The sequence below is a fragment of the Rathayibacter sp. AY1C7 genome (assembly GCF_002931865.1).
GTDB lineage: Bacteria > Actinomycetota > Actinomycetes > Actinomycetales > Microbacteriaceae > Rathayibacter.
This window is the reverse complement of sequence record NZ_PSWB01000002.1, coordinates 167,138-209,680: the sequence shown is the minus strand read 5'-3', so window position 1 is coordinate 209,680 and position 42,543 is coordinate 167,138. Positions and strand designations below refer to the sequence as shown.

Sequence of the window (42,543 nt, the reverse complement as noted above, 5' to 3'; positions counted from 1 at the left end):
GAGGCGCGCACTCAGCGCCGCCGCGCGAGAACCGCGACGACGGCGAGCTCACCGGCGAGGACCAGCGCCGCCGCACCGGCGTCGTGATCGGTCTCCTCGCCCCCCTCCTCGCGAACGCCGGTCTCACTCCGCTCGCCGCGCTGGTCGGCCCGGCCGTGTTCGGAGCGGCGGCGCTGGTCCTCGCCGGTGAGCTCGCCGTCGTCGCGGTTCTCGCGCGGCGGCGCTGAGTGCGCGCCTCCTACACTCGGGAGGGTCGGGAGAACGGGGGGCCGCCGGTGCTGAGCGAGAACGCGATCGCGCTGTACCTGCACGCGTCCGTGCGCGGAGACTGGTCTCTCGAGAGCGCGTCGGACGAGCTCGGCGTCACCGTCGACGGCCTCCGCGAGGCGCGCGACGAGCTGATCGGGCTCCGGCTGCTCGCTCCGCTGCACGCGGGGGCGGAGTCGCTCGCCACGGCCGCGCCGGACATCGCCCTGGCCGAGCTGATCGCCGAGGACGAGCGGCGCCTCCTCGAGCTGCAGACCGGGATCACCCGCCGCCGCAGCGAGCTGATGGCCCTCGTCCCCGCCTACCGGAGCGCCCGCAGTGCCCTCGCCGCCGCGGAGCAGGTGGAGGTGATCGAGGACCCGGCGACCGTCCTCCGGCTGCTCCTCGACCTGCAGCGCGGAGCCTCGGAGGAGGTGCTGATCGCCGCTCCCGGCACCAGCAGCGTGGAGCGGCACGAGGCGAGCGACGCCGTCGACCGCGAGCTGCTCGGGCGCGGCATCGCGAGGCGGACGCTGTACCTCGACCGCCGCCGCGACAACGCGGCCCTCCGGCGCTCGGTCGCGGAGCTCGAGCCGCTGGGCGCGCGGTTCCGGACCCTCCCGACGCTGCCCTTCCGGCTGGTGGTCTTCGACCGCTCCCTCGCGATCGTCGCCCGCTCCCGCGACGAGGACGACCGCGCCGCCCTGGTCGTCCGCTCCCCCGAGCTCGCGGCGACCCTGGCGCGCGTGTTCGACGCGGCGTGGGAGTTCGCAGCGCCCCTGCACGCGGCAGGTGCCGAGGAGGAGCCCTCCCTCTCCGCGGTGCAGCGGTCGATCCTGCAGGGCCTCGCCGCCGGGCTCACCGACGAGGCGCTCGCGGCACGGCTGGACCTCAGCGTGCGCACCTGCCGTCGGCACATCGCCGGTCTCTTCGATCTGCTCGGCGCCGAGAGCCGCTTCCAGGCGGGCGTGCTCGCGTCCCGGCGGGGCTGGCTGCCGGTCCGGCCGCGCTGACTCCGGCCGTCGGCGAGCTCAGCGCCGCGGAGCCGCGGTGTCGGAACGGGGTGTCCGCTAGCGGACACGTCCTCTTCCGGCTCTTGTCCCGGCACTCTCCCAGGTCGAACATGGGGACCGCCGCCGACATCCCCGATGACGGGCGGCCTCCGCACCGCGACTCCGTACCCGACGGGACCGCGGCCCCGACGCCCGCGCCGTACCCGACGGACCGCGGCGCATCAGCGACCTGAGCCGAACGCGCGCACAGGCGCTCCTCCGGCGCGCCGTCCGGCACCCCCGACCGACGACGCTCCGGGCCCCCGCTTCCACCTACCCGAAGAGCTCACCCGTGAACCCCAGCACCCCCGCCCGCCCTGGTCCTCCCGCTCCACCCGAGATCCGCCCGCTCCTGACGCGCCAGCAGCGCGTCGCCAGCCCCCGTGCCGTCACCAGCCGCGCCAAGCAGCAGTCGCCCTCGCTCATCATGATCGTGCTGCTCTCCGGCGCCGGCGCTCTGCTCTACGGCGCCTTCCTGGTCAACCCGCGCAACATCGGCGACCCCCTCCCGTTCGCCATCGTCATCATCTGCGAGCTGTACCTGATCGGCCAGGCCGCGCTCACGATGTGGACCGCCCTGTCGAGCACCTACGACCCGCGCGACTCCGCCTTCCACTCCGCTCGAGCGACGCTCTACGGGAGCCCGGTCGACGGCATCCCGATCGGCGAGGACCTCTACCTCGGCCGCCGCCGCATCACCGTCGACGTCTTCATCACGACCTACAGGGAGGACCCCGCGATCATCGAGGAGACTGCCCGTGCGGCCCGCGACATGCGCGGCACCCACGTGACGTGGCTCCTCGACGATGGGGACGACCCGCAGGTCGCCGCGATCGCCGAGCGCCTGGGCGTCCGCTACGTGGTGCGCGAGGACCGCGCGGGTGCCAAGGCCGGCAACGTGAACCACGCGCTCCGTCTGACCGACTCGGACTTCGCCGTGATGATCGACGCCGACTTCGTGACCGTGCCGGAGTTCCTGGAGGAGACTCTCCCCTTCTTCGCCCACGACGACGTCGCCTTCGTGCAGGCCCCGCAGGTCTACGGGAACGCGCACAACTTCATCTCGCGCGGCTCCGCCTACATGCAGATCGTCTTCTACGCCCTCACCCAGCCGGGCAAGAACAAGTACAACTCCGCCTTCTGCGTGGGCACCAACGCCGTCTTCCGCCGCAAGGCCCTCGACGACATCGGCGGGATGTACGAGGGCTCGCAGTCCGAGGACATCTGGACGTCGATCTTCGTGCACGAGCGCGGCTGGCGCTCGATCTTCGTGCCGATGACCCTCGCGGTCGGGCGCACGCCCGAGACGATCGAGGCCTTCGTCCGCCAGCAGGTCCGCTGGGCCGTCGGCGGGTTCGAGATCCTGCTCAAGCACAACCCGTTCTCGCCGAAGCGCCGGCTCACGACCGACCAGCGCGTGCAGTACTTCATGACCGTCACGTTCTACTTCACCGGGATCGTGCCGCTGGGCCTGATCGTGCTGCCCCCGCTGCAGATCTACCTGAACATCACGCCGGTCAGCCTCGAGGTGCCGCTCGTCGAGTGGATCCTCTTCTACTGCGGGTTCTACGTGCTGCAGATCGGGCTCGCGCTGTTCATCATCGGCTCGTTCCGGTGGGAGACGCTGCTGCTGTCGACCGTCACCTTCCCGATGTACACGAAGGCGTTCTTCCTCGCTCTCGCGGGCCGGAAGCCGGCCTGGACCTCGACGGGCGCGACCGGGCAGGCCGCCTCGCCCTTCAACTTCATCAAGGTGCAGATGGTCTTCCTGGTGTTCCTGGCCGCGACCTCCGTCGTCGGCTTCCTCAAGGCGGAGTGGACCGCGGAGTACTCGGTGGCGCTCGCCTGGAACGTCCTGAACACCCTCACGCTCGGAGCGTTCGCGGTGATCGCGGCGCGCGAGCACGTCCTCCTGAAGCGCGCCGCCCGGGCCGAGGTGGTCGCTCCGAGCGGCCCCGCCGCCGCGGGACGCCACGGACTCGCCGTGGGTGCGGCATGACCGCGCTGCGCTGGCTCGGCTTCCTCGCCTCGTGCGCCCTCGCGCTCGGCGTCGCCGCCGCCGGCCTGGTCTACGCGAACAACTCCTCGCTCACCGTGCGGGCGGCGAGCGCTCAGCTCGTCACCGACGAGTACTCGCTGGGGACGCCCTACGCGGGCACGATCCAGGACCTCACGATCTCCCGCGGCGACGCGGTGGAGAAGGGCGACGTGCTCTTCAGCCTGCAGAGCACCGTCCTCGAGTCCGACATGCAGACGAAGACGTTCACCAGCGCCGATGTCGGCTACCGGATCGAGGAGGGCGGCCTGATGGTCTTCACGGCGGCGCTGGACGGCGTGGTCACGTCGGTCGACGCCGAGATCGGCTCCTTCGTCGAGGAGGACCAGATGATCGCGGTCGTCGCGATCTCGGACTCGATCCACCTCGAGAGCGAGTTCGTGCTCGGCGCCCGGGACTACTCGCGGGTCCCGATCGGCGGCACCGTCGCCGTGGCGATGCCGGACGGGACGACCGTCGACGCCGAGATCTACGACGTCGAGGTGGAGCGGTTCCACGAGGGGCGGGCGACGACCGTCATCCGCGCGCGCACCGACGAGATCACGACGCAGGACTACACCGTGGTCGGAGCTCCCGTCGCGGCGGAGGTGCGGCTCCGCGACGACGGCGACGGCTTCGGCGGCTGGCTGGTCGCCCAGCTCGGCAGGCTCTTCACGCCCGGCGGGTTCGCGCGGTGAGGCGCGGGGCGGGGGCGGCCCTCGCTCTCGCCCTCGCGCTCGCGCTCGCGGGCCTCACCGGATGCACGTCCGACCGCTCAGTGTCCGACTGGGCCGTGGCAGCGTCCGTGCACGCGCGGGAGCTGCCGCAGGTCCCCGGCCCCTACGCGGGGACGCCGCGGCTCGCCGAAGGGGTGCGGCCGCCGACGAACTCGTGGGTGTCCGGACCGGTGTTCGGGGAGGATCTCCCGCTCTACACGGGGATCCTCACCGTCACGCCGCGCGCCGACGGCTTCACCGTCGGCCTCCCGATCGTGGAGGCGGCTCCGCGGACCGTCTACGCCCTCGCCCGGGACGATCTCACCGTGACGGTCCCCTCGAGCGCGGTGGCGCTCTCCGCGTTCGACGACCTCGTCGCGCACTGGAGCCTCGCGGGTGCCGGTGAGCTCGTCGCAGCCGAGGGCTGGCCCTACGCCTCCTACCGGACCGAGAGCGCCCAGACGGTGCTGATCGGAGGCGCCACCGCTCCCGAGCGCGCGGCCGGCGGCCTGCTCCTGGTCACCGCGGGCGGACAGCGGTACGGGCTGGTGGCGCCCGCCGCCGCCCTCGCTACGTTCCCCCGGATGACGCTGGACGGCACGCTGCTCCTCTTCGCGGTGCCTCCGGGAGCGAGCAGGGCGCGGATCGACGAGCTTCGGCGTCGCGCAGTGCCCCTCGAGGGCGCGAGCGTCTCCCACGACGTCACGGCGAGCACCACCACCACGACCTACGCGCTGCGGACCGAGGGCGGCGCCGAGACGTTCTTCGGCCTCGGGGCCGAGGGGGCGATCGGCTACGACACGCTCTACGGCCGGGTGGGGCTCCGTGCGGGAACGTCGTTCTCCCGCGCCGCCCCCTCGATCGTCGAGTCGGGGGCGCTCGATCTCAGCTCCCTCACGGCCGAGGAGAAGACGACGCTCCGGACGCAGGTGCCGCTCGACGCCGCGGCCACCCGCTTCGCCGCGCCCGACACCTACGGAGCCGGCAAGGAGCTCTACCGCGCCGCTGCTCTGCACCGTCTCGCCGTCGACCTCGGCCTGGAGGAGGTGGCGGCCGACCTGCACGACCGGATCGCCGCCGAGCTCGACCAGTGGCTCGACCCGCGCGGCTGCGCACCGGGCGCCGTGAAGTGCGTCGTCTACGACCCCGTGCTCGGAGGCGTCGTCGGCTCCGCGCCGTCGTTCGGGTCCGACGCGTTCAACGACCACCACTTCCACTACGGCTACCTGCTCTCCGCCGTCGGGATGCTGGCCTCCGAGGATCCGTCCCTCCTCGAGCGGTACCGGACCGTCGCGGACCTGCTCGCCCTGGATCTCGCCTCTCCCGTCGACACCGCCGAGTTCCCGCGGCTGCGCGTGTTCGACGCGTACCGCGGCCACTCCTGGGCCTCGGGGCTCGCGCCGGCCCGGGACGGCAACGACCAGGAGTCGGTGTCTGAGGCGGTCAACGCCTGGAACGGCCTCGCCCTCTGGGCCGCCGCCTCCGGGAACGCGCCGCTGCTCGAGGAGGCGCGCTGGCTGCTCTCCCTCGAGACGCAGGCGGCTGCAGACCTCTGGCTGAGCCCGGAGACGCCGGTCGGCTTCGAAGCGCCGTTCGTCGCGATCAACTGGGGCGGCAAGCGCGACTACGCCACCTTCTTCGACGCGACACCCTCGGCGCTGCTGGGGATCGAGCTGATCCCGATGCCGCCGTCGACCGCGTTCCTCCCCGACCCCTCGCGGGTCGACGAGCTCGTGGCCGGAGCCCCAGGCGCGCCGCTCGCCGACTACGTGCTGATGCTGCAGGCGACGAGCGACCCGGCCGCGGCTCTCGCGCGGGCGGAGCGCCTGCCGGACTCCTCGATCGACAGCGCCGACTCGCGCAGCTACCTATCGGCGTGGATCCTCACCCGCTGATCCCGCGCAGCCCGCTCGCGTTCCTCAGGCCGCGTGCGCTCCGAGGAACGCGAGCGCCCGCGGCCAGGCGTCGGTCGCCGCCTCGGCCTGGTAGGTCTGCTCGTTCGCGTCGTTGAAGAAGGCGTGGCCCGCTCCCGGGTAGACGACGACCTCGACGTCCTTGCCCTCGGTCGCCTCGCGGATGCGCGGCACCTGCTCGACAAGGGGAGCGTCCTGATCGCCCAGGAACGCGAGCACCGGCACCTGCAGCGCGCCGAGCTCGTCGGCGGACGCGGTGACGTGCCCGTAGAACGGCACGGCCGCCGCCAGCCGCGGCTCGGCCAGCGCGAGCGCCCACGAGAAGGTGCCGCCGTAGCAGAACCCGGTGACGGAGACGCTGGTCGCGCCCTCCTGGCGCAGGAGCCGCTCGACGAGGGCGCGGAGGATCGCGACGGTGCGCGTCGTGTGTTCCGGAGTGAAGACGGGGGCGAAGAAGGTGCGCAGCTCGACCTGGCGCGGCAGGCGCCGCACCGGGTGGTCGTAGTCGGCGCGCTGCTCCTCGTCGAGCTGCTCGAGCAGGCCGCTGTCGGCCAGGAGCTCGGGGGCGACGACGCTGTAGCCCTCGGCCGCGTAGCGGTCGGCGACCGAGCGGATGTGCCCGTCGACCCCCCAGACCTCGTGGATCAGGATCAGCGCGCGGCCGCCCTCACCGCTGCGGTACACCGGTACGTCGTGCTCGGCCAGGGTCCAGGTCTCATCGCTCGTGGGCATGCTCGCACCCTAGCCCCGGACCCCGGGAGCACGCGTCGTCAGAAGTCGTACTCGCAGTTGCGGAGGTTCGCCACGTCCTCGGTGAGCGTCGGCTCCCCGCCGAGCAGGAACGCGTAGTTCTTCGAGTTGGAGGCCAGGAAGCGCAGCGTCGAGTCGTGCACGCAGTCGCGCTCGGTCAGCAGCACGGACGAGCCCAGGGCCGCCGCCGTCGTCGCTCCCGAGAGGGCGTCGGCGAAGGAGGACCCCGCGGCGAGGAAGACGCTGTCCTGCAGCAGCGACTGGGGGTAGGCGCTGTTCAGCTCGACGCTGGTCTCGTAGCGGTCGCGGCCCGCGATCCTCGAGACCGAGGGGGCGAGGCCGCGACGCGCGAAGTCCGCCACGTACGCGTCCCGGATCGAGGGGTCGCCGCCGAGGAACTCCACGTGCTCCGGCGCCAGGTCGCGCACCGCGGTCGCGGTCGCGGAGTCGGCGCCCGAGGTCGCACCGTCGACCAGCAGCACGGGCTGCGCACGCCAGCCGGCGATCGGCGCGGCCGACAGGGCGTCGGGGAAGTTCGTGCCGGTCGCGACGAACATGTTCGAGTAGGGGCCGGCGCCGAAGGCGTCCGCGACGATCCGGCGGGAGGTGTCGTAGCGGTCCGTCCCGCCGATCCGCTCGGTGCCGCCGACGATCGAGCGGATCGCGGAGAGGACCCCGGGGCTCACGCTCAGCTCGCTGCCGACGACCACGACCCGCTCCGGGCGGAGGCGGCGGATCTCGTCGGAGACGACCCGAGGCAGGCGGTCGGGATCGGTGAGCAGGAGCGCGCCTCCGAGGGCGGCGGCGGCCGGGCCGGCGCTCAGCGCATCCGGCCAGTTCGCCCCGCTGGCCACGTAGAGCACCGGGATGCCCGGGGAGAAGTAGCCCGTCGCCTCCACCGAGGTCGCGTAGCGGTCCGATCCGGCGAGGCGGCCGGTGTACTGCTGGTAGTCGCTGCTCAGCGAGAGGTCGATCCCGGCGGCCGATCCGCCCACCGGGACGCGCACGTCGCCCGCGTCGCCCGAGCGGAGGACGTGGTCCCAGTAGCTGTCGTCGATCACGTCGTCGCGGCTCGACGCCCGGACGAGGTAGTCGCCGGGGACGACCTGCTGGAACGAGTACGGGTTGTCGCCGCCCGTGATCAGGTCGAGCTCGCCGGTGCGGAAGTAGCCGTCGGTTCCCGGGTCGCGGTACCAGATGTCGACGCGCTGGTCGCCCGCGACGCCGCTCAGGCGTCCCTCGAGCGACCCCAGCCGTGCGGTGCGCAGCTGCACGCCGGCCGCCGGGGCCTGGAGCGGCTCGGCGCTGCGGGCGACGGCGCTGCCGCCGGACCAGAGGTCGGCGTACAGGTCGGCGTTGTCCTTGATCAGCAGGTAGTAGGTCTGCCCGGCGGTGAGCCCGTCGATGCTGAAGGTGAGGTCGCCGGCGACGGAGTGGTTCCCGAGGAGCCCCGCCTCGCTCGACCAGACCTCGACGTTCAGGAGGGCGCCGCGGGGGGTGGTGGTCGCGATCGAGCCGTCGGCCTCCTCGACCACGACACGGCCGCTGATCGACGCCGCAGCGCTCGCACGGGCGGCGCTCGGCGCCTCACCCGGCACGGCGGGCAGGGGGGACTCGGCGCTGGGCTGCCAGAGCGGCTGCCCCTCGGGGAGCACGATCGAGCGGGGCGCGTCGGAGGCGGCGACGGGGGCGGCCGACGGCGCGGCCGCCGATGCGGCGGAGGCGAGCGGGCTGGAGCTGATCGCCAGGGCGGCGACGAGGACCGCGGAGGCGGCGGACCTCAGAACGAGCGGGGACACGGCGGAGTGCCTGCTTCCAGGAGGAGGTCGCCCTGCGGTCGACCCGGCGGAGGGGATCGCGCTCATGCTAACGGCGGCCCGCGTCCCGTCGTCCTCCCCGATCAGGGGTCAGGAGACGGGCGGCGTGACCAGGATGTCGTCCCACTCCAGAGCGCGCTCGAACCGGAAGCCGTGCCGCTCGTAGAGGCGGCGGGCGTCGCTGCGCTTCAGCACGTCGAGGCGGAAGGGCAGGCCCGGCCTCGCCTCCTCCGCCATCACCCGGCGCAGGACGGCGCCGCCGACACCGCGGCCCTGCGCGTGCGGCGCCAGGTAGAAGTGCTCGATCCAGACCGCGTCCGGCTCGACCCGCGCGGCGATGCTCCCGGCGAAGGCGCCGTCGAGCTCGATCACCCGGGTGAGCTCGGGCCGGTAGCCGTCGAGGAAGCGGTGCCGCACGCGGTGCTCGTCGTAGCGGTCGAGCGTCTCGAGCGACGGGCGCATGACGACCGCGCGCAGCTCGGCGATCGCCGCGGCGTCCTCCGCGGTCGCGGGGCGGAGCGACCAGTCGGCGTCGTCGGCCACGGTCAGCGGCCGCGGGGCTTGCGGGTGCGCCGCACCGCCGGCGCGGACGCCTTGGCGCGGGCCGGCTTCTTCTTGCCGCCGCAGGCCCTCTCCGCCTTCTCGCGCGCCTCCCGCGCCTTCGCCTTGGCGGCCTTCGCCCGCGACTCGACCTTCGGCGTCGCGGCGGTTCCGCGCGTGGTGTTCGCGCTGCGGCCGCGGACGACTCCGATGAAGTCCTCGACGTCGTCGCCCTTGTCGTCCGTCACCCAGGCGAGGCGGACGGAGGAGGGAGCGACGCCGGTCACCGGCACCGCGGTGACGTCCTTGCGGCTGTGCACGCGCGCCACCGACTGCGGCACGATCAGCACGCCCACGCCGGCCGCGACCTGCTCGACCGCGTCGTCGAGGCCGGCCATGCGCGGCAGCGGGCGCCGCGAGCCGTCCGCGAGCTCCTCGGCGACCGCGGCCCACTCCGGCACGTCCTCCGGATCCTGGAGGAGGTGCTCGCCGGCCAGCTCGGCGACGTCGAGCTCGTCCGCGGCGGCCAGGGCGTGCTCGCGGCCGACGACGGCGACGGGCTGCTCGTCGTAGAGATGGATGGAGCTGAGGGCGGAGGAGGAGACGTCGCCGCGGACGAACGACAGCTGCGCGCGGCCGTCGAGCAGCGCCTGCTCCTGATCGCGCTCGGCGACGACGGTGATGCGCAGCGGGAGATCGGAGCGGCGCTGGCCCCAGACGCGGGTCCACTTGGTGGGGGTGACGCCGGGCACGAGGGCGACGGCGAGCACGGGGCCGGCGGGGACGGCGTCCTCGGCGTCGGAGTCGGCGTCGTCGGAGTCGTCGGCGTCGTCGACATCGCTGTCGTCGGAGTCGCTGTCCTCGGCGTCGAGATCGTCGGAGTCGAGGTGGTCGGAGTCGAGGTCGTCGGAGTCGCCGTCCTCGGAGGCGCCGTCCGTGTCGTCCGACTCGGTTCCGGCTCCGGCGCCGACCGCACCCGATCCGGCCGACGCGTCGTCCGCCGTCGCGTCCGCCCCGCCCTCCGGACGCCCCTCCGCCTCGGGAGCGGCCTGCGGGTCGACGGTCTCGGGCTGCTCGCTCATCCCCTCAGGGTAGGTGGTCCGCGCCGCGCCGGTAGGGTTGCCGCATGGCCAAGGCGACACAGACGATGAAGGCTGCGACCGCGGCGAAGAAGCTGCAGGTCTACCTGCCCGCGACCCCGGAGGAGTTCCAGGAGTCGGCGATCACGCGCGAGCAGTACGACGAGCTCGCCGCGAACCCGCCCGCCTGGCTCGTGCAGCTGCGCGAGGAGGGGCCGCACCCCCGCTCCGTCATCGCCTCCCGGCTGAACGTCTCCATCTCGGGGCTCGCCCGCGGCGGCGTCACCGAGGCGCTGACCACTCCCGAGATCCAGGCCCTGCTCGACGAGGTCCCCGAGTGGCTGCGCGTCGAGCAGAACCGCTACGCGGAGGTCCGCCGCGAGCAGGCCCGCATCAAGTCCGAGCGCGCCGCCAAGGCCGCCGACTGACCCCACCCCCGCCTGCAGGACCCCGATCCGGCGCGCGCGACGTGCGCTGCGGGCCGGAGCGGGATCCCGCCGAGGGGAGCCGCGCGGCTACTGGTTCGAGAACGCGGCGTCGAACGACGCGGTCGGGGTCCTCCAGAGCAGCGAGCGGATGAAGCCGACGGCCTCCTTCGCGCCGTGGAGGCGGTCCATCCCGGCGTCCTCCCACTCGATGGAGATCGGGCCGGAGTAGCCGATCGACTCCAGCGCGCGGAACGCGTCCTCCCACGGGACGTCGCCGTGCCCCGTCGAGACGAAGTCCCAGCCGCGGCGCGGGTCGCCCCACGGCAGGTGCGAGCCGAGCACGCCGGCGCGGCCGTTCTTCGGGCGCAGGCGGGTGTCCTTGCAGTCGACGTGGTAGATCCGGTCCTTGAAGTCGACGATGAAGCCGACCGGGTCGATGTCCTGCCACATCATGTGCGACGGGTCCCAGTTGAAGCCGAAGGCCGGGCGGTGCCCGATCGCCTCGAGGGTGCGCACGCTCGACCAGTAGTCGTAGGCGATCTCGGACGGGTGCACCTCGTGCGCGTAGACCACGCCGTTCGCGTCGAACTCGTCGAGGATCGGGTTCCAGCGGGTCGCGAAGTCCTCGTACCCCTCGTCGATCACGGAGGCCGGCACCGGCGGGAACTGCGCCACATAGGGCCAGATCTTCGAGCCGGTGAAGCCGACGACCACGTCCACGCCGAGCTTGCGGGCGACCCGCGCCGAGCGCTTCATGTCCTCGGCGGCGCGCTGACGCACCCCCTCCGCGTCGCCGTCGCCCCAGGTGTAGTCGCGCACGAGTGCCTTGTGGCGGAAGTCGATCGGGTCGTCGCAGACGGCCTGGCCGGTGAGGTGGTTCGAGATGGCGAAGACCTCGAGGCCGTAGCGGTCGAGGATCTCCAGGCGCGAGGCTGCGTAGGCGTCGTCCTCGTCCGCGCGCTTGAGGTCGAGGTGGTCGCCCGAGGCCGCGATCTCGAGTCCGTCGTAGCCCCACTCGGCGGCGAGTCGGGCGACCTCCTCGAAGGGCAGATCGGCCCACTGACCGGTGAACAGCGTCACGGGGTGGGTGGCGGGGTAGGTCTTCTCGTCGCTCATGCGGCGATCTCCGTCCGGTCGTCGGCGGCGGGCACGGTCACCCAGGCGCCTGTCTCGGCCGCGTCGAGCACGGCCTCGGTGATGCGCGCCGCGCGGAGGCCGTCGGCGAAGGTCGGCAGACCCTCCACGTCGGCGCCCGCCACGGCGGCGTATGTGTCGCGGGCGAACGCTGTGAAGGCGTCCTGGTAGCCCATCGGATGACCGCTCGGCACGATCGAGAGCCGGGCCGCATCGGGCGCGAGGATCGAGGCGTCGCGCGGCACCAGCAGGGCGCTGTCGCGCCGGCCGACCCACAGCGTCTCGGGGAGCTCCTGCTCGAAGCGCAGCGACTCCTCCAGCCCGGACACCTCGAGCACCAGCTCGTTGCGGTGGCCCGCGGTGACCTGCGAGACGAGGAGCGTGCCGACGGCGCCGCCCTCGAGCCGGACGATCAGGCCGGCCACGTCCTCGGTGCTCACCGGGCGGCCGCCGCGCTCGGCGTGGACGGTGCTCGTGATCGCGGCGAGCGAGTCGATCCGGTCGCCGGTGACGAACTCCAGCAGGTCGACCAGGTGCGAGCCGATGTCGCCGAAGGCGCGCGAGCGGCCGCCGGCGGCCGGGTCGACGCGCCAGTTGTCGTCGGAGGCGCCCAGCAGCCAGTCCTGGAGGTAGCTCCCGCGGACCGTGACCAGACGGCCGGTCTCGCCGGAGGCGACGCGGGCACGGGCCTCGCGCACCATCGGGTGGAAGCGGTAGGCGAACGGGACGGTCGCCACCACGCCGGCGGAGGACGCGGCCGCAGCGAGCGACTCCGCCTCCCGCAGCGTCGCGGCGAGCGGCTTCTCGCAGACCACGTGCTTGCCCGCCTCGATCGCCGCGAGCGCGAGTGCGGCGTGCGTGGCGTTCGGGGTGCAGACGTGCACGAGGTCGATGCTCTCGTCCTCGATCAGGGCCCGGGCGTCCGGGTAGGCGCGCTCGACGCCGAGCTCGGCCGCCGCCCGCTCGCCCTTCTCCGGGGTGGAGGAGGCGACTCCGGCGAGCACCGCTCCGGCGCTGCGGGCCGCGCGGCTGTGCACGGCCGCCATGAAGCCGCCGCCGAGCACGCCGACGCGCAGGGGCGCGGGCATCAGGAGAGGGTCGCTTCGGTCGGGTCCCAGCTCTCGGGCAGTGCGGGGCGGGGCGTCACGGAGCTGGTGACGAGGACCTTCTCGCCGGTCTCGGCGGCCTCGAGCAGCGAGAGCATCACGTCGGTGACGTGATACGCGAGGTCTCCGGAGGCGGCCTCGGGGCGGTCGGCCCGGATCGCGCGGGCGAGCTCGAGCACGCCGGTGCCGCGGGAGGCGGTCGAGCCGGTCGCCGCGATGACCTCAGGCTCGGCGGACCCGCGGCGGTGCAGGGTGATCTCTCCGTCGTGCTGGTTCGGGTCGGGGAGGACGAGGGTGCCCTCGGAGCCGTTGATCTCGACGAAGCCGGTGCGCGGCAGGCTCGACTCGAAGCTCCACACGCCCTGGGCCGAGGCCCCGGACTCGAAGCGGAGCAGCCCGCCGATGTGCGTCGGGATGGTCACCGGGAACTCGGTGCCCTCCTTCGGGCCGGAGCCCACCACGCGGGTGGCGCGGGCCTGGGACGAGACGGCGGTGACGCTCTCGACGGGGCCGAGGTTCTGCACGAGCGTGGTGATGTAGTACGGGCCCATGTCCAGCAGCGGTCCGCCGCCCTCGGCGAAGAAGAACTCCGGGTTCGGGTGCCACGACTCGGGGCCGGGGCCCTGGAAGAGGGTGAGGGCGGAGAGCGGCGTGCCGATGGCTCCGCTCTCGATCACGCGCTGCGCCGTCTGGAGGCCCGCGCCCAGGAAGGTGTCGGGAGCGGTCGCGACGCGCAGCCCCTTGTCCTTCGCCAGCGCGAGCAGCTCGATCCCGCTGTCGCGGTCGAGCGAGAAGGGCTTCTCGGTCCACACGTGCTTGCCCGCCTCAACCGCGCGGCGCGCGACCTCGACGTGCGCGGCCGGGATCGTGAGGTTCACGACGATCTCGATGCCCTCGTGCGCGAGGAGCTCCTCGACGGTGCCGGAGGCGGGGACGCCGAAGGCCTCGGCCTGGGTCCTCGCCCGCTCGAGGTCGATGTCGGCGACGAAGAGCACCTCGAGGTCGGGGAAGACGGTGAGGTTGGTCAGGTACTGGGTGCTGATGTTGCCGGCGCCGATGACGCCGACGCCCACGCGGCCGGTGCCGCTCATGCGCCGAGCCCCGAGACGTAGCGGTGGGCCGACTCCAGGCCCTCGAAGATGTCGCCGGCGTAGGCGTCGAACTCCAGCACGGGCAGGGCCTGAGGAGCGGCGGCGAGGATCGCCGGGACGTCCATCGCGCCCTCGCCCGCGGGCAGCTGCTCCTGGGTGTCGGCCGAGATCGGGCCGTCCTTCACGTGCAGGAAGCGCACCTGGTCGCCGAGGCGTCCGAGCACCTCGACCGGGTCGTCGCCGCCGACGGCCGCCCAGTAGGTGTCGAGCTCGAGGACCATGCGCGGGTCGAGCAGGCCCGCGAGGTGCTCGAAGGCGCTGCGGCCGTCGACGCGGTTCTCGAACTCGAAGGCGTGGTTGTGGTAGCCGAGCACCAGGCCGCGGGCGGCGGCGGAGTCGACCAGCGCGTTCAGCTCGTCGGCGATGCGGGCGACGTCGTCCGCGGTGGTCCAGCGGGTCGGGTCGACGAAGGGGTCGATCACGGTCTCGACGCCGAGCGAGGCGGCCGTGTCGAGGATCTCGTCGACGGTGGCGTCGCCCTGAGGGCCGAGGAGGCGCGCGTGGGCGCTGGGAGCGCGCAGTCCGCTGGCCGGGAGCGCCGCGCGGTAGGCGTCGGCCAGGTCGACGAACCCGAAGAGCTCGACCGTGGTGAAGCCGATCGCCGCGAGGCGGTCGAGGGTGGCGGGAAGATCGGCCGCGAGCGGCTCGCGCACCGAGTACAGCTGGACAGAGAGGTCTGGGGGTGTGGCCACCGGTGGGGCTCCTGATCGCATCGGAAGGTGTGCCTCGAACCCTACGCGGACTTTTGCTCACGGACAAGCAAAACTAGCCCTGCGCGCCCGCCAAGTCGGGCGCCCGCCGCACAGAAGCACGGGCGCTGTGGTTGACTCTGGCCATGTCCCCGCGCCGCCGCATCACCGTCAGCGCGGTCGGCGAGCTGCTGCTCCTGCTGGCCGACGGGGCTCCCCGGACTCGGGCCGACGTGGTCGCCGAGACGGGCCTGCCGCGCGCGGCCGTCTCCGCCCAGCTCGACGTCCTCACCGCCTCCGGCCTGGTCGCCCGACAGGACGACGCCCCCTCCTCCGGCGGCCGTCCCGCCGCCCGCGTGGCCTTCGACCCCCGGGCGCGCAGCCTCCTCGCCGTCGACCTGGGCGCCGCGCACGCCGTCGTCGCCCTGACCGACCTCGACGGCACGGTCCTCGCCCGCCGCCGCGAGAGCATCGCCATCGCCGACGGCCCCCTCGCCGTCCTCGGCCACGCCCTCGACGTCGCCGCGGCCCTGCTCGGCCGGACTCCGGCGGCCGGCCCGCTCGCGGGAGTCGGCGTCGGCGTCCCCGGACCCGTCGAGCATGCGACGGGCCGCCCGGTGAAGCCGCCGATCATGCCCGGCTGGGACCGCTTCGACATCCCGGAGTTCGTCGGCCGCCGCCTCCCCGTGCCCGTCCTCGTCGACAACGACGTGAACCTGCTGGCGCTCGGCGAGCACGCCGACCACTACGCCGACGTGGACGACCTCCTCTACGTGAAGGTTTCCACCGGCATCGGAGCCGGGATCGTCAGCGGCGGCGCCCTGCAGCGCGGAGCCCTCGGAGCCGCGGGCGACCTGGGCCACGTGCAGGTCCCCGGCGACCGCGGCGAGGCCGACCTCGAGGCGATCGCGAGCGGCTCGGCGATCGCCCGCCGGCTGACCGAGTCCGGGATCGACGCCGCCAGCACCTCCGACGTCGTCACCCTGCTGACCGGCGGGGACCCCACCACCGTCGAGCTCACGCGCGCCGCCGGCCGCGACATCGGCGAGGTGCTCGCCACCTGCGTGAACCTCCTGAACCCGTCCGTCATCGTCGTCGGCGGCAGCATCGCCCAGGCCAGCCACGAGGTCCTCGCCGGGGTCCGCGAGGTCGTCTACCGCCGCTCCCTCCCCCTGGCGACCCGCGCGCTCGACATCGTGCAGGCCGCGGCCCAGGGCGGAGGCGTCCGCGGTGCCGCCCTGATGGTGCGGCGCCACCTCCTCTCTCCCGCGCACGTCGACGCCTTCCTCGACGCCTGAGCCGCCGGCGCGGGCCGTCGCGCCCCGGTGAGAGGCCGCGGGTCGGCGTGCCGATTCGACCGGGCGCCGCAGGGGGCAGAGAATGAATCGGTGCCCGACCTGCAGCTCTCCTTCCCCTGGGAGACGCAGCCCGTCTTCACGGACGCCGAGCCCCCGCACCTCCGGAGGGTCGTCGCCGACTCCTCGGACCGCGTCGCCTGGCTCCGCGCCCGCTCGCGCGGCATCACGGCGACCGACGTCGCCCGCCTCTCCTCCCCCGCCGCGATCGGCAGGGCAGCGCTCGACAAGCTCTACGGCACCGGCTTCGGCGGCAACGCCTTCACCGACCACGGCCGCGCCCGCGAACCCGAGATCGCCGCCTGGGTGCGGAGCGAGCACGCGATCGAGCCCAGCAGCACCCTCTTCCACGCGAGCCAGGAGCGGCGCCACCTCGCCACGCCCGACGGCATCGGCCTCCGCGAGGACGGCCGGCTCGAGCTCTGCGAGATCAAGACCACGACGAAGCCGTGGCGGAGCATCCCGCGCCACTACCTGCGACAGGTCTTCTGGCAGCAGTACGTCCTCGGCGCCGAGCGCACGCTCGTCGTCTGGGAGCAGCACCGCGACTTCGTGCCGATCGAGGGCGAGCCGAACTCCCGCTGGGTCGACCGCGACGAGGACGAGATCCACATCCTCGTGCGGCTGGCGGGGATGCTGATGGCCGAGCTGCACGAGCGGACGCGCGCCCGGTGACGGTCCTCCTCCTGCACGGCCTGGGCGGCGACCGCTCCCAGCCGCTGGGGCTGCTGCGCTCCGCCCTCCCCGCCGGCAGCGAGGTCATCGCTCCGGACGTCCGCGCCCACGGTGCCTCCGAGCTGCTCGGCGCGCCCGGCGACTTCGCCCTCGAGGCGCTGGCCGACGAGGTGACGGAGGAGGTCGTGCGCGCCGGAGCCGCGCACAAGCCGCTCACGGTGCTCGGCATCTCGATGGGCGCCGCGATCGCCCTGCGCCTCGCGGTCCGACGCGTGCTGCCGATCGACCGCGCCGTCTTCGTGCGCCCCGCCTTCACCGCCGAGCCGCTGCCCGAGAACCTCACCGTGTTCCCCGTCATCGCGCAGCTGCTGCACGACCACGGCGCGAAGCGCGGCGAGCGGATGTTCCGCGCCTCGGGCCTGTTCGCGCGCGCCGCCGAGGTGTCCCCCGCGTCGGCGGAGGCGCTGACGCTGCAGTTCCGCGCCCCGCGCGCGGCCGAGCGCGCCGTCCGGCTCGCCCAGATCCCACGGAACGCCGCCTACCGCGACTCCGGAGAGCTGGGCGAGGTCATCGCGCGCACCCTGGTGATCGCGGCCGACCGCGACCCCGTGCACCCGGTCGAGGTCGCGGAGGCGTGGGCTAGGGCTCTTCCGGATGCGGACTGCGAGCGGGTGCCGTCGCGGGACGAGGGCTTCGCCGCTCAGCAGGACCGGATCCGCGGGCACGTCCGCGGCTGGCTCGCTCGGCGCTGAGGTCCTCGAGCGCGAGCACCAGGCCGACGAACGCGAGCCAGAGCACCGCGATCGCCGTTGCCACGAACTCGAGCGTCCCGCCGAGCCGCAGCCACACGCGCAGGAGCGACAGGATCCCGCCCGTCCCGGCGACGACCGCCACCGAGATCCCGGCGGCGAGCGAGAGCCGCGCGACCGCCGGGCGCCCCCGCACGGTCGCCAGCTGGAGCATCGCGGCGCAGGCGGCCCCGAAGCCGAGCACGGCGGCCGAGGTGTGGATGAGGTCCTGCCAGCGGAAGGCCGGCCCGACCGGCAGCGGGCAGCCCGCCGTGCAGGTCACCTGCGAGGCGAGCGCGAAGCAGGCGGCCGCCAGGAGGATCGCGCCCGCCGGGCGGAGGGCGGGGAGCAGGCGGGCGCGCACCGGCCAGGCGCCCGCGGCGATCAGCGCGCCGCCGACCGCCACGAGCAGAAGGGCGGCCTCGAAGGCGCCCGCCGTCGGCAGGTCCGGCGCGCCCATCTCGCTGACGTAGACCCAGCGGCTGGTGCCGATGCTGATCCGGGCGGCCAGGAGGACCACGAGCCCGGCCAGGACCAGGAGGGCACCGCCGACCAGCAGGGTACGTCGGCGTCGCATCCCCTCATCGTGCCAGACCGGGCGCCCGCGGCTCCGCGCGCCAATCTTCTCCCGAGGGTGACACCCCCGTAACAGCGCCGACTCATTGCCTCGATTGACTGGTCGCGGCGTCGGATGCGGGGATCGGGGGCGACGTCCTCGGCACGCTCCACCCGCACGCCTCAGCGACAGGAAAGGCGACGATGCACACCAGCGCGCTCGGGCACGGCCTCGCGATCGGCGAGATCCCGGAGGAGGTCGTCCTCCCCGACACGATGACGGCGGCGGTGATCGACGCGCCGGGCGACGCCTCCGCCCTGCACCTGGCGACCGTGCCGACCCCCTCCGCCATCAACGCCGAGTTCACCGTGAAGGTGGTCGCGGCCGGCGTGAACCCGCTCGACGCGAAGACGCGCGCGGGCCAGGGGGTCGCCTCGCAGATCGCCTCCTACCCGGCGGTCCTCGGCCACGACTTCTCGGGCGTCGTCGTCTCGAGCCCCTACCCGGCGCATCCGCTGCGGCCGGGCGACGAGGTCTACGGCTTCGTCATGGTGCCGCGCTACTCGGGCTCCTACGCGGAATACGTCAGCGTGCCGAGCGTCTCCATCGCGCGGAAGCCGTCGACGCTCTCGCACGTGGAGGCGGCCGGCGTCCCGCTCGCGGCGCTCACCGCCTGGGGCATGGTCGTCGAGCTCGCCAAGGCGCACGAGGGCCAGCGCATCCTCATCCACGCCGGGTCGGGCGGAGTCGGCCACTTCGCCGTGCAGTTCGCCGCCTACTTCGGCGCCTCGGTGATCGCGACCGGCTCGACCCGCAACCTGCAGTGGCTGCACGAGCTCGGCGCCGCGCAGGTGATCGACCACACGGCCGAGCGCTTCGACGAGCTGCTGTCCGGCGTCGACGTGGTCATCGATCTGGTCGGCAACGTCCACGACGACACGGGCTCGCGCTCGCTGAGGGTCCTCCGCCCCGGGGGCCTGATCGTGAACGCGCCCACCGGGAGCTGGCCCGGGTTCTTCGAGGAGGCGGCCGCTGCGGGCGTCCGCGCCTCCACCTACCGCGTCGCTCCCGACGGGGCGACCCTCGGCGTGGTCTCGCGCCTTCTCGAGTCGGGCGACGTCCGCGTCTTCATCGACGGCATCTTCCCCCTCGCCCGCGCCTGCGAGGCGCACGAGCAGCTCGAGACGGGCCACACCCGCGGCAAGATCGTCCTCACCGTCTCCGAGGGCTGACCTCGGCGAGATGCCGCTCCGGTACGCCACGCGGAGCGTGTCGCGTACCCGGGCGGCGTCTCGCGGGGAGGGTCAGGCGAGAGAGCGCTCGAGGACGAAGTCGTCCTCCCAGCGGTCGCCGACGAGGAAGCGCTTGCGGCCGACGACCGCGAAGCCGTGCTTGGAGTAGAACCGCTGAGCACGCGCATTCTCCTCGTTGACGCCGAGCCAGACGCCCGCGGCACCGTGATCCAGCGCCTCCTCGAGGGTCGCGGCCATCAGCGCGGCCGCCGCACCGGAGCCGTGCCGGCCGGGCAGGAGGTAGAACTTGCTGAGCTCGACGGTCGGACGCAGCCGGATCGCCGCGACGACGTCGGCGTCGGCGGGCTCCCCGCGCACGAGCATCGCGTAGCCGGTCAGCGCGCCGGAGTCGTCGTCGACCAGGAGCGAGCGGAGCGGATCGGCGAGGTGGTCGCGGAAGCGCTCGACCGAGAGCACGGTGCGCACGAACTCGGCCTTCGCCTCCGCGGTGGTGTGCGGCGGGCAGGCCAGCGGGAAGGTCGCGGCGGCCAGCTCGGCCAGGGCCTCGGCATCGGCGGCCGACGCGCGGCGGACGGTCACGGGACGCGCGGCGGAGCGGAGCGGCGGATCACCGGTCCAGTATGCCGGGACGACGAAGGAGGGGGCCCGCCGAAGCGGACCCCCTCCTCACGTCAGTGCGTGCTCGGCTCAGGCCAGGACGTTGACGTCCAGCGGGATGCCGGGGCCGAAGGTCGTCGAGACGGCGGCCTTCTGGATGTAGCGGCCCTTCGAGGAGGACGGCTTGAGCCGGAGGATCTCGTCGAGCGCGGTCTTGAAGTTCTCCTGGAGCTGCTCCTCGGAGAACGCGGCCTTGCCCACGACGAGGTGCACGTTGGCGTGCTTGTCGACGCGGAACTCGATCTTTCCGCCCTTGATCTCGGTCACGGCCTTCGCCACGTCCGGGGTCACGGTGCCGGTCTTCGGGTTGGGCATGAGGCCGCGGGGGCCGAGCACCTTTCCGAGACGGCCGACCTGGCCCATGAGCTCCGGGGTCGAGACGGCGGAGTCGAACGAGGTGTACCCGCCCGCGACCTTCTCGATGAGCTCGGCGCCTCCGACCTCGTCGGCACCGGCGGCCAGCGCGGCCTCGGCGGCCGGACCGGTCGCGAACACGATGACGCGGGCGGTCTTGCCCGTGCCGTGGGGCAGGATGACCGTGCCGCGGACCATCTGGTCGGCCTTGCGGGGGTCGACACCGAGCTTGAGGGCGACCTCGACGGTGCTGTTGAACTTGGCGGAACCGGTCTCGCGGGCGAGCGCGACGGCCTCGTCGGCCGTGTAGAACTTGCCCTCTTCGAGCTTGGCCGCGGCGGCCCGGTAGGCCTTCGACTTCTGTGCCATGTTGTTTCTCCTTGAAACGAGAATGTGGTTCTAGAGCCTGGCGGGCTCTCCCACGGGGGTGATGGAGTTCTGGTGGTGCCGCGATCGCGGCCATGCGTGCTGCTCGCGGGAGGCGGAGAGGGCCTGCGGAGGCGTTTCCGGACCGGGCGCGCGACCCCGCTGAGGGGCCGCCGTCGGGTTCTCGAGGCTTCCGCGGTGAGTCAGCGCCGGTGGGCGCGTCGCTCCCGCCGTCGAGCAGCGCGTCGCGCTACTCGACCGTGATGCCCATCGAACGGGCGGTGCCGGCGATGATCTTCGCGGCGGCGTCGATGTCGTTGGCGTTCAGGTCGACCTGCTTCGCCTCGGCGATCTCGCGGACCTGCGCCTGGGTGAGCTTCGCGACCTTCACGGTGTGCGGGGTCGAGGAGCCCTTGGCGACGCCGGCGGCCTTCTTGATGAGCTCCGCCGCGGGCGGGGTCTTCAGCACGAAGGTGAACGAGCGGTCCTCGTAGACGGTGATCTCGACGGGGATGACGTTGCCGCGCTGCGACTCGGTCTGCGCGTTGTACGCCTTGCAGAACTCCATGATGTTGACGCCGTGCTGACCGAGCGCCGGACCGATCGGGGGCGCGGGGTTGGCCGCGCCGGCCTTGATCTGGAGCTTGATCAGGCCGGTGACCTTCTTCTTGGGGGCCATTCTGATTCCTTTTCTCAGGGTTCGAGCGGTCGGGGGCTCCCGGCCGCTCTCCCGCGCATCCGACGGTGCCGGATCGCGGTGGAGGAGGGTCGTCCGGCGCGCACAGAGGCGGGCGCCGACACGAAAACCCGTACGAGCTTACACGAGCGGGGCCACCCCCGACAGGGCGGAGGAGGGGCCGACGCCCGGGGGCGCGTGGGGCGGTGCCGGAGGGGGCGCCGCCCGGAACGGCGAACGCCCCCTCCGACGTGCGGAGGGGGCGTTCACGCGGCGCGGAGGCGACGCGTCAGAGCTTGGTGACCTGGTCGAACGACAGCTCGACCGGGGTCTCGCGCTCGAAGAGCGAGACGAGCACGGTGAGCTTGCCGCTCTCGGGCTTGATCTCGCTGATCGAGCCGGGAAGACCCGCGAACGAGCCCTCCTTGATGGTGATGGTCTCGCCGATCTCGAAGTCGACCTCGGCGGGCAGCACGCGCTGGGCCTGCTTCTGGCCCTTGGCGCCGGAGGTCTTCGAGGGGGCGACGTCCTTGATCTCGACGAGGCTCTTCAGCATCGTGAAGGCCTCCTCGAAGCGCAGCGGGGTCGGGTTGTGGGCGTTGCCCACGAAGCCGGTGACGCCCGGCGTGTGGCGGACGACCGACCACGAGTCCTCGTTGAGGTCCATGCGCACCAGCACGTAGCCGGGGATGCGCACGCGGGTGACCATCTTGCGCTGGCCGTTCTTGATCTCGACCACGTCCTCCATCGGGACCTGGACCTCGAAGATGTAGTCCTCGGCCTCGAGCGAGACCTTGCGGTTCTCGATGTTGGACTTCACGCGCTTCTCGAAGCCGGCGTAGGAGTGGATGACGTACCACTTGCCCGGCTTGCCGCGCAGCTCGGTGCGGAAGGCCTCGTACGGGTCGATGTCGGCGAGGTCCTCACCGGCGGCCTCGGCGTCCTCGGCGGCGACCTCGGCCTCGTCCTCGACGGCCTCGAGGGCCGCTTCGGCCTCCTCGACGGTGTCGATGTGCGCGGCCTCGTCGACCGCGGAGTCGGCCTCGGGGTCGTCGACAGAGCCGATGGCGTCCAGCGCTGCCTCGAGGTCGGAGGCGAGGTCGTCCTCGGACTCGTTCTCGTCGATGATGCTCAGCGCACCCTGCTCGGCGGGCTCGACGGCGTCCTCAGCCTGCGACTGGACGTCGCCCTCCTGCTCCTCCTCGACCTCCGACGACTGCTCGGCAGCCGTCGCCCAGTCGACGTCGTCGCGGTTTCTGTCAGACACTCGTCACAACTCTCTCTCGATCGATCGGTCGCGCCCCTCGGGGCGCGTCCCGCTGTCGCCGGCACCCTCCGCTCGCGCGGCCCGGATGCTCTCGGGTCAGGCGGCGGGTGTGCCGAACACGTACGTCACGGCCAGGGCGAACACCCAGTCGAGGAAGGACACCAGCGCCATCATGATGACGACGAAGATCAGCACGACCACGACGTAATTGCCCAGCTCCTTGCGGGTGGGCGTCACGACCTTCTTCAGCTCGGCGATGACCTGCCGGATGAAGAGGGCGATGCGCGCGAACGGGTTGCGCCGCGCGGCTCGCTGCTGATTGGCGATCGCGACGACGTCCTCGCTCGGCTCGTCGACTGCTTTCCCGGCCACCTGCACGCACCTTTCCCGCACCGGAACCTCCGGTGTGGCCGACCGCCCGTCATGGGCGGCCCTGGACCGATGACCGCAGCGTCGCGGGGACCGCGTGCGACGGGCATCGATGTGCAGGGCGGACAGGGCTCGAACCTGCAACCTGCGGTTTTGGAGACCGCTGCTCTACCAATTGAGCCACCGCCCTATGGATGCCGTTGCGAGCATCCGAGGAGGAGACCGACCCGCCGCCCCACCGCCACGACCCTCGCGGGCGCTGTGGATGAGGGCAGAGATCGACTACCTCGGACGAGTGTACGTGGACCCGCAGGGCGTGTCCAGCCGAGCGGCGGGGGGCCTCGGAGCCCCGTGCGCGCGCAGGATACGCTGGCCGTCGTGTCCTCCACCACGCGCATCTCCGCCCGCATCGCCGCCATCGCCGAGTCCGCCACTCTGAAGGTCGACGCCAAGGCGAAGGCCCTCCAGGCCCAGGGCCGCCCGGTCGTGTCCTACGCCGCCGGCGAGCCCGACTTCCTCACTCCCGAGCACATCGTCGAGGCCGCCTCGGCCGCCGTGCTCGACCCGGGGAACTACCGCTACACCCCCGCGGCGGGCCTCCCCGACCTCCGCGCGGCCATCGCGGAGAAGACGGCGCGCGACTCCGGATGGGCCGTCGACCCCTCGCAGGTCGTGGTCACCAACGGCGGCAAGCAGGCCGTCTACCAGGCCTTCCAGACCCTCTTGGACGACGGCGACGAGGTGCTGGTGCCGACCCCGTACTGGACCACCTACCCGGAGGCGATCAAGCTCGCCGGCGGCGTGCAGGTGGACGTGTTCGCCGGCGCCGACCAGGGCTACCTGGTCACGGTCGAGCAGCTGGAGGCCGCGCGCACCGAGCGCACCAAGGTGCTCCTGTTCGTCTCCCCCTCCAACCCCACCGGCGCCGTCTACTCGGCCGAGCAGACCCGCGAGATCGGCGAGTGGGCCGAGGAGCACGGCCTCTGGATCATCGCCGACGAGATCTACCAGAACCTCGTCTACTCCGCCGGCGACCAGGACGACGCGAGCCCGCTCGAGCACGCGACCTCGATCGTCGAGGCCGTGCCGGCCCTGCGCGACCGGACGATCCTCGTCAACGGCGTCGCGAAGACGTACGCGATGACCGGCTGGCGCGTCGGATGGATGGTCGGCCCGGCCGACGCGATCAAGGGCGCCTCGAACCTGCAGTCGCACCTCTCGAGCAACGTCTCGAACATCTCGCAGCGCGCCGCGATCGCCGCCCTCACCGGCCCGCAGGAGCCGGCCGAGGAGATGCGCCTGGCCTTCGACCGCCGCCGCCGCACCATCGTCGCCGAGCTGAACGCGATCGACGGGATCGAGTGCCCCACCCCCGGCGGCGCGTTCTACGTCTACCCCGACGTGAACGGGCTGCTGAACCGCGAGTGGAACGGCACCACCCCGACGACCTCCCTCGAGCTCGCCGACCTCATCCTCGAGCAGGCCGAGGTCGCCACCGTCCCCGGCGAGGCCTTCGGTCCGAGCGGCTACCTCCGCCTGTCCTACGCCCTCGGCGACGACGCGCTCCTCGAGGGCGTGCGCCGCTTGCAGCGGCTCTTCGGCACCGTTTAGCCCTCCTCCGCCTGCGCCGTCGATCGGCAGCGGCGGCTCGACGACGGGGGTGCGTCGCAGAGAGCGGGGTGCGCAGCGCGGACGACGATCCGTGACGCGCGGATCGCCGATCGCCGCTCGACCGTGCCGCACGGTGACGGCGGGTACTGCGACGCGCCTGTCCGACAGGTGAGGGGTGCCTGGCATCTCGGGGCGGGGAGGGCAAGAGGGAGGCGGAAATCGGGGATCACTGTCGCCGGAGGGGTGCGACAGGGCACGCTGTGACGATGAGCGAAGACCACGCCGTCCGAGTCCGCGACCTGCGGAAGGACTACGGGGGCGCTCCGGCGGTCGCGGGAGTCTCCTTCGACATCCACCGGGGCGAGACCTTCGCGCTCCTCGGCCCCAACGGCGCCGGCAAGTCGACGACCATCGAGATCCTCGAGGGCTACCGCGACCGCTCCGGCGGCGAGGTGTCGGTGCTCGGGGTCGACCCGCGCCACGGCGACCTGGCATGGAAGGCGCGTCTGGGGATCGTCCTGCAGTCCAGCGGCGAGTCCGGCAACGCGACGGTCCGCGAGCAGATCGCGCACTTCGCCAGCCTCTATCCGCGACCGCGCGACGTCGACGAGACCATCGAGGCCGTCGGGCTGACGTCCAAGGCCCGCTCGCGCATCGGACGCCTCTCGGGCGGCCAGCGCCGCCGCGTCGACGTCGCCCTCGGCATCATCGGCCGCCCCGAGCTGGTGTTCCTCGACGAGCCCACCACGGGCTTCGACCCCGAGGCCCGCCACTCCTTCTGGGACCTGATCGCCCTGCTCAAGAGCGAGGGCACGACCATCCTGCTCACCACCCACTACCTCGACGAGGCCGCCCGCCTCGGCGACCGCGCCGCCGTGATCTCCGGCGGGCGGCTCCTGGCCATCGGCCCGATGAGCGCGATCGGAGGGGACGAGGCGCGCGTCCCGATCGTGCAGTGGCGCGAGGACGGCGTGCTGCACCGGCTGCGCACCACCGAGCCCGCCCGGACCGTCGCCGAGCTGCACGCCCGGATCGGGGAGCCGACGGCGCTCGAGGTCGTCCGCCCCAGCCTCGAGGACATCTACCTCGACCTCATCCGCGAGGACCGCGACGCGGTCGACCTGATCGGAGAGCCCGCGTGACCGCCGTCGCCACCCGCCCCCGCACCCTCTCCACCGGCCCGGGACGCACCGTCCGCCTCGGACTCGCCCGCGCCCGCTACGAGATCCGCTCGTACTTCCGCGCTCCGGACCAGGTGTTCTTCACCTTCCTCTTCCCGGTGCTGCTCCTGACGATCTTCTCGGTCGCGTTCGGCGACACCGCGGTGATGCAGGCGAACCCGCAGGACCCGGGCATCCCGATGGCCGAGTACTACGTGCCGGGCCTCGCCGCGGCCGGGATCCTGCTCTCGGGCGTCCAGAACCTGGGCGTCGACATCGCGGTCGAGCGCGGCGACGGCACGCTCAAGCGCCTCGCGGGGGCACCGCTGCCGGTCTTCAGCTACTTCATCGGCAAGTTCGGCCAGGTGCTCGTGACGAGCCTCGCGCAGACGGCCCTGCTGCTCCTCGTCGCGGCGACGGTGTTCTCGGTCGAGCTGCCCACCGACAGCGGACGCTGGGCGACCTTCGCCTGGGTCTACCTGGCAGGAGTCGCGACGTCGGCCATCCTCGGCATCGCCGTCTCCGCGCTGCCCCGCTCGGGCAAGAGCGCGACCGCCGTGATCGTGCCGCCGCTGCTCGTGCTGCAGTTCATCTCGGGGTCGTACCTGTCGTTCACGACGCTGCCGGACTGGCTGCAGAACACGGCGAGCGTCTTCCCGCTCAAGTGGATCGCGCAGGGCATGCGCGCCGTGTTCCTGCCGAGCGGGTTCGAGGAGGCGGAGGTGAACGGGTCGTGGGACCTCGGCGGCGTCGCGCTGGTGCTCGGTATCTGGCTCGTCGTGGGGCTCGTCGCCTGCCGCTTCGGCTTCCGCTGGATCCGCCGCGACAGCTGAGCCGGAGGAGGCCGCGGCCGGAGGGCGCGCGTCCCCGCGAGCGCGGGGCCTGCGCGCGCAGACCGCGCGGACTCAGACCGCGGTGCCGACCACGACGGGCTCGGGGTGCAGCAGCACGCCGAACTCCGCCAGGACGCGGCCCTGGACGTACCGGGCGAGCTCAGCGACCTGTTCGGCCGTCGCTCCTCCGCGGTTGGTCAGGGCGAGGGTGTGCTTGCTCGACACGGCGGCCCGCGAGCCGGGCAGGGCGAAACCGCGCGAGACGCCGGCGTGCTCGATCAGCCACGCGGCGCTGAGCTTCACCAGGCCGTCGGCGCGGGGAGGCACGGGCAGCCCGACGGGCGCTCCTGCCTCGACCGCGGCGAGCGGGGTGATGACGGGCGCCTCCGCCGTCGGCTCGACCGGCCAGCGCGGCGCCTCGGGCGGCAGGGAGTCGGCGAACGCGCTCGTGACGAGGGGGTTGGTGAAGAAGGAGCCGGCGCTCGCGGTGTCCGGGTCCTCCGGATCGAGGACCATGCCCTTGCCCGCACGCAGCGCCAGCACGGTCTCGCGCACCCGCGCGAGCGGTACGCGGTCGCCGAGCGCGACTCCGAGCGCCGACGCCAGCTGACCGTAGGCGACGGGAGTGCCGTCGCCCTCGGCGCCGACCTCCTCGAGCGCGAACTCGACGGCCAGCACCGCGCCCCGGCGGCCCTGCTTGATCACGGAGGTGCGGTAGGCGAACTGCAGCTCCTCCGCCGTCAGCCGGACGGGCTCGCGGGCGCCCTCGTCGAGGAAGTCGACCGCGACCAGCGTGTCCGAGAGCTCCTGGCCGTAGGCGCCGATGTTCTGCACGGGCGACGCACCGACCGTGCCGGGGATGCCGCTGAGGGCCTCGAGGCCCGCCCAGCCGCGCTCCACGGTCGTCGCGACGAGGCCGTCCCACGACTCGCCCGCCTGGACCCGCAGGAGCACGCGCCCCGGCTCGTCGGAGGGGAGCCGCTCGACGCCGGTGGTGCGCACGCGCACGACCGTGCCCTCGACCCCGTCGTCGCCCACGAGGAGGTTGGAGCCGCCGCCGAGCAGCAGCCACGGCTCGTCGTCCGACCACAGGCCGACGAGCGTCTCGACCAGCTCCGCCTCGGTGGCGGGCTCGACGAGGCGCTCGGCGGGTCCGCCGACGCGGAGGGTGGTCAGGGCGGAGAGCAGCGGCGCGGAGGTCACGCGAGTCGGACCCGTGCCTGGGCCTTGCCGAGGACAGACTGGCCCTCGACCGAGACGGCGAGGTCGACGCGGACCCAGCCCTCCTCGGCGTTCACAGCACCGATCCTGGCGACCACGTCGATCGCGGCGCCGTCGCGCGGGTCCACCACGACGGGGCGGGTGAAGCGCACCTGGTAGTCGACCACGCGTCCGGGGTCGCCGACCCAGTCGACGACGACCTGCACCGCGGTGCCCATCGTGAGCATGCCGTGCGCGAGCACGCCGGGCAGGCCGACCTCGGCGGCGACGTCGTCGCGGTAGTGGATGGGGTTGAAGTCGCCCGAGGCGCCCGCATAGCGCACCAGGGTGCCGCGGTCGATCGGGAAGCGGCTCTCGGCGACGACCTGGCCGACGCTCAGCTCGGCGAGAGCGGGCAGTGCGGTGCTCATTCGTCTCCCCTGACCACGAGGGTCGAGATCGCGGTGACGACGTGCTCGCCGCTCGCGTCGACCATGCGGGACTCGGTGGTGACCATCGAGTGGGCGCCGAGCTTCTTGATGGCGGCGACCGAGAGGGTCGCGGTCAGCTCGTCGCCGGCCACGACCGGACGGGACAGCACGAAGCGCTGGTCTCCGTGCACGACGCGGCTGAAGTCGATCCCGCCGTCGGGCTCGGCGAGCAGCTGCTGGAGCGTGAACTCCTGCACGACGACGGCGAAGGTGGGCGGAGCGACGAGGTCGGGGTGCCCGGCGGCGCGGGCGGCTTCGACGTCGTGGTGCAGGGGGGAGGTCGCGGAGACGGCGCGGGCGAACTCGCGCACCTTCTCGCGCCCCACCTGATAGGGCTCCGTGGGCGCGAAGACGCGCCCGACGAGTTCGGGGTTCACTGGCACCCGGCCATACTAGGCGCTGCCGTCGCGGGGCCCTCGGGGCTCCGGAGGCGCCGCCCGTGGTCACCCGGGTATGACCACCGGGAATTTCCCATCCGTGTATGGCTGACCCGCGGCCGAACTTCTCCGAAGCTGGCGGGCATGTCGACACCCACTCCCGAGCGCGACTGGGCGACCTACGCCCGCGAGCTCGGCACCAACATGCACCGGGCCCGCATCGCCAAGGGCGCCAGCCAGGAGCGGATCGCCCACGCGGCCGGGCTCGCGGGCTACACCTACCAGAAGTTCGAGAAGGGCGAGTCGAAGCCCGGCTCGCCCGCGAACCCCACGCTGCACACCCTCCTCGCGCTCTGCGAGGCGCTCGAGATCGAGCTGACGGACCTCCTGCCGCCCGATCCGCCGCGCACCTCACGCGGCGCCGAGTAGCCGGAGCACCGCGCCGGCCAGCCGCGACCCCGAGCTGAGATCGAGGTCGACCTCGCCGAGCCCGTCGGCCTCCAGGCGGAGCCTGTCCTCCCCCGACTCCCCCGGGCGGCACAGGGAGACGTGCACCGTCGCGCCCGCGGCCCCGTCTCGGCCCGCCCAGAGCACCACCGGGAGCGAGCTCGCCGCGGAGCGGTGCAGCCGCTCCCCCGCCGCGACCAGCTCGTCGTGCTCGCCCGCGCACCAGCGCGGGCACCCCTCGTCGTTCCTGCCGTCCATCCGCTCCTCCACGTTCCGCACCCCTCGGTCGAGGAGACCAGCCCACCAGGCGGTACCGACACCGAGGGCCCGCCGCGCCCCGATCCCGACCGGGGTGTGGACAGGAGACGGTCGTCCGCCCGTTGTGGAGGAGCGAGGACCAGGGTCCCATACGCAGGTGGTGCCGCCAGGGGTCCGGCACGAAGCACCGGCGCGGTGTCAGCGGTGGACGATCAGCCAGGTCGCGATCGCCGTGGTCGAGCCCGTGTTGACCATGCGGTGCGGCCGCTCGCACGGGAACGTGATGGCGTCGCCCGGCCCGAGGATGACCGACTCGTCCTCGAACTCGACCGTCAGCTCTCCGAGCGTCACCGTCCCCATCTCGAACCCGTCGTGGCGGAGCAGCTGCCGGTGCGCCGTCGAGGTCGAGCCCGGCGGGTAGGTCGACTCGAAGAAGTCGACGGCGTCCAGCGGACGCGGCGCCAGACGGCGGAACAGCACTCCGCCCTCGAGCGCCACGGGCGCCGACTCGCGCGCCCGGACGACCGCGGTCTCGACCGGCGCCGACGCGCCCTGGTCGAACACGGCGGACAGCGGGACCCCCAGCGCGTCCACGAGGGCGATCAGCCGGCCGACCGAGGGCTGCATGGCTCCGCGCTCGATCTGCGAGACGGCGCTCACGGAGATGCCGAGTCGCCCGGCGAGTGCCTTCAGCGACAGGCCCGCCGAGAGCCGCAGCTCCCGCAGCCGGGCGCCGAGTCCGGCCCCGTCCGCGATCGCCCGGGCGGCCGCCTCGTCGGGCGCGGTGTCGTCGGAGGGCATGGCCCGTCCCCTCTCGCGGATCGTCACACAGCCGTAACGGAGCCGAAACGAGCGGCGGCCTCCCGACTCGTAGCGTGGCCCGCGTGAAGTGATCACTTCACTCGGAACGCTCTCCGCGACGCCCCGCCTCCTCGGCCGGACGTCCCGACCACCCTGACACATCCGCTCCGTGCCGCTCTGCGCACGACCGCCCGAGAGGTGGATCCACCCATGTCCGACCGAGTCACCGCACCCCGAGTCACCGCTCCTCCCGTCGATCCGGATCCCGCCGTCGCGGCGAGCGCCGGCTACGACGACCGCCTCTCCAACGAGGACCTCGCCCCGCTCCGGAAGCAGCGCTGGTCGAGCTACAACATCTTCGCGTTCTGGATGTCGGACGTGCACAGCGTCGGCGGGTACGTGACCGCGGGCTCGCTCTTCGCGCTGGGCCTGGCCGGCTGGCAGGTCCTCGTCGCCCTGGTGGTGGGCATCGTGATCGTGCAGGTCTTCTGCAACCTCGTCGCCAAGCCCAGCCAGGTCACCGGTGTGCCCTACCCCGTCATCAACCGCGCGATCTTCGGCATCCGCGGCGCGAACATCCCGGCGATCATCCGCGGATTGATCGCGATCGCCTGGTACGGCGTGCAGACCTACCTGGCGGCGCAGTCGCTGAACATCGTCTTCCTCAAGTTCTTCCCGGGCATGGCCGCCCTGAACACGCCCGAGGCGTCGTTCCTCGGCCTCTCGGCTCTGGGCTACCTCTCCTACGCGATTCTCTGGGTCGCGCAGGCCGCGCTGTTCTGGCGGGGCATGGAGTCGATTCGCCGCTTCATCGACTGGGCGGGACCGGCGGTCTACGTGGTGATGCTCGTGCTGGCCGTCTACCTGGTGTCGCAGGCGGGCTGGGAGAACATCTCGCTCACCCTCGGCTCCGGCGAGCCGCTCGACCTCGCCGCCGCGGTGCCGGTGATGATCTCGGCCGTCGCCCTGGTCGTCTCCTACTTCTCGGGCCCGATGCTCAACTTCGGCGACTTCTCCCGGTACGCCCGCAGCTACGGCGCCGTGAAGCGCGGCAACCTGCTCGGCCTCCCGATCAACTTCCTCTTCTTCTCCCTCCTCACCGTGATCACCGCCTCGGCGACCGTGCCGGTCTTCGGCGAGCTGATCACCGACCCGATCGAGACCGTCGAGCGGATCGACACCTGGTTCGCCGTGCTCCTCGGCGGGCTCACCTTCGTCATCGCGACGATCGGCATCAACATCGTCGCCAACTTCATCTCCCCCGCGTTCGACTTCTCGAACGTCAACCCGAAGAAGATCAGCTGGCGGATGGGCGGCATGATCGCCGCCGTCGGCTCGGTGCTGCTCACCCCGTGGAACTGGTACTCGAACGACACCGCCATCCACTACACGCTCGGCATCCTCGGCGCGCTGATCGGACCGCTGTTCGGCGTCCTCATCGCGGGCTACTACCTGATCAGCCGCCAGCGCGTCTGGGTGGACGACCTCTACACGATGAGCGAGAAGGGCCGCTACTGGTTCTCGCGCGGCTTCAACCCCAACGCCGTCTGGGCGACCGTGATCGGCGGAGTCCCCTCCGTCGCCTCGGTGCTCGTGCCGCGCTGGATCGCGGAGGCGGGAGGCGCGGAGTTCACCTGGCTCGGCGACTACAGCTGGTTCCTCGGCTGCGGGCTCGGATTCGTCGCGATGGCCGTGCTCGAGCGGCGCGCGCCGCGGATCGGGCGCCTCGACGAGGACCTCGAGCACGTCAGCGACGGCTCGACCGTCTGATCCGGCCGTCACGGAGGAGGGATCCGCCCCGGCCGCTCCGCATCCCGCGGGCCGGCGGCCGGGCGGGTCCCTCCCCCTCCCGGCACCCGAACCGAGGAACCACCATGCGCATCACCGTCGTCAACCCGAACACCAGCACCGCGATGACCGCGGCGATCGGCGCGGCCGCCCGCTCCGTCGCCTCGCTCGGCACCGAGATCACGGCCGTCACCCCGCCGATGGGTCCGGCGTCGATCGAGAGCCACTACGACGAGGCGCTCGCCGTGCCCGGCGTCCTGCACGAGATCGCCCGGGCGGAGGCGGCCGGCAGCGACGGCGCGGTCATCGCGTGCTTCGGCGACCCGGGTGTCGACGCCGCGCGCGAGATCGCGAGCGGCCCGGTCGTGGGGATCGCCGAGGCCGCCATGCACATGGCCGCGCTCGTCGGCCGGGGCTTCAGCGTGGTCACCACGCTCTCGCGCACGAGCGGCCGCGCCTGGGACATCGCCCGCCGCGCCGGGTTCGGCGACGCCTGCCGCCAGGTGCGCGCCTGCGACATCCCGGTGCTCGAGCTCGACGACCCCCGCTCCGACGCCCGCCGCGCGATCCTGGCGGAGTGCGCCGAAGCGCTGGCCGTCGACGGGTCCGACTCGATCGTTCTGGGCTGCGCGGGCATGGCCGACCTGTGCCGCGACCTCTCGCGGGAGCTGGGCGTGCCCGTGATCGACGGCGTCGCCTCGGCGGTGCGCCTGGTGGAGGGGCTGGTCGCGATGGGCGTCAGCACCTCGCGGCGCGACGAGTACGCCGTGCCGCGGACGAAGGCGATGGCGGGGCTGCTCGCTCCGTTCGAGCGGGTCTGAGGCTCCGCGCCCCGTGCGGCCGAGTGTTCTGCAGGACCGCCGGCCCGGGCCCACCTGCGAGGATCGGGGGATGAGCGTCCTCCGCGATCTCGGCCTCGGTGCCCGGCTCTTCCTCCGCGGCTTCCGCACCTGGGTCCGCTCGCCGCGGGCGATGCTCCTCGGCGCGATCCCGCCCCTGATCGTCGGCCTGGTCTTCGTCGGCGTGCTGGTCCTGGCGCTCACGCGGGTGCAGGACGCGGTGACCGCGCTCACCCCGTTCGCCGGCGGCTGGGACGAGGGCACGGCTGCCACCGTCCGCCTGGTGCTCTCGATCGCGGTGGTCGGCGCCGTGCTCGCCCTCGGCGTGGTCCTCTTCGCCGCGGTGACCCTGCTGGTCGGCGACCCCTTCTACGAGCGGATCTGGCGGCGGGTCGAGGACGACCTCGGCGGCGTGCCCGACGAGCGCGAGAGCACCTTCTGGCAGGGGGTCGGCCGCGGCCTCCGCGACTCCGCCGTGCTGGTCGCCACCTCCCTCGGGATCGGCGTGGTCCTGGTGCTGCTGGGCCTGGTGCCGCTGGTCGGCTCGATCGTCGGCCTCGTCGCGGGCGCCCTGGTCGGCGGGAGGGCCCTCGCGCTCGAGCTGACCGGGTTCGCGGGCGACGCCCGGGGGCTCTCCCTCCGCGACCGCCGCCGCCTCCTCGGCGAGCACCGCGCGGTCTCGCTCGGCTTCGGCATCGCCGTCTACCTGGCGTTCCTCGTCCCCGGGGGCGCGGTCGTCGCCACCCCCGCCGCGACGGCCGGCGCGACCCTCCTGCTCCGGACCCTGCGGGGCGAGCCGACCGAGCGGCCGGCCGCCTGACACCGCTTGGCCGCCGCCCGGCTCTCCCCTAGACTCGCCGCGTGCGCACGTCGATCCGAAGCCCCTGGTGGCCCGCCTCCTAGGCGGACCGACGCGCAGACCCCTCGCACGCGACCGCCTCCTCCGGGCGGTCGTTCTGCATGTCAGGGCCCGGGTGGGGCACGACCCGATTCAAGGACCACGATGACTTCGCTCCTCTCCCGCATCCTCGCCTCCGACGGGACGCTGCCGTTCGCGGTGGTCCTCCGCCAGGGCCGCGACGCCGTCGACGTGTTCACGGGCGACGTGCTCGACGTCGAGGGCCTGGCCGACATCCCGCTCGACGGCGACGACGTGCTGACCCTCGTGCCCTACCGGCAGGTGCGCGAGCGCGGCTTCGCGGCGAAGGACGACGGAGCCCCGCTGCGCAACCTCGTGGTGCGCGAGCGCGAGAGCGTCCCCCTGGCCGAGGTGCTGCGGCTCCTGCCCGAGCGGGAGATCCCGGTCGAGGAGCGCGGCTTCGACGTGCCGGACGACGAGTACGCCGACATCGTCCGCCGGGTGATCGAGGACGAGATCGGCCGCGGCGAGGGCGCCAACTTCGTCATCAACCGCGCCTTCGTCGCGCAGACCGACGCGCCGCCCGTCGAGGCGGTCCTGGCCTGGTTCCGCCGCCTGCTCACCGACGAGTCCGGCGCGTACTGGACCTTCGCGATCCACACCCCCGGCGTCGACGGCGCGCAGACGGTCACCGCCGTCGGCGCGACCCCCGAGCGCCACGTCTCGGTGCGCGACGGCGTCGCCATGATGAACCCGATCAGCGGCACCTTCCGCCACCCCGCGGCCGGACCCACCGGGGAGGAGGTGCTCGCGTTCCTCGCCGACGTCAAGGAGAGCGAGGAGCTCTTCATGGTCGTGGACGAGGAGATGAAGATGATGAGCGCGGTCTGCCCGGACGGCGGCCGCATCCTCGGGCCGTTCCTCAAGCAGATGTCGCGGCTCAGCCACACCGAGTACCTGCTCGAGGGCCGCACCGGACTCGACGTGCGCGAGGTCCTGCGGCTGACGATGTTCGCGCCCACGGTCACCGGCTCGCCGATGGAGAACGCGTGCGCCGTGATCGCCGAGTACGAGAAGGAGCCGCGCGGCTACTACTCCGGCGTGCTCGCCCTCTTCGAGCCGGAGGAGCACGGCTACACGGTCGACGCCCCCATCCTCATCCGCACCGCCTACCTCCGCGCGGACGGCCGCCTCACCGTGCCGGCCGGCGCGACGCTCGTGCGCCACTCCACCCCCGAGGGCGAGGTCGCCGAGACGCGGGCGAAGGCGTCGGGCGTCCTCTCCGCCCTGGGCCTGCTGCCGCACCGCGAGGTGCCGCCGGCCCTCGACCTGAACGCGCAGCCGGGCGTGCAGGAGGCGCTCGAGGCGCGCAACGAGCGGCTCGCCTCGTTCTGGCTCCGACCCCAGGGTCCCGAGCACATCGCCGGCCTCGCCGGGCACACCGCGCTGATCGTCGACAACGAGGACCAGTTCACGACGATGCTCGCCCACCAGCTGCGCCACCTCGGGATGGACGCCCGGGTCGAGCGCTGGTCGGAGGTCGCCGACGTGCTGAGCGACGACCTCGTCGTCTTCGGCCCGGGCCCGGGCGACCCCCGCGACGACTCCGAGCCGCGGATCGCGCACCTGCGCTCGCTGATGACCGCGCGGCTCGAGGCCGAGCGGCCGATGCTCGCCGTCTGCCTCAGCCACCAGATGCTGTCGCTGCTGGCGGGCCTCCCGGTCGAGCCGCTGCCCGCGCCCCGCCAGGGCGTGCGCCTGGCGGTGGACGTGTTCGGCGAGGACGCCGCGATCGGCTTCTACAACACCTTCTCCTCCGTCGCCCCCGGCGTCGCGCGCACGCCCCGGCTGGGGCTCGAGGTGTCGGTCGACCCGGAGACGGGAGTGGTCAACGCCCTCCGCGGCGAGCACGTCGCGTCGGTGCAGGGGCACCTGGAGTCGGTGCTCTCCTCCGACGGCCTGCGCACCCTGGAGCGGCTGGTCCGCACCGCGACCGCTCAGCCCGCGCGCGCATGAGCGGCCTGCGGCTGATCGCGTCGCCCGCCTACCCGGCCGAGCTGCAGGAGGCGGTGGCCGCCGCCGTGCGCGCGGCGGCCGAGGCGGCGCGCGGCTGGTACGGGCGCGGCGACAAGATCGCGGCGGACGAGGCGTCGGTCGCGGCGATGCGCGCCGTGCTGGCCGACGCTCCGTTCGACGGCGTCGTCGTGATCGGCGAGGGCGAGAAGGACGAGGCCCCGATGCTCGCGAACGGCGAGCGCCTCGGCCGCGCCTCCGCTCCCTCCTGCGACGTGGCGGTCGATCCGCTCGACGGCACCCGACTCACGGCGGAGGGGCTCCCCGGCTCGGTGAGCGTGATCGCGCTCGCCCCGCGCGGCACGCTGTTCGACCCGCGCAACGTGTTCTACATGGACAAGCTGGTCTGCTCTGCAGCGGGCCGGGGCGCCGTCTCGCTCGACCTCCCTCCCGCCGAGAACGCCGCACGGCTGGCGGCGGCGCTCGGGAAGCCCGTCGCGGAGCTGGTCGTCGTCGTGCTCGACAAGCCGCGTCACTCCGGGCTCATCGCGGCTCTGCGCGCGGCCGGGGTCGCGCTCGAGCTGCGCGGCGAGGGCGACGTGTCGGTCGCGATCGAGGCGGCCGATCCCGCGGGCCGCGTCGACCTCGTCCTCGGCATCGGCGGCACCCCGGAGGGAGTGGTCGCCGCGTGCGCCGTCCGCGCCCTCGGCGGGGTGATGGAGGGGCGCCTCGCCCCCCAGACCGCACCGGAGCGCGCCAACGCCCTGGCCGCCGGCCACGACCTCGACCGCCTGCTGACCCTGGAGGACCTGGTCTCCTCGGACGACGTGCTCTTCGCGGGCTGCGCGGTCTGAGACCTCGCCCGGCAGCGGGCGCGGCCCGCCCCGCTCCGGAGCCGGAGCGGGGGTGACGGATGTCACGGCACCTCGGTGACAGAGGAGCGAGGCACTGCGGCGACCCTCTCGACAGGCTGAGGGCATGACCTCGACCGACCTCGCCGTGCAGGCGACCGCCCTCACCAAGAGCTTCGGCTCCGTCGCCGCCGTCGCCGGAGTGGACCTCACCGTCCGGCCCGGCGAGATCGTCGCCTTCCTCGGTCCCAACGGCGCGGGCAAGACCACGACCCTCGACATGCTCCTGGGCCTCTCGGCCCCTGACACCGGCGAGGTCACGGTGTTCGGACGCTCGCCGCGCACGGCGATCGCGCACGGGCTCGTCTCGGCCGTCCTGCAGACCGGCGGCCTGCTGAAGGACCTCAGCGTCCACGAGACACTGGAGCTGACCGCGAGCCTCTTCGCGGACACCCGGCCGATCGACGAGGTGCTGGAGCGCGCGGGGATCGCCGACCTCGCCTCCCGCCGCGTGGGACTGTGCTCCGGCGGTCAGCAGCAGCGGCTCCGGTTCGCGATGGCGCTGCTGTCGGACCCCGGCCTGCTCCTGCTCGACGAGCCGACCACCGGCATGGACGTCGAGGGGCGCCGCGCGTTCTGGCAGGCCATCCGCACCGACGCGGCGCGCGGGCGCACCGTCCTCTTCGCCACGCACTACCTCGAGGAGGCGGACGAGTACGCCGACCGCATCGTCCTGATGAGCCGAGGCCGGATCGTCGCCGACGGGACCACGAGCAGCATCAAGAACCTCGTCTCCGGCCGGATCGTCCACGCGACCCTGCCCGGCGCCGACCTCGCCGCCCTCGCCGCGCTCCCCCAGGTCTCCAGCGTCGAGGCCCAGGGCGACCGGATCACGGTGCACACCGACGACTCCGACGCCCTCGCCCGCCACCTGCTCACCCGCACCGGTGCCCGCGACGTCGAGATCACCGCCCAGAACCTCGAGAGCGTCTTCCTCGCCCTCACCTCCGAAGGAGCCTCCGCATGACCGCCACGACCCCCGCCGCCGACCGCGTCCGCCTCGACCGCCGCTCGCCGGCGCTCGGCGGCTTCACCACGACCTACCTGCGCATCGAGATCCTGCGGCGGCTGCGGAACCGGCGGACCCTCTTCTTCACCCTCCTCTTCCCGGTCCTGATGTTCTTCATCGTCGGGTACCCGCTCCGCGACGAGCCGCTGACCGCGACTCCGATCGCGGCGGGCGGCGTCTCGATCGCGGCCTTCATCATGGTGTCGATGGCGATGTACGGAGCGATGATGTCGGCCACGCAGACCGGGGCGGCCGTCGCCGTGGAGCGCGCGCAGGGCTGGAGCCGGCAGCTGCGGCTCACCCCGCTGAACCCCGTGGTCAACGTTCTGATCAAGATGATCGCCGGGATGGCGCTGGGCCTGCTCGCCGTCGTCGCCACCTATGCGGTCGGCGCCGCCAGCGGCATCGAGCTCTCGGCGGTGCAGTGGGTCGCGACCGGACTGACGGGCTGGCTGCTCGCGAGCGCCGTCTTCACGACGCTCGGCCTCATGGTGGGCTACATGGTGCCGGGCGAGAACGCGGCACAGATCACGAGCCTGGTCATCGTGGTCCTCGCGTTCCTGGGCGGCCTCTTCTACCCGGTGAGCAGCATGCCCGGATTCCTGCAGAGCATCGCCGCCCTGACGCCGGTCTACGGGATCAGCGAGCTCGCGCGAGCGCCGCTGACCGGCGAGGGGTTCGACCTCGGCGCTCTGGTCGACGCACTCGTGTGGCTCGGTCTGCTCCTCGGCGGGACGGTGTTCTTCTTCCGCCGCGACACGAAGCGGGTGTGACGGATGCGCCACCGCGGTCGGCTCCGTCCTAGGGTGAGCGCGTGAGCAGCACCACCGCCTCCGGGCACGGCGAGACAGGGTGGCCGATCCGCCCGGCCGCGGCGGGCGCCGACCCGGGAGCGACCCTGCGCACGGCTCTCTGGACCCCGCGTGCGCTGCGCTGGTACGCGGGAGCGGTCTTCTCGCTCTTCTGGGTGTACTCGACCGTGCCGTCGGTCCTCGACGATCCGGAGTGGCCCCGCCGCGTCGTCGGCGTCGCCCTCATCGCCGCTTTCAGCGCCGGATTCCTCGTCGCACCGCCGCTCGCCTGGACCCTCGCGACGCGGGGCCGGCTGCTGATCTGCCTCGGACTGCTCGCCTTCTCCTTCACCCTCCTCCCCTGGCTCGGGCGGGACGTGACGGGGCTCTGGACCTACGTCGGAGTCCTGGTCGGCATGTGCGTGTTCACCTGGCGCCTCACGGCCACCCTGATCGGAGCCCTCGCCTCCGTGACGCTCGCCGTCCGCCTCGAGAGCGACGGCGTCACCGAGACCGCCTTCGTGGTGCCGGTGATCATCCTCTCCATCTCCCTGATGATGGCCACCTTCGCGCGCACGATCGCCACCGTCAACCAGCTCCGCGACACCCGCGCCGAGCTGGAGGTCCTGACGGCCGAGCGCGAGCGGAGCCGGGTCGCCCGCGACATCCACGACATCCTGGGCCATTCGCTGACGGTGATCACCGTGAAGTCGGAGCTGGCCGGGCGCCTCCTCGACGCCGACCCGGAGCGGGCGCGGGCCGAGATCGCGGACGTGGAGTCGCTCGCGCGGGGCGCTCTCGCCGACGTCCGCGCGACCGTGTCCGGCTTCCGGGCCACGACCGCGAGCGGAGCGCTGGCCGCCGCGCGCGGCGCTCTCGCCGCGGCGGGGATCTCCGCCGACCTGCCCTCCTCCACCGACACCGTGCTCCCGCAGCATCGCGAGCTGGTGGGGTGGGTGATCCGCGAAGGAGCGACGAACGTCGTCCGCCATTCGAGCGCCTCGCGCTGCCGGATCCGCCTCACCGCCTGCGAGGTCGAGATCGCGGACGACGGAGTGGGACCGCAGCCGGGAGCAGCGGGTTCGACCGGACTGGCCGGGCTCCGCGAGCGGGTCGAGGCAGCGGGCGGCCGGCTCTCGGTCGGGACGAGCGAGCTCGGGGGCTTCCGCCTGGCGGCTACCCTCCCCGGAGGCGGACGGTGAGCGCTCTGCGCCTCCTGATCGCCGACGACCAGGCGCTGGTGCGGGGCGCACTCGCCGCCCTGCTCTCGCTGGAGTCCGACATCGACGTGGTGGCGGAGGTCGGCCGCGGGGACGAGGTGGTCGCCGCGGCGCTCGCCTCGACGCCGGACGTCGCGCTGCTGGACATCGAGATGCCGGGGCTGGACGGGATCGCCGCCGCCGCGCTCCTCCGCGAGGCGCTGCCGGCCTGCCGCGTGCTGATCGTGACGACCTTCGGCCGTCCCGGCTACCTCAGCCGCGCGATGCAGGCGGGGGCGTCGGGCTTCGTGGTCAAGGACACGCCCTCGGCTCAGCTGGCGGACGCCGTGCGGAGGGTCGGGCAGGGGCTGCGCGTGGTCGATCCCGCGCTCGCTGCGGAGTCGCTGGCGCAGGGAGGCACGCCCCTGACCGACCGGGAGGCCGACGTGCTCGCCGCCGCGCGCACCGGAGGCTCGATCGCCGATCTCGCCCGGATGCTGCACCTCTCGCCGGGGACCGTGCGGAACCACCTCTCGGCGGTGATCGGCAAGACGGGCGCCCGCAACCGGGCCGACGCCCTCCGGATCGCGGAGCGCAACGGCTGGCTCTGAGAGTCCGGCCCGGCGGCACGATCACGGCGCTCCGCTCCGGAGCCGACCGCAGCGGAGCGCGACAGGAACGCCGAAGGCCCCGGTTCGACGCGCGAACCGGGGCCTTCTCGCTGTAGCGGGAGCGGGACTTGAACCCGCGACACCACGATTATGAGCCGTGTGCTCTAACCACCTGAGCTACCCCGCCGCGCGTTCTTCGCAGGTCTGGCCTGCGGGGAACGGAGCCCCCTGTGGGAATCGGACCCACTACCTCTTCCTTACCAAGGAAGTGCTCTACCAATGAGCTAAGGGGGCGCACCTGCGGGTCTGACAGCCCCTCTCGGGGCGTGCCCGCGATTTGGCACCGTTAGACGATAGCACCTCCGCGGAGCGTCGATGACCGCGGGGGGCGCGCCCCCGCGGCCGCCCGTCTGCGGCTACGCCCGGCTCGCCTCGTCGAGCGCGGCGAGCTCCTCGGCGCTCAGCTCGAGGGAGGCCGAGGCGATCAGCGCCGGCAGCTGCTCCATCACGCGGGCGCTGGCGATCGGCGCGACCACTCCGGGCTGCGAGCGGAGCCAGGCGAGCGCCACCGTCGCCACCTCGGCGCCGTGCGCCTCCGCCGCCGCATCGAGCGCCGCCAGCACCCGGCGGCCGCGACCGTCGAGGTAGCGGGAGGCACCGTCGGCGCGCGGGCCCTCGGGCGTCGATCCGTCGCGGTACTTGCCGGTCAGGAAGCCCGACGCCAGGGCGGAGTAGGGGACGACGGCCAGCCCCGCCTCGCGGGCGAGGGGCAGCAGGTCGGCCTCGATCCCGCGCTCCACGAGGTTGTAGTGCGGCTGCAGCGCGACGGGCGCGTGCAGGCCCTCCTCGCCCGCGATGCGCAGCCACTCCGCGACGCGCTCGGCGCTGAAGTTCGACACTCCGATCGCGCGGACCAGGCCCTGGTCCACGAGCTCCGAGAACACGGCGGCGATGTCGGCCATCGGCACGGCCTCGTCGTCGAAGTGGGCGTAGTAGAGGTCGATCCGGTCGGTCGCGAGGCGCTCGAGGGAGGCGCGGGCGGCCGCGCGCACGATGTCGGGCGCGAGGCCGGTGAACTGCGGGTGGCGGCCAGCCTTCGTCGCGATCACCACGTCGTCCCGGTCCCCCGAGCGCTGCGCGAGCCACTCGCCGATGATCGTCTCGGACTCGCCGCCCGTGTTGCCCGGGACCCAGGCGGAGTAGGCGTCGGCGGTGTCGATGAAGTCGCCGCCCGCAGCCGTGTAGCCGTCGAGGACGTCGAAGGAGGTCTGCCGCCCCGCGGTCCAGCCGAAGACGTTGCCGCCGAGCGAGAGCGGGAAGACGTCGATGCCGGAGTCGCCGAGCGGCGAGCGGGTGACGGAGGAGGATGCTGCGCTGTCGATGCTCATCCCCCGATTCAAGACCCGCTCCCCGCCGTGATCGATCCCCCTCCCGCGCATGCGCGGCAAGGACTCAGGCTCTCAGCGCCGCGGGTAGTCGGCGTAGGCGAAGCGCGTCGAGTCCGGCGCCCAGCCGGAGACGTTGATCGTCCCCTGCCCGCCGTGGAGGCGCTCCAGCACGCGGCCGGGCTCGAGCGTCGCGCGCCCGGGGAGGTCGAGCAGCCGCAGCTCGACGTCGACGTTCTCGGGGTGCCCGGCTGTCCCCTCCGGATAGGCGAGGTAGAGCAGGTGCGCGCCGTCGGGCGACTCGTGCGGGAACCAGTCGACCGTGTCCGACTCGACCAGGCGGGAGAGCGCGGAGCCGTCGAGGCCGATCCGGAACAGCTGCGCACCTCCTCCGGCCCGCTCGGAGTTGAAGACGAGGGTGCGGCCGTCGGCCGAGGCGTCGACGCCGTCGTCCGCCGGCTCGTCGTCGGTCAGGGCGGTGAGCGCGCCTCCTCCGGCCGGCATCGTGTACACGTCGGTCCGCCACCGCCCGGAGGCGTCGCCGCCGCCGATCAGCGCGAGGGTCGCGCCGTCGGGCGAGACGCCGTGCAGGTAGTGCTTGAAGCGCGCGCCCTCGCGCTCGGCGGTCAGGCGGCGGGCGGGGGCGGAGCCGTCGAGCTCGACCGCGTACAGGTGCCCGTCGCGCGCCGAGACGTAGGCGAGCCCGCCGGACGCGGCGAGCACGTGGTCGTTGTTGAGCTCGGCAGGCACCCCGTCGAGCGGGATCGGCTCGAGCACGGGCGTCCCCTCGAGCGGCAGTCGGAAGAGGCCGCCGTCGCCGTTCACGATCAGGGCGGAGCCGTCCGGAGTCCAGTTCGGCGCCTCCACGAGGACGGAGTCGGACTCGAAGACGGTCGTCGACTCCCCCGTCGCGAGGTCGTGGACGCGGAGTCGGCAGAGCTGGTCGGGGAGGAGCGAGCGGGCCATGCTCCCCACGGTAGGGCCCTGG

General features: G+C 73.2%; 44 protein-coding genes and 3 tRNA genes. 23 read left to right on the top strand and 24 right to left on the bottom strand.

The annotated features are described in order from the left end of the window. The 5 genes from C5C69_RS16840 to C5C69_RS01955 all read left to right on the top strand — a co-directional run. Window positions 1-227 (top strand): hypothetical protein (locus C5C69_RS16840; RefSeq protein ID WP_181127000.1); only part of this gene is annotated, 227 nt, incomplete at its 5' end. 48 nt (window positions 228-275) lie between these two features. Then, window positions 276-1,259: a LuxR C-terminal-related transcriptional regulator gene (locus tag C5C69_RS01970; protein WP_104257187.1), complete on the top strand. Its 984-nt coding sequence runs from the start codon at window positions 276-278 to the stop codon at window positions 1,257-1,259. 331 nt (window positions 1,260-1,590) lie between these two features. Continuing rightward, window positions 1,591-3,297, top strand: a complete 1,707-nt coding sequence (locus C5C69_RS01965) for a glycosyltransferase family 2 protein (protein WP_104257186.1) — start codon at window positions 1,591-1,593, stop codon at window positions 3,295-3,297. Beyond that, the gene (locus C5C69_RS16835) at window positions 3,294-4,031 is read left to right on the top strand and encodes a biotin/lipoyl-binding protein (RefSeq protein ID WP_104247768.1); all 738 of its coding nucleotides are present in this window, start codon (window positions 3,294-3,296) and stop codon (window positions 4,029-4,031) included. The genes C5C69_RS01965 and C5C69_RS16835 overlap by 4 nt, the downstream gene beginning before the upstream one ends. Further along, window positions 4,028-5,944 carry a glycosyl hydrolase gene (locus tag C5C69_RS01955; protein ID WP_146083585.1) on the top strand — a complete coding sequence of 639 codons (1,917 nt, stop codon included), beginning with the start codon at window positions 4,028-4,030 and terminating at the stop codon, window positions 5,942-5,944. Before C5C69_RS16835 ends, C5C69_RS01955 begins: the two co-directional genes overlap by 4 nt. 24 nt (window positions 5,945-5,968) lie before the next feature. On the opposite strand, the gene C5C69_RS01950 is transcribed toward C5C69_RS01955, so the two are convergent. From C5C69_RS01950 to C5C69_RS01935, 4 genes are all read right to left on the bottom strand, one after another. Next, window positions 5,969-6,694, bottom strand: coding sequence for a dienelactone hydrolase family protein (locus tag C5C69_RS01950; RefSeq protein ID WP_104257184.1), 726 nt, complete (start codon window positions 6,692-6,694; stop codon window positions 5,969-5,971). Window positions 6,695-6,732: 38 nt separating this feature from the next. Next, window positions 6,733-8,511: a cell wall-binding repeat-containing protein gene (locus C5C69_RS01945; RefSeq protein ID WP_104257183.1), complete on the bottom strand. Its 1,779-nt coding sequence runs from the start codon at window positions 8,509-8,511 to the stop codon at window positions 6,733-6,735. A 108-nt stretch (window positions 8,512-8,619) separates the two neighbouring features. Further along, complete coding sequence (locus C5C69_RS01940) at window positions 8,620-9,072, bottom strand: GNAT family N-acetyltransferase (RefSeq protein ID WP_258065459.1); 453 nt, start codon at window positions 9,070-9,072, stop codon at window positions 8,620-8,622. A 2-nt stretch (window positions 9,073-9,074) separates the two neighbouring features. Further along, window positions 9,075-10,151: a LysR substrate-binding domain-containing protein gene (locus C5C69_RS01935; RefSeq protein WP_104257182.1), complete on the bottom strand. Its 1,077-nt coding sequence runs from the start codon at window positions 10,149-10,151 to the stop codon at window positions 9,075-9,077. 44 nt (window positions 10,152-10,195) lie between these two features. On the opposite strand from C5C69_RS01935, the gene C5C69_RS01930 reads away from it, so the two are divergent. Beyond that, complete coding sequence (locus C5C69_RS01930; RefSeq protein ID WP_104223641.1) at window positions 10,196-10,576, top strand: DUF5997 family protein; 381 nt, start codon at window positions 10,196-10,198, stop codon at window positions 10,574-10,576. Window positions 10,577-10,663: 87 nt separating this feature from the next. Here the strand turns inward: C5C69_RS01930 and C5C69_RS01925 are convergent, their stop codons facing one another. From C5C69_RS01925 to C5C69_RS01910, 4 genes are read right to left on the bottom strand one after another with little or no spacing between them, the layout of a single operon-like run. Continuing rightward, on the bottom strand, window positions 10,664-11,692 hold the full coding sequence (locus C5C69_RS01925) for a sugar phosphate isomerase/epimerase (RefSeq protein WP_167299019.1): 1,029 nt from the start codon (window positions 11,690-11,692) through the stop codon (window positions 10,664-10,666). Further along, entirely contained in the window at window positions 11,689-12,798 is a 1,110-nt protein-coding gene (locus tag C5C69_RS01920) for a Gfo/Idh/MocA family protein (protein ID WP_104223640.1), read from the bottom strand. The genes C5C69_RS01925 and C5C69_RS01920 overlap by 4 nt, the downstream gene beginning before the upstream one ends. After that, window positions 12,798-13,907: a Gfo/Idh/MocA family protein gene (locus C5C69_RS01915; RefSeq protein ID WP_104223639.1), complete on the bottom strand. Its 1,110-nt coding sequence runs from the start codon at window positions 13,905-13,907 to the stop codon at window positions 12,798-12,800. Before C5C69_RS01915 ends, C5C69_RS01920 begins: the two co-directional genes overlap by 1 nt. Next, window positions 13,904-14,659 (bottom strand): sugar phosphate isomerase/epimerase, encoded by a 756-nt coding sequence (locus C5C69_RS01910; RefSeq protein WP_258059739.1) that lies wholly within the window; start codon window positions 14,657-14,659, stop codon window positions 13,904-13,906. Before C5C69_RS01910 ends, C5C69_RS01915 begins: the two co-directional genes overlap by 4 nt. Before the next feature lie 143 nt (window positions 14,660-14,802). On the opposite strand from C5C69_RS01910, the gene C5C69_RS01905 reads away from it, so the two are divergent. The 3 genes from C5C69_RS01905 to C5C69_RS01895 all read left to right on the top strand — a co-directional run bounded on the left by C5C69_RS01905 (window position 14,803) and on the right by C5C69_RS01895 (window position 17,438). After that, window positions 14,803-15,954, top strand: a complete 1,152-nt coding sequence (locus tag C5C69_RS01905; RefSeq protein WP_104223637.1) for an ROK family transcriptional regulator — start codon at window positions 14,803-14,805, stop codon at window positions 15,952-15,954. 99 nt (window positions 15,955-16,053) lie between these two features. Next, the gene (locus C5C69_RS01900) at window positions 16,054-16,686 is read left to right on the top strand and encodes a YqaJ viral recombinase family protein (protein ID WP_104238303.1); all 633 of its coding nucleotides are present in this window, start codon (window positions 16,054-16,056) and stop codon (window positions 16,684-16,686) included. Continuing rightward, the gene (locus tag C5C69_RS01895) at window positions 16,683-17,438 is read left to right on the top strand and encodes an alpha/beta fold hydrolase (protein ID WP_181126999.1); all 756 of its coding nucleotides are present in this window, start codon (window positions 16,683-16,685) and stop codon (window positions 17,436-17,438) included. Before C5C69_RS01900 ends, C5C69_RS01895 begins: the two co-directional genes overlap by 4 nt. Here C5C69_RS01895 and C5C69_RS01890 read toward each other — a convergent pair. After that, complete coding sequence (locus C5C69_RS01890) at window positions 17,326-18,051, bottom strand: DUF998 domain-containing protein (RefSeq protein ID WP_104257180.1); 726 nt, start codon at window positions 18,049-18,051, stop codon at window positions 17,326-17,328. The two genes, C5C69_RS01895 and C5C69_RS01890, sit on opposite strands and share 113 nt — an antisense overlap. A 182-nt stretch (window positions 18,052-18,233) precedes the next feature. On the opposite strand from C5C69_RS01890, the gene C5C69_RS01885 reads away from it, so the two are divergent. Then, on the top strand, window positions 18,234-19,262 hold the full coding sequence (locus tag C5C69_RS01885) for an NADP-dependent oxidoreductase (RefSeq protein WP_374952914.1): 1,029 nt from the start codon (window positions 18,234-18,236) through the stop codon (window positions 19,260-19,262). Window positions 19,263-19,334: 72 nt separating this feature from the next. On the opposite strand, the gene C5C69_RS01880 is transcribed toward C5C69_RS01885, so the two are convergent. The 6 genes from C5C69_RS01880 to C5C69_RS01855 all read right to left on the bottom strand — a co-directional run bounded on the left by C5C69_RS01880 (window position 19,335) and on the right by C5C69_RS01855 (window position 23,162). Further along, window positions 19,335-19,862 carry a GNAT family N-acetyltransferase gene (locus C5C69_RS01880; RefSeq protein WP_104249802.1) on the bottom strand — a complete coding sequence of 176 codons (528 nt, stop codon included), beginning with the start codon at window positions 19,860-19,862 and terminating at the stop codon, window positions 19,335-19,337. Window positions 19,863-19,970: 108 nt separating this feature from the next. Beyond that, window positions 19,971-20,663 carry a 50S ribosomal protein L1 gene (rplA, locus tag C5C69_RS01875; RefSeq protein WP_104257179.1) on the bottom strand — a complete coding sequence of 231 codons (693 nt, stop codon included), beginning with the start codon at window positions 20,661-20,663 and terminating at the stop codon, window positions 19,971-19,973. A gap of 247 nt (window positions 20,664-20,910) precedes the next feature. Further along, window positions 20,911-21,339, bottom strand: a complete 429-nt coding sequence (gene rplK, locus C5C69_RS01870) for a 50S ribosomal protein L11 (protein ID WP_104223632.1) — start codon at window positions 21,337-21,339, stop codon at window positions 20,911-20,913. 286 nt (window positions 21,340-21,625) lie between these two features. Beyond that, entirely contained in the window at window positions 21,626-22,603 is a 978-nt protein-coding gene (nusG, locus tag C5C69_RS01865; protein ID WP_104234235.1) for a transcription termination/antitermination protein NusG, read from the bottom strand. A 96-nt stretch (window positions 22,604-22,699) separates the two neighbouring features. Further along, window positions 22,700-22,975 carry a preprotein translocase subunit SecE gene (gene secE, locus C5C69_RS01860; RefSeq protein WP_068208793.1) on the bottom strand — a complete coding sequence of 92 codons (276 nt, stop codon included), beginning with the start codon at window positions 22,973-22,975 and terminating at the stop codon, window positions 22,700-22,702. A gap of 114 nt (window positions 22,976-23,089) precedes the next feature. Beyond that, window positions 23,090-23,162, bottom strand: a tRNA-Trp gene (locus C5C69_RS01855). A 179-nt stretch (window positions 23,163-23,341) separates the two neighbouring features. Between C5C69_RS01855 and C5C69_RS01850 the strand changes: the two genes are divergently transcribed. The 3 genes from C5C69_RS01850 (at window position 23,342) to C5C69_RS17175 (ending at window position 26,576) form a co-directional block, all read left to right on the top strand. After that, complete coding sequence (locus C5C69_RS01850; protein WP_374953565.1) at window positions 23,342-24,583, top strand: pyridoxal phosphate-dependent aminotransferase; 1,242 nt, start codon at window positions 23,342-23,344, stop codon at window positions 24,581-24,583. Window positions 24,584-24,849: 266 nt separating this feature from the next. Then, window positions 24,850-25,725, top strand: coding sequence for an ABC transporter ATP-binding protein (locus C5C69_RS17180; RefSeq protein WP_104223630.1), 876 nt, complete (start codon window positions 24,850-24,852; stop codon window positions 25,723-25,725). Next, the gene (locus C5C69_RS17175) at window positions 25,722-26,576 is read left to right on the top strand and encodes an ABC transporter permease (protein ID WP_104223629.1); all 855 of its coding nucleotides are present in this window, start codon (window positions 25,722-25,724) and stop codon (window positions 26,574-26,576) included. Before C5C69_RS17180 ends, C5C69_RS17175 begins: the two co-directional genes overlap by 4 nt. Before the next feature lie 72 nt (window positions 26,577-26,648). On the opposite strand, the gene C5C69_RS01835 is transcribed toward C5C69_RS17175, so the two are convergent. From C5C69_RS01835 to C5C69_RS01825, 3 genes are read right to left on the bottom strand one after another with little or no spacing between them, the layout of a single operon-like run. Continuing rightward, window positions 26,649-27,779, bottom strand: a complete 1,131-nt coding sequence (locus C5C69_RS01835; protein WP_104223628.1) for a UDP-N-acetylmuramate dehydrogenase — start codon at window positions 27,777-27,779, stop codon at window positions 26,649-26,651. Beyond that, the gene (locus C5C69_RS01830; RefSeq protein WP_104238284.1) at window positions 27,776-28,207 is read right to left on the bottom strand and encodes a MaoC/PaaZ C-terminal domain-containing protein; all 432 of its coding nucleotides are present in this window, start codon (window positions 28,205-28,207) and stop codon (window positions 27,776-27,778) included. The genes C5C69_RS01835 and C5C69_RS01830 overlap by 4 nt, the downstream gene beginning before the upstream one ends. Next, entirely contained in the window at window positions 28,204-28,650 is a 447-nt protein-coding gene (locus C5C69_RS01825) for a MaoC family dehydratase N-terminal domain-containing protein (RefSeq protein WP_104227045.1), read from the bottom strand. Before C5C69_RS01825 ends, C5C69_RS01830 begins: the two co-directional genes overlap by 4 nt. Before the next feature lie 138 nt (window positions 28,651-28,788). Here C5C69_RS01825 and C5C69_RS01820 point away from each other — a divergent pair, with 138 nt between their 5' ends. Further along, on the top strand, window positions 28,789-29,073 hold the full coding sequence (locus C5C69_RS01820) for a helix-turn-helix domain-containing protein (RefSeq protein WP_104223625.1): 285 nt from the start codon (window positions 28,789-28,791) through the stop codon (window positions 29,071-29,073). Here the strand turns inward: C5C69_RS01820 and C5C69_RS01815 are convergent. Then, window positions 29,056-29,349: a DUF6907 domain-containing protein gene (locus tag C5C69_RS01815; RefSeq protein WP_104254833.1), complete on the bottom strand. Its 294-nt coding sequence runs from the start codon at window positions 29,347-29,349 to the stop codon at window positions 29,056-29,058. The genes C5C69_RS01820 and C5C69_RS01815 overlap by 18 nt on opposite strands. A 198-nt stretch (window positions 29,350-29,547) precedes the next feature. Then, window positions 29,548-30,150: a helix-turn-helix domain-containing protein gene (locus C5C69_RS01810; protein WP_104223623.1), complete on the bottom strand. Its 603-nt coding sequence runs from the start codon at window positions 30,148-30,150 to the stop codon at window positions 29,548-29,550. Between the two features lie 210 nt (window positions 30,151-30,360). Between C5C69_RS01810 and C5C69_RS01805 the strand changes: the two genes are divergently transcribed. The 9 genes from C5C69_RS01805 to C5C69_RS01765 all read left to right on the top strand — a co-directional run bounded on the left by C5C69_RS01805 (window position 30,361) and on the right by C5C69_RS01765 (window position 40,170). Next, entirely contained in the window at window positions 30,361-31,920 is a 1,560-nt protein-coding gene (locus C5C69_RS01805; protein ID WP_104257178.1) for an NCS1 family nucleobase:cation symporter-1, read from the top strand. A gap of 104 nt (window positions 31,921-32,024) precedes the next feature. Beyond that, complete coding sequence (locus tag C5C69_RS01800; protein WP_104257177.1) at window positions 32,025-32,759, top strand: aspartate/glutamate racemase family protein; 735 nt, start codon at window positions 32,025-32,027, stop codon at window positions 32,757-32,759. Between the two features lie 70 nt (window positions 32,760-32,829). Continuing rightward, window positions 32,830-33,597: an EI24 domain-containing protein gene (locus C5C69_RS01795; protein ID WP_104257176.1), complete on the top strand. Its 768-nt coding sequence runs from the start codon at window positions 32,830-32,832 to the stop codon at window positions 33,595-33,597. A gap of 183 nt (window positions 33,598-33,780) precedes the next feature. Next, complete coding sequence (locus C5C69_RS01790; RefSeq protein WP_104257175.1) at window positions 33,781-35,652, top strand: anthranilate synthase family protein; 1,872 nt, start codon at window positions 33,781-33,783, stop codon at window positions 35,650-35,652. Next, on the top strand, window positions 35,649-36,503 hold the full coding sequence (locus C5C69_RS01785; protein WP_104257174.1) for a fructose-bisphosphatase class II family protein: 855 nt from the start codon (window positions 35,649-35,651) through the stop codon (window positions 36,501-36,503). The genes C5C69_RS01790 and C5C69_RS01785 overlap by 4 nt, the downstream gene beginning before the upstream one ends. Window positions 36,504-36,627: 124 nt before the next feature. Further along, window positions 36,628-37,527: an ABC transporter ATP-binding protein gene (locus C5C69_RS01780; RefSeq protein ID WP_104257173.1), complete on the top strand. Its 900-nt coding sequence runs from the start codon at window positions 36,628-36,630 to the stop codon at window positions 37,525-37,527. Continuing rightward, window positions 37,524-38,342 carry an ABC transporter permease gene (locus tag C5C69_RS01775; RefSeq protein WP_104238293.1) on the top strand — a complete coding sequence of 273 codons (819 nt, stop codon included), beginning with the start codon at window positions 37,524-37,526 and terminating at the stop codon, window positions 38,340-38,342. Before C5C69_RS01780 ends, C5C69_RS01775 begins: the two co-directional genes overlap by 4 nt. 41 nt (window positions 38,343-38,383) lie before the next feature. Further along, window positions 38,384-39,562 carry a sensor histidine kinase gene (locus C5C69_RS01770; RefSeq protein ID WP_258059741.1) on the top strand — a complete coding sequence of 393 codons (1,179 nt, stop codon included), beginning with the start codon at window positions 38,384-38,386 and terminating at the stop codon, window positions 39,560-39,562. Next, window positions 39,559-40,170, top strand: a complete 612-nt coding sequence (locus C5C69_RS01765) for a response regulator (RefSeq protein ID WP_181067973.1) — start codon at window positions 39,559-39,561, stop codon at window positions 40,168-40,170. The genes C5C69_RS01770 and C5C69_RS01765 overlap by 4 nt, the downstream gene beginning before the upstream one ends. 113 nt (window positions 40,171-40,283) lie before the next feature. On the opposite strand, the gene C5C69_RS01760 is transcribed toward C5C69_RS01765, so the two are convergent. The 4 genes from C5C69_RS01760 to C5C69_RS01745 all read right to left on the bottom strand — a co-directional run bounded on the left by C5C69_RS01760 (window position 40,284) and on the right by C5C69_RS01745 (window position 42,521). Beyond that, window positions 40,284-40,357, bottom strand: a tRNA-Met gene (locus C5C69_RS01760). A gap of 35 nt (window positions 40,358-40,392) precedes the next feature. Then, window positions 40,393-40,464, bottom strand: a tRNA-Thr gene (locus tag C5C69_RS01755). A gap of 122 nt (window positions 40,465-40,586) precedes the next feature. Then, complete coding sequence (locus C5C69_RS01750; protein ID WP_104257172.1) at window positions 40,587-41,558, bottom strand: aldo/keto reductase; 972 nt, start codon at window positions 41,556-41,558, stop codon at window positions 40,587-40,589. A 72-nt stretch (window positions 41,559-41,630) separates the two neighbouring features. Next, window positions 41,631-42,521, bottom strand: a complete 891-nt coding sequence (locus C5C69_RS01745) for a PD40 domain-containing protein (RefSeq protein WP_104257171.1) — start codon at window positions 42,519-42,521, stop codon at window positions 41,631-41,633. Window positions 42,522-42,543: the final 22 nt, after the last annotated feature.

Bases quoted from the DNA above. Each gene is read 5' to 3' on its own strand.
- C5C69_RS16835 (WP_104247768.1), top strand. From the start codon at position 3,294: ATGACCGCGCTGCGCTGGCTCGGCTTCCTCGCCTCGTGCGCCCTCGCG.
- C5C69_RS01915 (WP_104223639.1), bottom strand. From the start codon at position 13,907: ATGAGCGGCACCGGCCGCGTGGGCGTCGGCGTCATCGGCGCCGGCAAC.
- rplK (WP_104223632.1), bottom strand. From the start codon at position 21,339: ATGGCCCCCAAGAAGAAGGTCACCGGCCTGATCAAGCTCCAGATCAAG.
- C5C69_RS01745 (WP_104257171.1), bottom strand. From the start codon at position 42,521: ATGGCCCGCTCGCTCCTCCCCGACCAGCTCTGCCGACTCCGCGTCCAC.
- C5C69_RS01805 (WP_104257178.1), top strand. From the start codon at position 30,361: ATGTCCGACCGAGTCACCGCACCCCGAGTCACCGCTCCTCCCGTCGAT.
- C5C69_RS01890 (WP_104257180.1), bottom strand. From the start codon at position 18,051: ATGCGACGCCGACGTACCCTGCTGGTCGGCGGTGCCCTCCTGGTCCTG.
- C5C69_RS01790 (WP_104257175.1), top strand. From the start codon at position 33,781: ATGACTTCGCTCCTCTCCCGCATCCTCGCCTCCGACGGGACGCTGCCG.
- C5C69_RS01785 (WP_104257174.1), top strand. From the start codon at position 35,649: ATGAGCGGCCTGCGGCTGATCGCGTCGCCCGCCTACCCGGCCGAGCTG.
- C5C69_RS01815 (WP_104254833.1), bottom strand. From the start codon at position 29,349: ATGGACGGCAGGAACGACGAGGGGTGCCCGCGCTGGTGCGCGGGCGAG.
- C5C69_RS01750 (WP_104257172.1), bottom strand. From the start codon at position 41,558: ATGAGCATCGACAGCGCAGCATCCTCCTCCGTCACCCGCTCGCCGCTC.
- C5C69_RS01930 (WP_104223641.1), top strand. From the start codon at position 10,196: ATGGCCAAGGCGACACAGACGATGAAGGCTGCGACCGCGGCGAAGAAG.
- C5C69_RS17180 (WP_104223630.1), top strand. From the start codon at position 24,850: ATGAGCGAAGACCACGCCGTCCGAGTCCGCGACCTGCGGAAGGACTAC.
- C5C69_RS01820 (WP_104223625.1), top strand. From the start codon at position 28,789: ATGTCGACACCCACTCCCGAGCGCGACTGGGCGACCTACGCCCGCGAG.
- C5C69_RS01935 (WP_104257182.1), bottom strand. From the start codon at position 10,151: ATGAGCGAGCAGCCCGAGACCGTCGACCCGCAGGCCGCTCCCGAGGCG.
- C5C69_RS01920 (WP_104223640.1), bottom strand. From the start codon at position 12,798: ATGCCCGCGCCCCTGCGCGTCGGCGTGCTCGGCGGCGGCTTCATGGCG.
- C5C69_RS01925 (WP_167299019.1), bottom strand. From the start codon at position 11,692: ATGAGCGACGAGAAGACCTACCCCGCCACCCACCCCGTGACGCTGTTC.
- C5C69_RS01780 (WP_104257173.1), top strand. From the start codon at position 36,628: ATGACCTCGACCGACCTCGCCGTGCAGGCGACCGCCCTCACCAAGAGC.
- C5C69_RS01830 (WP_104238284.1), bottom strand. From the start codon at position 28,207: ATGAGCACCGCACTGCCCGCTCTCGCCGAGCTGAGCGTCGGCCAGGTC.
- C5C69_RS01800 (WP_104257177.1), top strand. From the start codon at position 32,025: ATGCGCATCACCGTCGTCAACCCGAACACCAGCACCGCGATGACCGCG.
- C5C69_RS01905 (WP_104223637.1), top strand. From the start codon at position 14,803: ATGTCCCCGCGCCGCCGCATCACCGTCAGCGCGGTCGGCGAGCTGCTG.
- C5C69_RS01775 (WP_104238293.1), top strand. From the start codon at position 37,524: ATGACCGCCACGACCCCCGCCGCCGACCGCGTCCGCCTCGACCGCCGC.
- rplA (WP_104257179.1), bottom strand. From the start codon at position 20,663: ATGGCACAGAAGTCGAAGGCCTACCGGGCCGCCGCGGCCAAGCTCGAA.
- C5C69_RS01885 (WP_374952914.1), top strand. From the start codon at position 18,234: ATGCACACCAGCGCGCTCGGGCACGGCCTCGCGATCGGCGAGATCCCG.
- C5C69_RS01950 (WP_104257184.1), bottom strand. From the start codon at position 6,694: ATGCCCACGAGCGATGAGACCTGGACCCTGGCCGAGCACGACGTACCG.
- C5C69_RS01810 (WP_104223623.1), bottom strand. From the start codon at position 30,150: ATGCCCTCCGACGACACCGCGCCCGACGAGGCGGCCGCCCGGGCGATC.
- C5C69_RS01795 (WP_104257176.1), top strand. From the start codon at position 32,830: ATGAGCGTCCTCCGCGATCTCGGCCTCGGTGCCCGGCTCTTCCTCCGC.